Raw genomic sequence first — 57671 nt, 5'->3', positions numbered from 1 at the left:
GCCGTGGCCCCACCGGCAGCGCTCGCGGCACCACGACCGGCCGCCGCGCCGGCGCCCGCGCAGCAGCGCGCCGACCATCACACCGTCGCCTTGGTCACCGGAGACGCGGTGTCGGTCGTCCGAGGGCCGAAGGGCATCACCTCGTACCACGTCACGCCCGGCCCCGGCCGCCAGGACATCACGTTCCTGACCCGGTCGTCCGCCGGCACCGTATCGGTCGTCCCGTCCGATGCGCTGGGCCTGCTCGCCGCGGACCGCCTCGACCCTCAACTGTTCGACCTGGCGGCGCTGATCGACAGCGGGTCGGCCGACGGTGGCGAGTTGCCGCTGCTCACCCAGTACGACGTCGCCACGGCCGAGCGGTCGGCACAGGCGCGGGCCGCACTCGGCGACAGCGCGCGGACCACCCGTACCCTGCCCCGGTTCGGGCTGAACGCGGTGCGGGTCGCGCCGGGGAACGCTGGGCGCGTGTGGCGTACGGTCACCGGCGGCGAGAAGGCCGCGGACCGCCTGCACGGCAACCTCGACAAGCTCTGGCTGGACCGCACGGTGAAGGTCTCGCTGGACCGCAGCGTGCCGCAGATCGGCGCTCCGACGGCGTGGCAGGCGGGCCTCACCGGGGCCGGCGTCACCGTCGCGGTCCTGGACACCGGGTACGACACCGACCATCCCGACCTCGACGGCGTGGTCGTCGCCTCCGCCGACTTCCTCGCTGAGGGCACGGTGGACGACCACATCGGACACGGCACCCACGTCTCCTCGACGATCGCGGGCACCGGCGCGGCCTCGGACGGGCTCCGCAAGGGCGTGGCACCCGGGGCGAAGCTGGCCGAGGGGAAGGTCTGCGGCGCTGACGGCTGCCCCTGGTCGGCGATCATCGCCGGCATGCAGTGGGCGGCCACCGAGGTGCACGCCAAGGTCATCAGCATGAGTCTCGGCGGATCCGACACCCCCGGTGTCGATCCGCTCGAGGCCGCGGTCAACGACCTGTCGGCGCAGACCGGCGCGCTCTTCGTCATCGCGGCCGGCAACAGTGGCTGCGGGTACGGCTCACACCCGGTCGGTTCTCCCAGCACCGCCGACGCGGCGCTGAGCGTGGCCGCGGTCGACGGCAACGACCACCTCGCCAGCTTCTCCAGCTGCGGACCCCGCAATGTCGACTACGCGCTGAAGCCCGAGATCAGCGCCCCGGGTGTGGGCATCGTCGCGGCGTTCCCCGGTGGGGGCTACGCGTCCCTCAACGGCACCTCGATGGCCACCCCGCACGTCGCCGGCGCGGCGGCGATCCTGGCCCAGCAGCACCCCGACTGGACCGGCCAGCAGCTCAAGGCGGCTCTGATGAGCAGCGCGCTCGACGGCCGCTACGAGCAGACGCCGTCGCCCAGGTACGGCTCCGGTCGGGTGGACGTCGCCCGGGCGATCACCGCCCAGGTCACGCCGAGCGTCGGCTCGCTCAACGTCAGCCTGCCCTGGCCCCGGCCCGCGACCCCGGTCACCCGGACGGTCAGCTACCGCAACGACGCGGACCAGCCGGTCGTCCTCGACCTCGCGGTCTCCGCGGTCCCGGCTGAGCTGGTCACGCTGAGCACCCCGCAGCTCGCGGTGCCGGCCAAGGGCAGCGCCTCGGTCACGCTCACCGTGCGCGGCGAGGGCGAGGCCGAGGGGTACCACCTCGGTGCCCTCACCGCGAGCGTTGGTGGAACGCGGGTGGCGCAGACCGCCGTGACCCACCACCAGGAGGCGCGCTACGACGTCGCGCTGGAGGTGACCAACCGGCTCGGCGCTCCCGCCGACGGCACCGTCTCCGTGGTGAACGGTGCCACCGGCGAGTCGACCTACCTGACGATCTCCGGTGGTACGGCCCGGGCGATGCTGCCCGCCGGCCGGCACTACCTGCTGACTACCGTGCACCCGGGCGGGCCGGACGACGTCACCTTCACCTACGGGATCGTGCCGATCACCGTCACCGATGACTCGGCGATCCTGCCGGTACGGGTCGACGCCCGCCGCGGCAAGCAGGTCAAGCTCGACATCGCGGACCGTACGGCCCAACACGTGCTCACCTCCGTCGACCTCACCCTCGACGTGGCGGGCCAGCACCTGTCGTTCGGTGGGGCGTTCGCCGTGGCGGGCGCCGACTACGTGCTGCCGCTCGACGATCCTGCCGTCTCCTACAGCGCGCGGGCGGTCTTCGACAAGAAGGGATCGAGCCCGCAGGCGCCGAGTCCGTACTTCTACCGGCTCGCCGACGTCCGACGCGGCGTACCGTCGAATCCGGTGCGGACCGTGACCAGGGACAAGCTGGCCCGGGTCGTCGTGAATTTCAAGGCGCCCGGCGTCGCCTCCAGCGGCTCCACCGCAGTTGGCATGGTGAGCGAGAGCGGCCTGCCCACGCTCTCGGTCGACGCCCCGGTCAACTACCCGTCGACGGTGATCGACTACCGCGCGCCCGGACGGTACGAGAGTGAGATCCGTATCGGCGACGACTGGATCATCGCGCCGGAGCGCACGGTCAGCCTGCACCGCGAGAACGCGGAGACCTGGAACAGTGCGATCCTCGGGCCGACCCTGGACAGTGGTACCGGCACGCGCCGGAGCGACTTCATGTCGATCCCGAGCATCGGGTGGTTCGTCGACGCCGAGCCGCGGAGCTTCGCCTACAGCCCCGCGTCCGGCACGCTCAGCCTGAGCCGGGACGGGCAGGAGATCGCCCAGTGGCCGGCCGGTCAGTGGGGCTACGCCTACGATCTGCCGACTCAGGCGGCGACGTACACCCTGCGGGCGAGCGTCGGTCGGGACGTGCCGTTCTCGACCCTGTCGACCCGGATCGACACCGAGTGGCGGTTCCGCTCCACGGGCACCGAGTCGTCGGTCGCCAACCCGCTCTTCGTACCCCGGTTGAACGCGGTCGGCCTCGACGCGCTCAACCGGGCCCGCGGTCGGTCGCGGACCGAGGTGCTGGTCGGTGTGGGTGGCGAGCCGTCCGGCGGCGCAGCCGCCACCCGGGTCACCCGGGCGGAGGTGTCCTACGACGATGGCGGCACCTGGCGGCGGCTGACCGTCTCGGCCTGCAAGGGCCAGTCGGGCAGAATGACGATCGACAACCCGGCCAAGGCGGGCTTCGTCGCGCTGCGTGTGACGCTGGCCGACCGGGCCGGCAACCAGGTGACGCAGACCGTCCACCGCGCCTACGAGGTGCTGTCCCGCTGATCGGACGAGCCTGGCCCGAGCAGCGCGGCATGCTGCTCGGGCCGGGCGCGACGGTTCCCGCAGCCAGGACGCGGCGTCAGGACGCGTACGCCTCGAGTTCCACCACCCGCGAGTAGCCGGCGGTTTCGTTGCTGGTCAGCGCGTTGATCCGGAACGCGGTCGCGGTGACCGGTGCGAAGGTCGAGCTGACCAGGCCGGCCACGTTGCCGCGTACCTGGGCGACGGTCTGCCAGCTGTCACCGACCCGCACCTGTACGTCCCAGTCGCGCAGGCCGTACCGCGCGGCCGGGTACTTCGGCGAGTCGAGCGTGTAGAGGTCGACGCGGCCGACCGTCTCCGGACGGTCGAATGTCACCTGGAGCCAGTCGGGGAAGGCGCCCTTGTTCGCGTCGTTCCAACCGGTCGTGGTCGCCCAGTGGTTCGAGTCGCGGTCGCCGTCCACCGCACCACACGCCGGGTAGAGGGGCAGGTTCTCCGAGGAGGCCGTCACCGGCACGTACCGGGCCAGGTTGCCGGTGGTGTCGACCGGCGCCGGAGTGACCTCCACGGGCACCGAGAGTCGACGTTCACCGGACCGGACGGTGATCGTGTACCGGCTGCCGGGCACGGTGTCCCGGGGTGCAGTGACCGTGATCGGCACCTTGAGCGTGTAGCCGGCCGGCAGGTAACTGGAGACCAGGTTCCTGGACAGCTTCAGCGGCGCCGTCACCTCCAGGAACGCGTCGGCGTACACGGCCGCCCGTCCGGTGTTGCCGAACTGGAGCTGGAAACCCTGGTTCGCGCAGGGCGTCGGATTGACCTGCACGAGGCTGACATCGGAGGCGAGGCTCAGCCGGGTCGGGTCGGGACGGCCGGCGACCGCGGGGGCGGTGCCGCCGATCGCGACCAGGGCGAGGACCGCGCCGGCGACAGCGGCCTTGCGGCTCCGGGACAGGCCGGCGAGCCGGCGCCAGAGAGTACGGGTCATGGCTTTCCCTCTCAGACCGGGTGCAGACCGGGGTTACCGGCCTCGACGGCGAAAGAACTGATCGTCTGGACCGGGGCGTCGGTCCGGTCGACGTACGGCACCGCCCGGTAGTCGGCCCGAAGCTCGCGCTCGGTGAGCCGGACCCGGAGATAACCCCGCCGCTCGTTGACGAGCTTCAGGTGCGGGTTGCTGTCGAGGAACTTCTGCCCGGCGGCGGAGACCCCGGTGCCGTTGCCACCGCTGCTGATCGACGTCGCCACCAACTCCACCCCGTACGTCTGTGAGGCCGGGTCGGCGAAGTCGCGCTTCATGTCCAGCGCGTAAGCGGCGTGCACGTCTCCGGTGAGCACGACCGGGTTGCGTCCCCGCAGCATGGCGAGCCCGTCGAGGGTGATCTTCTGCTCGGCGGCGTAACCGTCCCACGCGTCCATGTTGTACAAGTCCCCGGCCGTCGGGTCCTGGTCCATCCGACTCATGATCACCTGGTTGGCGAGCAGGTTCCAGGTCGCGTGCGAGGTGCGTACGCCGTCCAGCAGCCACCGTTGCTGCTGGGCACCGGCGAAGGCGCGGGCGGGGTCCCGCCGTTCCTCGGAGTCGACCTTCCAGCCGTCGCCCGAGGCCTGGTCGGCGCGGTACTGCCGCGTGTCGAGCACGTTCAGCTCGGCCAGCCGGCCGAAGGTGAACCGGCGGTAGAGCATGTAGTTCGGGCCCTGAGGGGCCGGCGAGCGCAGCGGCATGTGCTCCCAGTAGGCGCGGTAGGCGCTGGCGCGCCGGACCAGAAAGTCCTCGACCGGGGCGTTGCTCCTCGACACCAGGCCCGCGTAGTTGTCCTGCACCTCGTGGTCGTCCCAGGTGGGGATCCACGGCGCCGCCTGGTGCGCGGCGCGCAGGTCCGGGTCGGACTTGTAGAGCGCGTACTGGAGGCGGTAGCGGTCGAGCGTGTCGGCCTCGGTGCGGAACTGGCTCGGCACCAGCTCGGTGAGGTTACGCAGCCCGCCCGAGGCGGAGACGCCGTACTCGTAGATGTAGTCGCCCAGGAACACGACCGCGTCGACGTCCTCGGACGCGATGTGCCGGTGCGCGGTGTAGTAGCCGTCCGGAAAGGACTGGCAGGAGGCGACGGCGAAGGTGAGCTGGTCGACGCGCTGGCCGGGAGCCGGGGTGGTCCGGGTGCGGCCGACCGGGCTGAGGTACCGGCCGACCTTGAAGCGGTACCAGTAGCGCCGGCTCGGCTGGAGCCCGCGTACGTCGACGTGCACGCTGTAGCTGTACTCCGGTCGCGCGGTCGCCTGGCCGGAGCGCACGATGCGCCGGAACCGCTCGTCGCTCGCCACCTGCCACTCGACCTCGAACGCGTGGTACGGCATGCCGCCCAACGGCTCGTACGGTCGCGGCGCGAGCCGGGTCCAGATCACCACCGCATCGGGCAGCGGGTCGCCCGACGCGACGCCGAGGGTGAACGGGTCGTCGGGCAGGGTGTCGGTGGCGGCGGAGGCGCTCGACCCACCGGGCAGGTTGGTGGCGAAGGCGAGCGCGGTCGCGGCACCGGTGACGGTCAGGAACCGCCGCCGCGCCAGACGGGCGGCCGGTCTGGGGTCTTCCTCGGTGATCACGCGCAGGGGGTCCTCTCGAAGGGGCACGATCTGTCCTGCAGTCGTTGATCATTAAGTGGTAGCCAGATGACCGTCGGGTGGCGTGCCGACGAGCGCGGTGTGGACTGGGTCCGACATCCGGCCGACACCGCCGAGGAAGGGCCCGCTCGCCGTGTTGCCGATGTGATCTTGATCGCCGGATGGCTGCACGAGGGCTGCTGACGGCTACGACGCCGACGGTCGCCCGACGGTGGGGGACGGGGCGCTGACCGCCCGCAACAGCAGACGGAGAGCTGACAGGTCGCCGGTGACGACGACGCTCCCGCCGGACAGGGCGACGTCGAGCGCACCCGGGTCGTTGAGCAGGGCGTTCAGCGTCTCGGGGTCGGTGCGGAGGCACGCGTCGGGCCTGCTGGTCTCGCCGGGCTCGACCTGCACCTGACCGGCCGCGGTGCGGACGGTCCAGACGCGGTCGTCCAGCTCGACGCGGCAGGTGGTTGCGGGCGCCGTCGGGGCGGGGCGCGCGGCAGCCCGTAGGAAGAGCAGCACGGAGGTGGCGCTGAGCGTCGTCGGCGTGCCGGGCAGCGGGACGCGTACGCCCCAACTGCCCAGAGCCAGCACGATCGGTTCGAGCTCGCGTCCCCAGGCGGTGAGGTCGTAGACCCACGAGCTGGCCGGGGGCGCCAGCTTGCGACGGTGGACCACCTCGCGGCTCTCGAGCTCGCGAAGCCGGTCGGCGACCACGTTCGAGCTCGCTCCGGGCAGGGCGCGGCGCAGGTCGGAGAAGCGCTGCGGACCAAGGAGCAGTTCGCGGACGACGAGCAGGGCCCACCGTTCCCCGACGACGTCGAGGGCCCGGGCTATTCCGCAGGCGTCCCCGTAGCTGCGGCTCGTAGGCATGACCGTCCCTCCGGCTCACGTAGGTGCGAACTTACAACGAGGCAGTTGCTTTTGACAACCGAGCTTCGTACGGTGGTGACGTAGTCCAAAGGAGAGGGTCGATCATGGGGCAGCCAGTGGTGCACTTCGAGATCGTCGGGAACGACCCGGCGAAGCTCCGCGGTTACTACGGCGAGCTGTTCGGCTGGGAGTTCGACACGAGTGGCCCGGTCTCCGAGCGGGTGTCCGAGCCGGGCAACTACGGGTTCATCCACCCCACGTCCAGTGCCGGGGGCGGCATTCCCGGCGGTGTCGGCGGCGGCGCTGCCTACGCGGGTCACGTCACCTTCTACGTCGGCGTTCCCGACGTTGAAGCCGCGCTCCAGAAGGCCGAGAGCCTCGGCGGGACGCGCCGGATGGGCCCCGACCGCGCACCGGGCACGAACCTCGTGGTCGGCCACTTCACCGACCCCGAGGGCCACCTCGTCGGCGTCGCCGCCACGGCGTGACAGTCGGATAGCGCCGCATTGATCCCGCCGGCCGTAGTCTCACCGCCATGACGACAACCGAGACGCGCACCCTCGCCGTGCCCGGTGCCGACCTGGTCTACGACGTCCGCGGGCCGCTGCCTCCGGCCGGCGGGCACCCAATTCTGCTCATGATCGGTCAGCCGATGACGGCGGAGGGCTTCGAGGTGCTCGCCCCACACTTCACAGACCGCACGGTCGTCACCTACGACCCGCGTGGCCTGGGCCGCAGCGTCCGCACGGACGGCCGGTCCGACCACACGCCGCAGCAGCAGGCGGCCGACCTGCACCTGCTGATCGAGGCGATCGGCACCGGTGCGGTCGACGTCTTTGCCAGCAGCGGCGGTGCCGTGACCGCGCTGGAGCTGGTCGCGACCCGCCCCGGTGACGTCGTCACCCTGGTAGCGCACGAGCCGCCGATCAACGCCGTGCTCCCCGACGCCGCCGCTGCGGAGCGCGCTCAGGCCGCCTGCCACGAGGCGTACCAGGCGAAGGGCCTTGGCGCCGGCATGGCCGCGTTCATCGTGATGACATCCTGGCAGGGCCAGTTCACCGACGCCTACTTCGCGCAGCCCGCACCCGACCCCGCGATGTTCGGCCTGTCGACCGAGGACGACGGCACCCGCGACAGTCCGCTGCTGTCGAAGGACGCGGAGGCGATCACCGACTACCGCCCCGACGCGAACGCGCTCACCGCGGCACCGACCCGGATCCTGATCGCGGTCGGCGAGGAGTCGGCCGGGACGTACACCGCGCGTACCGCCCTGGGTACCGCCGCCCTACTCGGCCAGCAGGCCACCGTGTTCCCGAGCCACCACGGGGGCTTCCTCGGCGAGCAGTCCGGGTACGCGGGCAAGCCCCAGGAGTTCGCGGCACGGCTGCGCGAGGTGCTGGACGCCGACTGACCGCCGCGCGGCCACCGCCGGATCAGCTCACTCGGTCGTCAGCTTGCCCCGATGGTGGTCGACAGGTCGTTGACCGTCGACGCGCGGTGGTGACGATCCGTGCGCAGCTCGCTGTGCGGTGTCGGGCGTCTGGAGGCGGTGGCGGTGGCGGTCGACCATCTGCGTCGGCTCGGCGATGCATCATCCGCGCCGCTGGTCGGCAACGGATAAGCCCTTTAGCCGAAATTCGACTAGCTGTCAGGTTCTGTCCGATGCGTGCTTCTCTGACGTCGCAAGGCTCGGGGCATGACTGTCTCCACTCCTGCCCTGTCCGGCCTACGCCGCGCCGGGGCGCTCGCCGCGGTCACGCTGGCCACCCTGGCGCTCGGCGTCGTCCCGGGCACCCGCGCCGACGCCGCCGTCGGCACTCTTCCGATCGGCGATGCCGACCTCACGGAGGTCACCACCAGTCGCGCCCTGGCCGACGGCGTGACCCTGACCCGGATCGTGCGCGGCACCGAGCCGGCACCGGCCGACCAGATCAACACCACCACCCGCGGCCCCTGGGTGGTCAACGTCCTCACCATCGACCCTCGCCACGCACGCGGGCACCTGAAGGCGACGTACGGCCCGAACCTCGGCCAGGTCGAGAAGACCACCGACCTCGTCCGTGACTCCGGCGCTCTGGCCGGTGTCAACGCCTCCTTCTTCACCTTCACCGCGAGCCAGCTCTACCCCGGCGACCCCGTGGGGTTGGGGCTGTACGGCGGGAAGCTGCTCAGTGAGCCCACCACCGAGCCGGGCGAGGCCAACTTCGTCGTCGACGCCACCAGCAACCGGGCCCTGACCGGAAAACTGACCTGGTCGGGCAGCGTCCGGAACCGCCGGACCCACACCGTCCTGCCGCTGGAGTTCATCAACCACCCGCCGGTCGTCCCCGCCGGCTGTGCCGCCCTGACCGACCAGACCGCGTGCACCGAGCCGGGCGACGTGGTCCGGTTCACGCCCGAGTTCGACTCGGCCACCCCCGCCGGCGCGGGCGTGGAGGTCGTCCTCAACCGGCTCGGCTGCGTGGTGCGTACCGCGACGACCCGCGGCACCACGCTCGTCGCGGGCCAGACCTCGTTGCAGGCCACCGGACGGGACACCGTCGCACTGCTCGACGTGGCCGGGCGCGGCTGCCTGGACCTGACCTCGACCCTGACCAACGAGCAGGGCCGGAACCTTCCGCTGCGGCCCGGGCTGTTCGGCGTGAACGGGCGGTACCCGCTGACGGCGGACGGTCAGATCGTGGTGCCCGACGGCGGCTCCGACAGCTTCTTCGCCCGCAACCCCCGTACGATCGCCGGCACCACGCGGGACGGCAGGATCGTGCTCGCAACCATCGACGGTCGCCAGACCACCAGCGTCGGCACCACCCTGGACGAGACCGCAGCCGTCGCCCAGGCGCTCGGCATGTCCGACGCGATCAACCTCGACGGTGGGGGCTCGACCACCATGGCCGCCGAGGGCGCGCTGGCCAACCACCCGAGCGGTGCCGAGCGGGCCGTCGGTGACGCGCTCGTCTACGTCGGTGGCCGGTACCGCGGCGGAAACTGATCGATCCTGCTCGACACCGACACCGACACCGACACCGACACCGGTCGATGGGCTCATCTGATCAACATCGACCCGGGCGAACGTCGGCGGGACAACCGGTGTCCCCGGCCGTCGGACGGCCGGGGACACCAGTCGATCGGATTCGCCGTCACGGGCAGTCGAACCAGCGCGTCTCCGCGCCGTCGCCGTAATAGGCGTTCATCGGGCAGGTGTACCAGGTGCCGGTGGCGTGCGCGTAGATCTGCGCGTGCTCCGGGTACCACTCGGAACCATTACTTCCCTTGTAGACACCGATGAAGTCCGGGCGCCCGATGTCGAACCACGAGAACGGCCCGAAATAGTCGTTGCTGTTGCGCTCGAAGTTGTCGGCTGAATTGTCGAGGTTGACGTAACCGGGCGACTCGGCGAGCGTGCCGTAGACCTTCATCCGTACGGTGGCGTCGGTGCCGGCCCCGTCGATGTTCGCGGTGTGCACGAAGATCGTGTACTTCTGAACAGCGTTGATGCTCATGCCGCCGCCCGTGGCCGCCGAGCTGGCGACGGTCTTGGTGGCCGGGGCCGCGCTGGCGGCGGTACCACCACCGAGCGCCACCATGGCCATGACGAGCGCGCCGCCGACCGCGACTGGGATTCGGATTCTCATGCTGAATTCCCCCTGCTGAAAGGTGTGGGTGTTTGCTGTTGACGCACTCTGGCAGTGGGCTCTGCAGTACGGCTGACGTGGCGCTGAAATACCAGCACCGTCCGGTGTGCGACTGAGCCGTTCGGGGGTGCTCGCTCCGTCGATAGCCTGGATTGGATGACGTGGTTGAGGCGGGGGCGGACCAATGCGAGTCAGGCTTCTCGGGCCGGTCGACGTGACCGTAGGCGCCACGGCCCGTACGGTTTCCGGGCTGCGGCGTAAAGGCGTGCTCGCGGTGCTCGCACTGCACCCGGGCGTGATCGTCAGCACCGACCGCCTGATCGATGTGATCTGGGGGGACCGGGCTCCGGCGACCGCGCCCAACAGCCTGCAGAGCCACGTGTCGTACCTGCGCCGCACCATTGGCACCCGGAGTGCGATCGTGGGCCGGCCTCCGGGCTACGTGCTCGAGCTGCCGGGTGAGGCCACCGACGTCGAGGTGGCCGAGCGGCTCATCCACGAGGGCACCCGCTCGACCGACCACGAGCACGCCCGCGCGCTGCTGTCCGATGCCCTTGAGCTGTGGCGGGGCCGATCACTGGTCGACGTCACCGGGCTCGACTGGCTGTCCGAGCAGGCCGAACGCCTGGAGCACCTGCGGCTGGTCGCGGTCCGGGCGTTGGCCGACACCCGACTGGCGCTCGGCGAGCACGCGCAGCTCGTGCCGGAGCTCGAGCTGTTGACGCAGGAACACCCACTCGACGAGCACATCCACGAACAGCTCATGGTGGCGCTCTATCGGGCCGGCCGGCAGTCCGATGCGCTCGCGACGTACCGGCGGCTGCGCCGCACGCTCCGCGACGACCTGGGCATCGAGCCCAGCCCGGCTCTGCGCGACCGGGAGCGCGCCATCCTGTCGCAGGACCCGGCGCTCGCCTGGTCCGCGCCGGCCGGTGAGGTGGTCGCGGTCGCGGCCCGGGCGTCCGCCCCGGCCCAACTACCCCCGGCGGTACGCGCCTTCGCCGGCCGGCGCGACGAACTGCGCTGGCTCGACGCACGACTCGACCGGCCGGGTGAGCCCGATGCGGCGGCGATGGTCATCGCGGCCGTCTCCGGCACGCCGGGAGTGGGCAAGACCGCGTTGGCGGTGCACTGGGCGCACCAGGTCGCCGACCGCTTCCCGGACGGTCAGCTCTACGTCAACCTGCGGGGCTTCGACGCCGGTGGGGCCGTGCTGGAGCCGGCCGACGCGATCCGTGGATTCCTGGACGCGCTCGGGGTGCCGGTGGAGCGGATTCCGGCCGGCCTGCCCGCCCAGGCCGGGCTCTACCGCAGCCTGCTCACCGGCCGACGGGTCCTCGTCGTGATCGACAACGCCCGCGACGCGGAGCAGGTCCGCCCGCTGCTACCCGGCTCGGCCAGCTGCCTAGCCGTGGTGACCAGCCGTAACCAGCTCACGTCGCTGGTCGCCAGCGAGGGCGCCCAGCCGCTCGCCCTCGACCTGCTGCCCGCGGCCGAGGCGCGCGACCTGCTGGCCCGCCGGCTGGGCAGCGACCGGGTCGCCGGCGAGCCGACGGCCGTCGACCAGATCATCGCCAGCTGCGCCCGGTTGCCCCTGGCGCTGGCCATCGCCACCTCGCGGGCCGCCACCCGCCCCGGCTTCCCGCTGGCAGCGCTGGCCAGCGAACTTCGCGACGCGGCCGACGCGTTGGACGCCTTCGACGGCGGCGACCCGGCCACCGACGTACGCGCCGTCTTCTCCTGGTCCTACCAGGCGCTGAGCCCGACGGCCGGTCGGATGTTCCGGCTGCTGGGGTTGCACCCCGGGCCGGACATCGCGGCCCCAGCGGCGGCCAGCCTGGCCGGTGTTCCGCTGCGTCAGGCCCGGACGCTGCTGGCGGAGCTGGCCCGCACCCACCTGCTCATCGAGCACTCGCCCGGCCGGTACGCGTTCCACGACCTGTTGCGCGTCTACGCGACCGAGCTGACCCACGAGCTCGACGGCGACGGCGAGCGTCAGGCCGCCGTCCGTCGGCTACTCGACTCCTACCTGCACGTCGCGTACGCCGGTGCCCGGCTGCTCCAACCGTTCCGTGACCCGATCGACCTGGAGCCCGCCCGCCCCGGCGTCGCAGCGGTCGCGCCGGTCGACGCCGAGCAGGCGATGGCCTGGTTCATCACGGAGCACCCGGTGCTGCTCAACACCGTCACCCGTGCCGCCGACGACGGGCTGTACGGGCACGCCTGGAGGCTGGCCTGGACCCTGGCCGACTTCTTCGACCGTAAAGGACACTGGCAGGACTGGGTGACGACGCACGAAACCGCCCTGACCTCCGCCGACCTGCTGGCCGACCATCGGGCCGCCGCGACGGTCCGCCGCGGCCTCGGCCGCGCCCGCGCCCAACTGGGCCAGTTCGCCGAGGCGCACGCCCAACTCCGGCAGGCGGCCCACCTGTACGGCCAACTGGGTGACGTGACCGGCCAGGCGCACACCGCCCGCAGCATCGCCTGGGTCTGCTCGCGGCAAGGGCGTCACCGGGAGGGGCTGGCCCACGCCCAGCGCGCACTCGACCTGTTCGAAGCCGTCGGCGACCGTGCCCTGCAGGCCCGCGCCCTGAACTCCGTCGGCTGGCAGTACGCCCAACTGCGCGACCACGGTGAGGCCCTGCACCACTGCCGGCGGGCGCTGCAACTCCTGCGCGAGGTGGGGGACCGGTTCGGCGAAGCCAACACCTGGGACAGCCTCGGCTACGCCCACCATCACCTCGGCGACTACCAGCAGGCCACCGCCTGCTACCAGCGGGCCGTGGAGCTGTTCCGTGATCTCGGTGACCGCTACTACGAGGCCGACACCCTCACGCACGCCGGGGAGAGTCACCAGGCGGCCGGTGACCCGGAGGCTGCTCGGCTCGCCTGGCTGCGGGCGTTGGACATCCTCGGCGCGCTCGGCCATCCCGACGCCGACCGGCTCCGCGCCACCCTCCGCCACCAGACCACCCACCCGCTCCGGCGCCCCGCGACGCCGTCACCCTGCGCCTGACTCGGGCGGGCCGGGCGTGGGCTAGATCTGGCCGTGGTTCGGCGGCAGGACGTCGCCGACCTCGTAGGCGCCGAGGTGGTGGTACTTCCAGTCGACCGGGTCGTGGACGCTGTGGGTGCGCGCGTTACGCCAGTGCCGGTGCAGGTCCCACCGTTCGTCGGTCGCGCTGGTGCCACAGAGCGCGAACAGCTCGCTGCCCGCCTCGACGGCGACCTCGCTGGCGAACGCCTTCGCGGCGGCCACGGCCAACGATCCGGTCGTCGCGGCCTCGGCGTCGGCCGGCACGAGACCGACCCGTTCCAGCGTCCGAGCCGCGTCGGCCAGCAGCGCCTCCGCCGCTCGTACCCTGGTCGCGAGCCGGCCGTACCGGTGCAGTACGTGCGGGTCGCCGGCCACCGAGTCGGCACCCGACCGCACCGCCTCGCTGCTGGGGCGGGCGCGCTCCCGCAGGTAGGCGCGGGTGTCACGGAGCGTGCCACCGGCGATGCCGGTCTCGATCGCCGCGTGCACCAGTTGGGCTCGCGCGCCGAGCTGCTGGGGCACCGCGTACGCGGAGGCGTAGTCCAGCACCAGATCGGCGTCGACCGCCACCGCCTCCAGCGTGGTCGTGCCACTGATCGTGGCCCGTTGCCCCATCACGTTCCAGTCCGTGTCGACGGTGAGCCCGGGGGTGTGGCGGGCCACGAATGCCAGGCGCAGGCGGCCCTCGTCGTCGAGCGCGCTGACCGCGATCCAGGAGGCGGTCAACGCGCCGGTGCAGTAGTACTTGCGGCCGTCGAGCCGGAAGCCCCCGGCTGCATCGGTGGTCAATCGGGTGGTGAGGTCCTGGGCGTGCCGGCCGCCGCGTTCGGCGAGCGCGTTGCCGATGCGCTGGCCAGCGAGGACGTCGGCGAAGAGGCGCTCGCGCACTGCGGGATCGCCCCAGACGGCGAGGATGTCCACGGCGAGGAAGTGGCCCTGCGGCACCTGGGCGATGGCCGGGTCGGCGGCGGCCAGGATGCGGGTCACCTCGGCCAACGTGCGAGGGCCCAGGCCTGGCCCGCCGTGCTCGGCCGGCACGCTGATGCCGAGCAGGCCGGAGTTGTCGAGGGCGGCAAGAGCCTCCCGGGGGACGAGCGACGCGCCGGCCCGGTCGCGCTCGATCACCCCCGGCAGCAGCTTCCCCGCAACGCGGCTCGCAGCCGCCACCGCCTCGTCGTGGCTGTCCAGATATGCGGCCGCGTCGCTCACCTGCGCACCGTAGCAGGGGGCACTGCCCAGGCATCGCGGCAACTCCACGGCCGGCGGTGCCCGGCTGGTCCAGCAGCGGTGTGATCCGATTGCCCGGGGGCAGGTGTTCGAGTTCCGGCCACCGGGGACCGCGCCGTGACCGGAGGTGGGCGGGGGCTGCCCCGACGGGCGGCGCCCGCCCACCCCTGGGTCAGCCGAGGTTGTATCGGTAGCTGCCCAGGCGCGCCATGAACACGGGGTCGTTCAGGGAGGAGGTGCTCGGCCACGTGGTGCTGGTGTTCATGTCGCAGCTTCGATAGTGGTCGCAGGTCCGGTGTGAATAGGCTCCGGTGGTGAGCTCGGTGATGGACCCGTGCCCGACCGACTCGTCGTTCGGCAGGCGTTGGTAGTAGAGGATCTTGTGCCCGGGATTCCCCATGGCCGTCGCGCTGCCCTCGGAGACGACGATGTCGTCGTAGGACCCGATCAGGGTCCAGTCGGTGCCCGTACCGTCGGCCTGTGGATTGTTGGCCGACCAGTTGCGGTAGAAGGCCGAGTTGGCGGACATCTGGCTGCACTGGTAGGTGAAGGCGCCGCAACCGATCGCCATCACGCTCGAGATGCCGGCGAACGGCGTGGCGAGGGTGGATACGTCCTCCACGAAGACGTAGGGTGCCCAGCCGACGAGATTCCGCTGGGTTCCGGAGATCGCTGTCATGGCGATGAGGCCGCCCATCGAGTGGGCCACCACGTCGACGGCTACGCCGAATCGTGAGTAGCGGTTGTAGATCTCCCAGCTGAACAGCCGGCCCAACTCCTCGATGCCGGTGTCGTGGCTGCCCTCGGCGATACGGACGTCGCAGTTCCTGTCCCCCTGGTAGAAGCCGACCGTCCTGGTGGTTTGGGCGAAGGCGGGGTCTCCGTCGAGGCGGAAGTCGGCGACGGCGTTGGCCCAGTACGAGTTGTTGCAGTCCGTTCCGGAGCCGAGGACGTAGCCGTGGACGAAGTAGACGGGTTTGGCGAGATCGTCGGTGCGGCTCGGAACGCCGGGGATGGCGGAGGCGGGCAAGGAGAGGCTGCCGGTCGTACCGAAGCCCACCCGGATGACGTCGGTGCCACCACTGGTGTAGGCGACGGACCAGCTTCCATCCCGCGGGCGGAAGATGGTCAGGTCCGACGAACCGTCGCCGTCGAAGTCGCCCGGCACCGGCATGTCGTCGTAGCCGCCCCACGTGGAGCGCAGCACCACGTTGTCGCCGCCGTTGGAGCCGAGCAGCCACTGCCCGGTCGCGGGCCGGTAGATGAGCATGTCGCTGCGGCGATCACCGTTGTAGTCACCGGGGACGGGGATGTCGCCGCGGTTACCCCAGGACGTCCGGAGTGCCGCGGTGCCGCCGCCGGTGTAGGCGACCCGCCAGCTTCCGTCGGCGGGACGGAAGACCATCAGGTCGGAGCGGCCGTCGGCGTTGTAGTCGCCCGACACCGGTATGTCACCGAGCGTGCCCCATCCGGTCCTGAGGACTGTGGTGCCACCACTGCTGTACGCCACCGACCAGCTTCCGTCGGACGCGCGGAACACCATCATGTCGTCGCTGCCGTCGCCGTCGTAGTCCCCCGGTACGGGGATGTCCCCTTGGATTCCCCAGTTGGTCTTGAGTACCGCGGGACCCCCACCGGTGTAGGTGACCGACCAACTGCCGTCCCACGGACGGAAAACCGCGATGTCGGCCCTACCGTCGCCGTTGTAGTCGCCGGGAATTGGTTCGTCGCGCGCCTCCCCCCATCCGGTACGGAGAGTGGCCTGTGCGCCATCGGTGTAACCGACCCGCCAGATGCCGCCGTCCGGATGGAAGTAGGCGGCGTCGGTCTTGCCGTCGCCGTCGTAGTCGCCGACCCGGGCGGGAGCCGCGGCGTGTGCGGCCGTGGCAGGCAGGACCACCAACCCCGCCAGCGCGGTCAGCAGGGCGGCGAGAGCGGTGCTCAGTCTGCGGACGTGTCTGTGGAAGCGGTTCGATCTCATGGATTTTCCTCTGAGTCGATGGAGCCGGACGGCACCGGGCCCGGTGACCGCCGCTCGTGGCGATCACCGGGCCCGCCCCCGTACCGTCTCTTGTTGGTGGACGTCGGTCAGCAGACGTGCACGCTGTCCGCGATGTCGTTGTTGCCGTTACCGACGTAGGCGGCGCTGGCGCCCGCTGGCTCGAACCAGATCTGCTGGGGGTTGCTGCCCACGTAGTTGTAGACGATGGAGTACGCCCCGCCGGTCTGGTTGTTGTGCCAGGAGCTGGCCATGTTCTCGAAACCCTTGTCCCGCAGCCAGACGGTGCCGCAGTTGTAGTAGTCGACGTAGCGACCCTCGAAGTTGTTGTGCTCCCACAGGCAGGACCAGCCCCGGCGGCAGTTCGGGGTGCCGAGCGGCACCATCTCTTGACCCGGTGCGAGGGCGACCTTCGCGCCGGGCAGGGGGAAGGTCATGGTGACCCCGTCCTCCCAGGCGATCTGGTTCACCGAGATCTGCTTGCCGCCGTACGCCTTGATGTGGGCACTGATCTCTGACTGCAGCTTGTCCTGGGCGTTGGCCGGTGGTGCGGCCGAAGCAGCGGGCGCACCGACGGCGACGGCGAGAAGCCCGGTGAGCAGGGCGGTCAGCAGGCGTCCGGCGACCGGTCCGCGGAATCGGATCGGGATCGTGGTCACGGCATCCTCCAACGTTTCGCTTGCGTGGCTGGGACTGAACCGAGACTCCCGTCCGCTGCTAAGCGCTTTCGCAGTTCGCGACTATGTCATCGACGTACTCCGTTGTCTTCGTGGGTGACTAGGTCCTGCCGCTCAGCCACGGCTATGTCGATCTTGCGACCGGCGGCGTGGGCCCGGCTCGAGCGCCGGTGTCGCCCACCAGTGGGTTCGGGTCCGCACCTGGACCGGGATCCGGCGGACCGGCAGAATCGACGATGGCGAATTATTGCCGGTCGGCGGAAGCTGGGGACTCATCGACGCGGGAGTGATGTCGGTATGGATGCTTCCGCGTTTCGGCCGCGAGTTGGCGAGCTCATCGAGCACCACCGCCGACGGGTTGGGCTCACCCAGGACGCCCTCTCGGAGCGCAGCGGCGTCAGTGTCCGGGCACTCCGCGACATTGAGAAGGATCGGGTGCGGCAACCGCACGCCGACTCATTGGAGCGGCTGGTGGCGGCGCTCAACCTGTCGGCGGCCGACCGGGACGAGTTGCTGTCGGCAGCGCGGGTCGAGAGCCAGCCTGGCGGCGACCACCTCCGGGTCGACGTGCTCGGGCCGCTCGTGGTGAGCCGCGGTGCCAGGGCGGTCACCTTCGCCACATCGGCCCAGCGTGGGCTTCTCGGACTGCTGGCGTTGCGGCTCAACCGGTCAGTGGGTCGGGACGAGATCGTCGAGATGCTCTGGGGCGCTACGCCGCCCAAGACGGCGGCCACTCAGATCCACATGGCGATCGGCCAGCTCCGCGCGATGCTGGAGCCGACCCGCGCGCAGCGCTCGACAAGTGGATTGATCCAGCTTGACCACGCCGGCTACCTGCTGCGTCTGAGCGACGAGCACGTCGATCTTGCACGATTCGCCGCCATGCTCACCCGAGCCAGGTCCCTGCGACATCGTCGACCCGACGAGGCTTTGGACCTGCTCGAGCAGGCACTGCTCTGGTGGCGAGGCCCGGTGCTGGCCGATGCCAACCCTCGCCTGCGCGACCATCCGGTCGCCGTCGAGGCCGGCCAGCATCGCCTGGGAGCGGCTTTGCTGCTGGCTGACATCGCCCTCGAGCTACGCCGATACGACCGGGCTGTCGCACCGCTGCGCCATCTTGCCCAGGATGCCCCCTATCACGAAGGAATCCACGCCCGGCTCATACTCACCCTCGCCGGAGGTGGCGAGCGGGCCACAGCGCTGCGCCTGTTCGCCGAGGTCCGCGACCGGCTCATCGAGGAACTCGGGGTGGAGCCGGCGCAGGAGCTGCAGGCCGTGCACATTCGGGTCCTGCGCGACGAGGTGCCCGAGCAGGACATGGCACCGGACAGTGTTGCGCCGCCCGTTCCGGTTCGTTCCGGGCGCGACCCGTGGGTGGTGCCTTCGCTGCTGCCGCCGGACATCGCCGACTTCACCGGACGCGAGGAACCGGTCGACGAGGTGCGGCGGCTGCTCACGGGTGGTTCGACAGCCCTGGTTGTCGTGGCGATCGCCGGCATGGGCGGGGTCGGCAAGACCGCGCTCGCCGTCCACGTGGCGCACTCGGTCGCCGGCGCCTACGGCGACGGGCAACTCCACGTCAACCTGCGCGGTTCCGAGCCACGCCCGCTGGAGCCCGGCGAGGTTCTGGCTCGGTTCCTGCGGGCGTTGGGTGTCGACAACCGCGCGGTGCCCGACGACGTGGTGGAGCGGGCCGCCCTGTACCGGAGTCGTCTGGCGGACCGGCGGGTGCTGGTGGTGCTGGACAATGCGGCCTCCGAGGAGCAGGTCCGGCCGCTGCTGCCCGGCGCGGCCACCTGCGCGGTGCTGGTTACCGGCCGGGCCCGCCTGACCGGGATCGAGGGCGCGCACCGCATCGACCTGGACGTGTTCGAGCCGGGCAACGCCTTGCGTCTGCTGGGTCGGATCAGCGGCAGCAAGCGGGTCGAGGTGGAGCACTCCGACGCGGCCGAGATCGTGCGGCTGTGTGGCGGCCTGCCGCTGGCCGTGCGGATCGCTGGTGCTCGCCTCACCGCGCGGCCAGGATGGCGCCTGGCGCACTTCGCGGGGCTGCTCGCCGACGAGCGGCGCCGGCTCGACCGGCTGGCCACTGGCGACCTGGAGGTCCGCGCGTCTCTGGAGTTGAGTTACCGGGGCCTCCCCGACACTGCCCGACGGCTGTTCCGGACGCTCGGGCTGTTCACCACGCAGGACTTTCCACACTGGCTGGCGGCCTGCCTCCTGGGCACCTCCCTCGACGACGCCACCGAGTACGTCGACGCGCTGGTCGATGCCCAGTTGTTGGCCATGACCGCGCCCGACGGGATCGGCCAGATCCGCTACCGCTTCCACGACCTCGTGCGGCTGTACGCGCGGGAGCGCGCCGAGGCGGAGGACGGCGCGGACGGCTGCGCGGCGGTGCTGGCGTACGGCCTCGGGGCATGGCTGGCGCTCGCCGAGCGGATGGCGACCGACGTTCCCGGCCCCTGCTACGCCCCGATCCACGGGTCGGCGCCCCGCACCCCGATCGGATTCGTGACCGACGGCTCGATGCCTCGGTTCGAGGCGCTGGACTGGTTCGACGCCGAGCGGTCGGCGCTGCGGGCCTCGATCCGGCAGGCCTGCGATCTCGGCCTGGTTGAGCTCGCATTCGGGTTGGCAGGCTGCCTTGAGAAGTATTTCGACATCCGCGGGATGTACATCGAATGGGCCGCCACCAACGAGTTGGTGCTGGAGAGCTGCCGGCGCAACGGCAACCTGCTCGGCGAGGCTGTCATGCTGCGCGGCCTCGTCGACGTGCGGACCTGGAGCGGCGGCCCACAGGCTGGCGAGGCGATGGCGGCGCTTCGGGTCGACGGCGCCCGGCTGCTGGAGATGTTCACCGACCTGGGGGAGCGGCGTGGCATGGCGGACGCCGCCGTCATTTGCTCGTGGGGTCTCTCCGCGCAGGGCGCGGTCGAGGAGGCGATGGCGATGGCTGAACGCTCGCTGCGCCTCGCCGAGGAGACCCACCACGTCGGCGGGCAGGCCCGAGCCCACGTCGCGCTCGCGCTCGCCCACAGCGAGCAGGCTCGGCTGGACCTGACGCTCACCCACCTCACCGCCGCTCTGGACTTGGCCCGCTTTCTGGGTAACCCACGATACGAGTCCACTGTGCTGCAGTTCCTCGGCATCGCTCACCGGGAGGCCGGCGACCTCGATTCCAGCCGGCGAAGCCTGGCCGAATCGCTGGTGATCTCGGGGCGCTACCGCGACCACTACCCCGAGGTCCTGACGATGCTGGTGCTGGCCCGCGTCCACCTACGCAGCGGTGACTCGGGGGCGGCCCGGGCTGCGGCAGCGACGTCCCTCCTGCTGGCTCGGGAATACGGCATGACCCATCACATCGCGGGTGCCCTCGAGGTGCTCGGCGAGGTCGAGTTGGACGAGGGGCGGCCGGCCGAGGCGGTCGAGCACCTGGAGGAGTCGGTGCGGCTGTGGCGGACCCGTGGCTGGCCCTCGTACCTCGCCGCCGCCCTGACGATCATCGGACGGGCCTACCAGGAGGTCGATCCTCCCGCCGCCCACCGCGCCTGGACGGAGGCGATCGACATATACACCGGCTTGGGCGATGGCACCCGCGCCGACGAGGTGGCCGACCTGCGGGCGGCACCGAGCTGAGGGGGTCCTCGCGCCGGTGACGACCGCTGGCGGACGGGTGTGCCCGGCGCACCGAATCGGGCCGCGTGTCCAGCGGCGCAGTGGGTATGCCGCTGCGGCCCGTTAGCCGGCGGGTGTCCACGCCGACCGCGCCGGGCCGCCGCTTGAGGCTCACCCGAGGAGCACGTTTGATGACCAGCGCCGGATCGAAGCGCCTATCGCCCAGTGTCACCCTGCTCCTGCTGGCCTCGATCCTCGTGTCCTTCTTGGCGGCGTCGGCGGCCCCGACCCCCCTCTACGGGATCTACCAGGAACGCTGGCACTTCTCGCCGATCACCACAACGGTGGTGTTCGCCATCTACGCGCTCGCGGTGCTGGCGTCCCTGCTCACGCTCGGCAAGCTGTCCGATTACGTCGGGCGACGGCCGGTCCTGCTCGTCTCGGTCGCGGTCCAGATGATCGCGCTGGTCATCTTCATCGTGGCCAACGGCGTACCCACGCTGCTCGCCGCCCGCGTCGTGCAGGGGCTCGCGGCCGGCGCCGCTGTCGGCACCCTCGGTGCCGCCATGCTCGACATCAACCGCCCGCGGGGCACGCTCGCGAACTCGATCTCCCCCGGCATCGGTACGGGCAGCGGTGCCCTGCTCTCGGCGCTGCTCGTCCAGTTCCTGCCCGCACCGACGCGACTGGTCTACGTCGTCCTGTTCGTCGTCCTGTTCATCCAGGGCGTCGGGGTCGCGCTGATGCCGGAGACGGTCACGCCGATGAGTGGTGCGGTGCGGAGTCTGCGGCCGGAGATCAAGCTGCCCCGCGCTGTGCGGGGGCCCACGCTGGTCGTCCTGCCGGTGGTCTTCGCCGTCTGGGCGCTGGCCGGCTTCTTCGGGGCGCTCGGCCCGGCCCTCGTGCACACCCTCATGGACACCTCGATCGTCGTCGGAGGTCTGCTCCTCTTCGTCTTCGGCATCGTCGGGTCCCTCGCCGTGCTGCTGCTGCGCAACGCCACCGCACGGACCGTCATCCTCGTCGGAATCACCGGTCTCATCCTGGGGATGATCGTCACGCTGGTGTCGATCATGTCCGACTCCGTCGCTGGCTTCTTCGTCGGCCTCGCGCTCGGGGGCGTCGGCTTTGGCGCCGGATTCCAGGGCAGCCTCAAGACCATCCTGCCGCTGGTCGAGGCGCACGAACGCGCCAGCGTGCTCTCGCTGCTCTACGTCGTCAGCTATGTGGGCTTCGGCGTGCCCACCGTCATCGCTGGCTTCCTCGTGGTCTATGGCGGTGGTCTGCCGCGGACGGCCGACGAGTACTCCGTCGTCGTCATCCTCCTCGCCCTGGTCGCCCTACTCGGCCTGCGCAGGGCGGGCAGGACGGCACCCGAAAGGCGGACGGCGGGTAGTTAGGCGACGGCTGCGGCTTCCGCGAGCGCGGTCCGGAGCGTGCCCAGCAGCTGCTCGCTCGGGTGCTCGATCCAGTGCTGGACAGCGACCCGGAGGATGGCCAGGAAGGTGGCGGCCAGGGCGCGGGAGCGCAGCGCCACGTCGGCGCCGGTGAGCCGGTGGGTCAACTCGCCGGCCAACTCGCGCTCGACCGCGGTGTACGCGGCGACCTGGTGTGCGACCAGGCCGGGGTGCCCACGTAACTGCCGCCGCTGGATCAGCCAGGAGGGGTCGCCGTCGCCGAACGCCTCCTCGGTGAAGCGTTCGGCCGCCCGGCTCAGCACCGTCCAGGGCGGCTCGTCGGTGGGCCGCTCGCGGATCAGCTGCAACAGCCGGCGCAGGCGCATGGTGTCGCCGTGGAAGAGCGCCTCTTCCTTGTTCGAGAAGTAGTTGGAGAACGTCCGCCGGGAGACGTTCGCGGCGTCGGCGATGGCCTCGACGGTCACGCTGTCTGGCCCATGGTCGGCGGCGAGGCGCAGAGCCGCCTCGTGCAGGGCCAGGCGGGTGGCCGCCTTCTTGCGCTCCCGCAGCCCGGTGGTCTCGTCCATCGGCCCCAGGGTACGTCGGCGTAATGCCCTTCTCAATGCGCAAACTTGCCTAATGTGCAAGATCGGTAGATGATTGCGTGAGGCAACTAACTCGAGTCGGGGAGCAGACGTGGACGGGGTCGTTCGTGAGCTCGGCCTTCGGCTGTACGACCTGGTCCGGAGCGTCCGGCTGCTGAGGCAGCGTCGGGCCGACGAGCGGCAGTCCGTTCCGCCGGGCCTGGTCGGCATGCTCCTCCAGATCGACCAGCTCTCCAGCGGTTGTCACGCCCGCGAGCTGGTGCACCGCACCCGGCTCGACCCGTCCACCGTCAGCCGCTCCGTCGCGGCGCTCGTCGCGCACGACCTGGTGGAGCGGCGGCCCGACCCGACCGACCGGCGGGCGAGTTTCCTGGCGGTCACCCCGGCCGGTCAAGCCGCACTGGCGGACATCCGTGGGTGGTACGGCGAGGTGCTCGAGCGGGCGCTCGCCGACTGGACGCGCGACGAGGTGAGGGCGTTCAGCGGCGCGCTCGACCGGTTCGCCCGCGACATCGAAGTCGCACTCGGAAACCACGACAACCTGGAGGCCGCGCGATGAGCGCACCCACCCCCACGACCAGCGCAGAGCCGATGACCCACCGGCAGACGCTCGAGGCGCTCAGCGGCCTGCTACTGGTGCTGTTCGTCGCGATGCTGAGCAGCACGGTCGTCTCGACCGCGCTACCGAAGATCATCGGATCGCTCAACGGCTCACAGAACCAGTACACCTGGGTGGTCACCGCGACCCTGCTCACCGCGACCGCGACCACCCCGATCTGGGGCAAGCTCGCGGATCTGTTCAACAAGAAGCTCCTCATCCAGATCGCCATCGTGATCTTCCTGCTGGGCTCCGTCATTGCCGGCTTCTCCCAGAGCGGCGGTCAGCTCATCGCCGCCCGCGCGTTCCAGGGCATCGGTGTCGGCGGCCTGCAGGCCCTCGTCCAGGTGGCGATCGCGGCCATGATCCCGCCACGTGAGCGTGGCCGTTACAACGGTTACCTCGGTGGCGTCATGGCGGTCGCCACGGTCGGCGGCCCGCTGCTCGGCGGTCTGATCGTCGACACGTCCTGGCTGGGTTGGCGCTGGTGCTTCTTCGTCGGCGTGCCGGTCGCCGTCATCGCGCTGCTGCTGCTCCAGGCGACCCTGCACCTGCCGACCGTCCGGCGGGAGAACGTCAAGATCGACTACCTGGGCGCCAGCCTGATCGCGGCCGGTGTCAGCCTGCTGCTGGTCTGGATCTCGTTCGTCGACGGCTCGTTCGCCTGGGTCTCCTGGCAGACCGCGGCCATGGTGGGTGGTTCGATCGCCCTGCTCGCCCTGGCGGTCTGGGTCGAGTCACGAGCAGTCGAGCCGGTCGTCCCGCTCGGCATCGTGCGCGAGCACACCACCGCGCTGGCCATCCTCGGCAGCCTCGCGGTCGGCATGGCCATGTTCGGCGGTGCCGTCTTCCTCGGCCAGTACTTCCAGATCGGCCGCGGCTACAGCCCGACCGAGGCCGGCCTGCTCACCATCCCGATGATGGCCGGCGTCCTCGGAACGTCGATCGTCGCCGGCCGGCTCATCACCAAGAGCGGGAAGATCAAGCCGTACATCGTCGTCGGGTCGATCACGCTCGTCGTCGGGTTCGCGCTGCTCGGCACCATCGACCACGAGACGTCGCTGGTCCTGGTCGGCGCGGCCATGTTCATCGTCGGCACCGGCGTCGGCCTGACCATGCAGAACCTCGTCCTCGCGGTGCAGAACACGGTCGCGCTCAAGGACATCGGCGCGGCGAGCTCCAGCGTCGCGTTCTTCCGGTCGCTCGGCGGCACCATCGGCGTCTCGGTGCTCGGCGCCGTCCTCGCCCGCCGGGTCAGCGACCAGATCACCCACGATCTCACCGCCGCCGGGATCCCCGCTTCCGGCAGCTCAAGTGGCAGCAGCAACCTGAACATCACCGCCCTGCCCGAGGGCATCCAGCACATCGTCCGGGCCGCGTACGGCGACGCCACCGGGCACATCTTCCTCATCTCCGCTGCCATCGCGGTCGTCGGCGTCGTCGCCGCGCTCCTGCTCCGGCCGGTCACCCTGCGAACCAGCCTCGACCTGCCGGACGCCGCCACGTCCACGGCCGTCGCTGCCGACGCGATCGACGGCGCCCCCGCCTTCGACCAGGTGTCCGTCGACGCCACGCCGACCAGGGCTGCCGACCGGCGCTGACGGTGAGCCGGACGACCCGGGGCTGTCGCCGTCGACCGACGGCGACGCCCCCGGCCGGCCCGGCGAGTTGGGCGAATCAAACCGATCGCAGACCGTCCTACGGGGATGGCAGGCTGGCGTCATGACCCCGTTGACGATCCTGCAGGGTGATGCGACCAACCCTCAGGCCAAGGGCCGAAAGGTGATCGCACACATCTGCAACGACCTTGGCGGCTGGGGCAAGGGCTTCGTGGTGGCGATCTCCCGCCGCTGGCCGGAGCCCGAACGTGACTACCGGCAGTGGCATCGTGGGCGCGCGGGCAACGACTTCGCGCTTGGTGCTACCCGGCTGGTCCGGGTCACCGAGGGCATGTGGGTCGCGAACATGGTCGGCCAGCGGGGAATGAAAACGGGCAGCGCCGGCCCGCCGATCCGCTACGACGCCGTCGAACGTTGTCTGACCTCGCTCGCCGATCATGCGCAGGCGTTGGGGGCGTCCGTGCACATGCCGCGCATCGGTTGTGGCCTCGCCGGTGGCACCTGGGGCCGGATGGAGCCGATCGTCCTGCGGACCCTCTGCGCGCGGGACATCGCCGTGACCGTCTACGACCACCGTTGACCCATCGGGCCTCGCACCCGTCGGGGGAGACCCCGGGGGCGTTTCCCGGATGTGCCCACCGCCCGCGTTCTGTCAGGTTGGCGTTGACGAGCTGCGGACCGGGAGGTCGGGATGAGACGAGTACTTCGATCGCTGGTGACTGCGACGACAGCGTTGGCGGTTGTTGCGGCGCCGGCTGCCGCGGTGGCCGCGCCGAGGGAGGCGGATCGCGCCGGGCTGCAGAGGCGGCTGGACGACGTCGTGGCCGCCGGTTCGGTGGGCGCGCTGGCCGAGGTGCGTGACGAGCACGGTGTCTGGCGGGGCACCAGCGGTGTCGCCGAACTGGACACGACCCGCCCGGTTCCGGTCCACGGCCGGTTCCGGGTCGGCAGCATCACGAAGACCTTCCTCGCCGCCGTCGTCCTGCAGCTCGTCGGCGAAGGCCGGCTGCGGCTCGACGACACGGTGGAGACGTGGCTGCCCGGCGTTCTCCCGGCCGGTCACCACACGACCGTGCGCCAGCTGCTCAACCACACCAGCGGGTCGTACGACTATCTGCGCACACTGCCGATGCCACCGGCGCCGGACTTCCTGGGCATCCGCTGGCGTACCTGGACCGCGACCGAGCTGATTCAGCGTGCGGTGGCCAACCCCCCGACCTTCGAACCGCCGGGCTCGGCCTACGCGTACTCGAACACCAACTACCTCCTGCTCGGCCAGATCGTCGAGGAGGTGACCGGCCGGTCGTACGGCGAGGAGGTCGAGCGTCGGCTCATTCGACCGCTGCGGTTGCGCGGCACGGTGATGCCGGGGACGTCGCCGTGGATCCCCGGGCCGCACCCGCACGGCTATGTGCCGATCCTGCGGGGGAGCGAGACGCAGCTCGTCGACTACACGGAGATCAATCCGTCGGTGATGGGGGCGAGCGGCGAGATGATCTCCACGACGAGGGATCTCAACCGATTCTTCGCCGCACTGCTCGGTGGGCGCCTGCTGCCAGGCCACCTGCTCGACGAGATGAGGACACCGGGCGTCGAGGGCCGGCGGTACGGGCTCGGGCTGGCCTGGCGGGACACCTCGTGCGGGATCCGGGTGTACGGCAACGACGGTGATGCCCTCACGTACCAGGTCTGGTCATTCTCCACGTCGGATCGACACCGGCAGGTCAGCGTCGCGCTCACACCCGCATTCCGCGGCGACGTCGACGACGCGGTGAACGCCTTGCTGAACAAGGCCATCTGCGGTTGACCGCTGGCGTGGCCACCCACCGGGCCCCCGAATCGGGGCCAAACCGTCGACAGGCATCATGTCGGCGTGAATTCAACCCTCGCCGCTCTGCTCGGCTCCGCGATCACCGCCTTCGCATCGCTGTTCGTGGTCCTGGTGCAGGACCGGTTGAGGCGGCGACACCGCGAGCGGGCCGACCTCCAGCGGGCGTACATCCTGATCCTGTCCGGCGCCCTGCGCCTCGCGCACAAGGCCGAGGCGCTGCGGCAGACCAAGTACTGGCGCTCGGGCCTGGGGGAGGTCGGCAACGAGTTGCTGGGAGGGCACCGACCGCTGGGTCCGATGGTGCTGCACGACTGGCTGGCCAAGGACATGGTCACGGTGGAGGCCGCCTGGTCGGAGATCTGGATCAGCGGTGACCAGGACGGCATCGCCCTGGCCAACGGGCTCATGACCGCCTTCAACGGCGTGCTGGAGGCTGCCGTAGGGGCCAGCGGCACCGAACCGTTCGAAGCCCCTGACGAGATGGTGGTCGCCAGCCGCCGCCTCGGCGAAGCACGGGGGCAACTCGCCCTGCACGCTCGCCGCGTCGCGAAGCTCGGGCCCCGGGACGTGGACCTGTTCACCGACCGTGAATACGGGCTGGCGGCGGGCTGACCTCAGTCGGCAACACGTTCAGTCGAGCCAGCAGATCACCGCGTCACCGCTCGTGGCGGCGCTGGCGAAGAACTGCTTGGCGTCGAGCAGGTGATGGACCGCCCACGTCAACTGGTCGGCTCGGTCCCACACGTCGGGATAGACCTCGGCACGCGTGAGCTCCCCCGGGTCAACGCCGCGGAGGAGGTCCTCCTCCGTAAGGTCAGCCAGGCTGGCAGCAGCGGCGGTCACTTGCTCCGGCGTGAGGTAGCGGGGCGGCCCGTATCCCCAGTCGGCCGTATCGAGAGACTCGTCGTCGTCATCGTCATCGTCGTCGTAATGGCTCTCCACGAAGGCCTCGGCTCCCCACACGATCGGCACGGCGAAGCCGTACCGTTCCAGCAGGAAGTCCAGGCCATGCCATGTCTTGCCGGTGCAGTGCCAGCGATCGCCCTCGTCGTCGACGGCGGTCTGGGCCATCTCGTGGGCCCAGTCGAGATCGTCCTTCGCCCGCGCAAGGTCCGCCGCTGTCACCCGCAGCCAATTCCCGTTCATGCTCACGAGTCGGCAGCATAGGCAGCCGCTCTGACACCACGTACGGCCGCCGATCTTGGACAGTTCCCGTTAGGTAGGCGCTGACGGAAACTGCCCAAGATTGGCATGAGGGCGGGGTCAGCCCTGCCGCCACTTCTGGTTGGCGGTGCCGGCGCAGTCCCAGATGATCAGCCGTGCGCCGTCGTTGCCGTTCCAGCCGTCGATGTCGACGCACTTGTTGGCCTGCGGGTTCACCAGGTCGCCAGCGGCCGACAGGACGAACTGCTGGGCGCCCGTGCCGTTGCAGGTCCAGAGCTGGATTGGCGTGCCGCTGGCGGTGGAGCCACCGGCGACGTCCATGCACTTGTTGTTCTGTGAGCGCAACGCACCGCCGCTGAACGTCCACGCCTGCGCGCCGGTCCCGTTGCAGCCCCAGGTCTGCAGGGGTACGCCGTCGCTGAAGTTGGATGACGGCACGTCGATGCACTTGTTGTTCCAGTTACTGATCAGGCGGGTGCTCCCGCCACCGCCGGTGGTGACCAGGCTGAGTCCGTAGGTGCTGAGGATCTCGTTGACCGGCTGGAACCACATCGTGGCACCGGAACTGCAGTTGCCGGACCCGCCCGAGGTCACGCCCTGCGCCTGGTTCCCCGAGATCCACGAGCCACCGGAGTCCCCGGGCTCGGCGCAGGCGTTGCTGCGGCTGAGGCCGGAGACGGCGCCCTGGGCGTAGTTGATCGTCTCGTTGCGGCCGAGAATCGTGCCGCAGCGCCAGCCGGTCGTACGGCCTGACCGGCACACCGAACTGCCGATCGCGGCATCCTGTGAACCCGCGACGGTCACGTTGCCACCGGCGTAGTTGTTGACCCACGGTTGTGGAGTCCAGGAGCCGTTGGTGCGGATCCACGAGTAGTCGTTGCCGGGGAACGACGAGCCGGCGAAGCTGCCCTGTGCCACGTTGTTGTAGCCGAGGGTAGGGCTGCCGACGCCGCCGCAGTGTCCGGCGCTGACGAAGCCGCCGACGACCGCGAAGCCAACGGAGCAGAGCGTGTTGCCGTTGATGACGTACTGGTCGCCACCGCGGATGTCGTACAGGGGCCGGGGTGCGTCAGGGCTTTCGACGACCGCGATGTCGCCGGGGGCGACGCCGCTGTCCCGGGCGAATGACCTGGCGGCCTGCTCGCCGCCGGGCTGGGCCCGCACGACGACACGGTTGGCCGGGACGTCGACGTACCAGCCGTGGACGGTTCTGCCGGCCTTGACGCCGTGCCGGTCGAGCGTCGTCAGCGTGGCGTTGAGTTGTTTCTCGCTGCGGGAGACCACCGTGCCGTCGGCGCCCTGCGCGCGTACCACCGTGAGGGCGGAGGTGTCGGTGACCGCGACGGTCAGGCGGACGCCGCCCTCCGGGATCCAGGCGCCGGCGAAGGACGGGCCGAGCCGCTCGCGTAGCCGCCGCTCGACGGCGGGCGCGGCGGCCTCGACCCGCACCCGCTCGGCGATCTGGGCGTCGGTGAGGTGCAGATCCCGCCGCATGGCGGCGACCATCTCGGGATCCATGTCCAGGTGCGGCGCGGCGGACGGCGCGGCCGGTGCGGCGCCCGCGTCGGCGAAGCCGAGGGTCGGTGTGAGGCTGAGCGTGGCGAGCACCGTGGTGGCGATGCCGAGCATCTTCGGTAGACGATTCATGGGGATTCCTTCCAGCTTCCGGCCGCGCGTCGACCGCGGACCGGCGGTGGCGGAGGAGGTACCGGAATGGACAAGGAGAGCGCTCTCCCGTTCCCGAGTCTGACCGTGACATTGGTGAGTGTCAATCTTTTGAGGCGGGGGAGCGAGTTCGGGGCGGCCGTCCGAAACCGGACGACCGCCCGAACCCGTCAGGTGCCGTAGACCTCGACCTCGAAGATGCGCGCCGCCTGATCGGTGGTCTGCGTCGGGGTGAGGACATTCAGTCGTACGTACCTGCCGCTGACCGCCATCGGGTGGGTGCTGACGTTGGCCGTGTTGGCCCGTGCCTGCACCGCCGTCGTCCAGGTGGTGCCGTCCGGCGAGACCTGCAGGTCGAAGTCCCGGGTGTTCCAGGCGCTGTTCTCGCCGCCGGCCCCGGCGTGCTGCACCGTGACGGACTGGATGGCGCGGCTGGTGCCCAGGTCGATACGGAGGAACTTGGTGCCGCCCGTCGAGCACCACTTGTCGGAGACGCCGCCGGACGTGCTGCCGTTGACGGCCTTCTCGGGCCCTTCGGTGCTCGCGCACTGGGAGTCGGCGGTGGCCGGCCGATTGAGCGCGAGGTTGGTCGGGCCGCTACCCCCGTACACCTCGAACTCGTCGATCCGGGCCGCGCCGTTCCCGTCGTTGGCCGGCGTGGTGACGTTCAGCCGGACGTAGCGGGCCGTGGCCGCCGAGATCGGATGGTACGTACGGCTGGAGCGGTTGCCGGACACCGTCGTCCGCGTCGTCCACGTGGTGCCGTCGGTGCTGGTCTGGATGGTGAACGCGCCGGTGTTCCAGCCGGTGTTCTCGCCACCGAGGCCGGCGTGTTTCACCACGAACGATCCGACGGTCTGGTTGGACCCCAGATCCACCTGGAGGACCTTGGTGCCGGCCGCGAGGGAGCACCACTTGGTGGCAGTGCCGAGCTTGCTGTCGAACGCCTTCTCCGGGCCCTCCGTCGCGCCGCACGGCGTAGAGCCGGTGGCCGGTTTGCCGGCGGCCAGGTTGGCGCCCAACTCCGGTGCGGCGGCCGGCGGCGTGAACCCGTCGGTGAACGACGGCGGCACGTTGGCCGGGCTGGTGCCCCACGACGACGGTGAACCGCCCATGCCGTACGACAGGGTGGCCCCACCAGCGATGTCGGCGTACCGCAGCCAGGGACGCTGCGTCGACGTGCCGTTGACCGACAGGCTCTGTACGTACTGAGCGCCCTGCCCGGCGTTGGTGCCGGTGATCTGGATGTCGCCGCTCGGCCGGTCGACGAGGACCGACGGGAAGAGCGGACCGTGCAGCGCGAGCGTGTCCGCACCCGGGGTGGGCGGGTACATGCCCATCGCCGACCAGACGAACCACGCCGAGGTGGCACCCAGGTCGTCATTGCCGGGCAGGCCGCCGGCGCCGGTGGTGAACGACTCGTTGATCACTCGTCGAACCGCCGCGCTGGTGCCGGCCGGCGCTGCCGCGAAGTGGTACGCCCACGGCACGCCGTGCTCCGGCTCGTTGCCGATGTAGAAGTACGGCTGCGACTGACCGCCGTTGGTCTGGGTGAAGTGGTGGTCCAACCGCTGGATGGCGGTCTGCCGGCCGCCCATCAGGTTGATCAGGCCGGCGAAGTTGTACGGGACCATCCAGGTGTACTGCGCCGCGTTGCCCTCGACGTAGCCGGACTGGCTGGCTGGATCCAGGGGCCACGGCCAGGTGCCGTCGGCGTTGCGCCGGTGGACGTAGCTCGACTCGGTGTTGAAGACGTTGCGCCACCACTGGGCACGCGTCATGTGGGTGTTGTACTTCGCGGTGTCGCCGAGGGCCTTGGCGAACTGGGCGACGGCGAAGTCGCTCGCCGAATACTCCAGCGAGTCCGACGGGTCGCCGTCGATGTACTGCCGCTGCACGAAGCCGCTCTGCCGACCACGGATGGGACTGCCCTGGGTGGTCCCGCCGTTGGAGCTCTTCTCCATCAGGGTGAGGGCCGCCGCGGTGTCGAAGTCGCGGGCGCCGAACTGGTAGAGGCTGTCGACGACGATCGGGCCCGGATCGCCCGTCATCACGAACGCCTCGTTGGTGTTGTGCGACCACTTGGGCAGCAGGCCACCCTGCTGGCCGTCGAGCACCATCGACTTGGCGATGTCGGCGGCCTCCACCGGTGCGATGAACGCGATCAGCGCCGACCACGATCGGTAGATGTCCCACCCGGAGTAGTTCTGGTACACGGGATGGCTTGCCGTGTGGATGGCGTTGTCGAAGCCGCGGTACTGCCCGTTGACGTCGTTCGACACGTTGGGGTTGATGAAGACGCGGTAGAGCGCGGTGTAGAACTTCTGCAGATCGGCGGCGGACCCACCGGTCGCCTGCACCCGGTTCAGAATCGCGTTCCACTGCGCGTCCGCGTTGGCGCGTACGGTGTTGAACGCGAAGCCCGACTGCTCGCCGGCGAGGTTGGCCTGGGCGCCCGCCTGGCTGACGAACGAGATGCCGACCTTGACCTGCACGACAGGGTTGCTGGACGTGTCGAAGGTCAGATAGCCGCCGGAGTTGGTGCCGCTGGTGGAGGACGAGCCGGCGCTGACGGTGCCGCCGAGCCAGGTGCCGACACCGGTGGGCGCGCGGTCGAACTCCATCCGGTAGAAGATCTGGTAGGTCCTGCTGTTGCCGCAGAAGCCGCCGCCGGTGACGCTGCCGGTCACGGTGGAACCGCTGATCGCTATCGCACCGCTCCGGTTGCCGGTCGCGCTGCGGCTGGTGTTGATCAGCACGCGTGCCGTGTTGGTCGACGGGTAGGTCAGGCGCAGCGCCGCCGTACGCGTGGTGGCCGTCGCCTCGACCTTGGTGTTGCCGTAGTTGCTGAGGACGGCCTGGTAGAAGCCGGGACGGGCCTGTTCCTGACTCTTGTCCTGGGTGGCCCGGTAGGACGTCCAGGAGGTGCCCGGCGAGGCGCCGACGGCACCGGTGATCGGCAGGATGCCGAGGTCCTCGTTGTTGGCGCAGCCCGCGCCGTTGAAGTGGGTGAGGCTGAACTCCTCGATCTGGTTGTCGCTGAACCGGTAACCCGAGGGTGACGCGGTGGGCGTGTCCGGGCTGAGCTGGACCATGCCGAAGGGCTGTATCGGGCCGGGGACGGTGCTACCGCCGGCACCGCCGCCGACGGGGTTGGGGGCGTTGCTGTCGTCGGTGCCGATGAACGGGTTCACGTAGCCGGTGAGGCTGAGGGGCGCGGCCTGGGCGGGCGAGGCGACCGCGGTGAGCAGGGACATGCCGGTGACGGTGGTGGCCAGCAGGCTGAGCAGACGGGACGGGCCTGGTCGGAGCATGGTGGGGTTCCTCCTTCGGAGGCGCGGGGCGGCTCCCTGACATCGTTGTCATCGAACGACGTCGACTCGATGTCTAGTCCTCGAAGAGAAGTTTGTCAATGTCCGGCGGATATCCGGGCCCCGCGACCCGGTAGCCGTGTCTGATCAGCCCAGGTGATCGCGTGGCGGGCTCTCGCCCGAGCCGCGGGCCAGCAGCCGGGTCGGGATCACCGCGCGCTGGGCGGGACCGCCGTCACCGTTGATCCGATCCAACAACAGCTGCGCCGCCCGCTGTCCCATCTTCTCCGTATCGTGCGCGATGACGCTCACCCCCAGCACCTCGCCGAGATCCAGGTCGTCGAAGCCGATCAGCGCTGGCGGCGCAGGATGCCCGCGCAGCGCCCGGAGCGCACCGTTGGTGATCCGGTTGTTCGTGGTGAACAAGGCGGTCGGGGGAGGGGTGCGACTGAGCAGATCGAGGACCGCCCGCTCGGCGGTGACCACGTCGTGCGCGTCCTGGACCAGGTAATCCGCCCAGTCCGAGATCCCCGCCGTCGTCATCGCCTCGGCGAACCCGGCCACCCGCTCGCGGTGGGTGGTCAGCCGGGACAGGTCCCCGACCACGCCGATCCGGCGGTGACCGGCCGCGATCAGGTGCGCCCCGGCCTGCCGAGCGCCATTGTGGTTGTCGAGCAGGACCACGTCCGCGGTCAGGTTGACCGGGGGGCGGTCGACGAAGACGAACGGGATGCCGTGACGGTGTTCGGCCGCCAGGTGACCGTGCTCGGCCGCCGCCGAGGCGATCACGAGTGCCCGGACCCGTCGCTCGAACAGGGTGTCGAGGAGCTGGCGTTCCCATTGTGGGTCCTCGTCGGTGCTGGCCGTGATCAGTTGCAGGCCGTGCATGCGCAGTTCCCGTTCCAGGCCGCTGGCCAGCTGCGAATAGAACGGGTTGGCCAGGTCGCCGGTGAGCAGACCGACCAGGGTGGAGGCGTTCGCGCCGCGACGAAGCTCGCGGGCGATGCCGTTCAGTCGGTACCCGAGCTGGTCTGCCGCGTGTTGCACCCGCATCCGGGTGTCCGCGGCCACGCGGGGCTCGCCACCCAACGCTCTGGAAGCCGTCTTCACCGACACACCGGACAGGGCGGCAACCTGCGTGAGACTTGGCCGGCTGGGTGCCGGATCAGCGGTCATGGTCGGAATTATCGCATCCGTGCCGCAACCGGCCTTCCTCCGCTAGTGGACCTCACGTGCGGCGCTCGTCGACTGTGCCCTTCATCCTCGCGAACGGTATGCGTCGGTGAGAGGCAGGCCCTGGAAGGCTTGTTCGGCGGCGGCGTCGAGGGCGTCCTGACCGATGCCACCCTTGGCCAGTACGTCCATGCCGCGGTTGAGCGACAGGATCATGCAGCCGATGGCGCAGCCGTTGGCGCCCGGATCGAGGTCGCCGTGGCGTTGGGCCGCGGCGACGCAGTCGGTCAGGATCCGCTGTTGCTCGGAGAAGACGCCGAGGATGACGTCGTGGGCCTGCGCGTCGTGGTCGCCCACCTCGAGCGCGAACTTGCCGGCCATGCAGCCGAAGCGTTCGTCGTCGCGGAGCACGAACCCGGCACCCGAGAGGATCCAGGCGTGCAGCCGGTCGATGGCGGTGTCGTCTGGGCCGTCGAGTTCCTCGTGCGTCTGGATCAGGGCCTGGCGGACGTACTCGTGCAGGGTCTTGATGAACACGGTGTGCTTGTCGCCGAATGACGCGTAGAGGCTGCCGCGGCCGAGGCCGGTGGCCGCCGAGATGTCGTCGAGGCTCGTGCCGGCGTAGCCGCTGGCCCGGAACTGGCGGACGGCAGCCTCAAGGACGGTCTGCTCGTCGAAGGTGCGAGGGCGGGGCATGTATCCCAGCGTAACAGGTTTTTGACCGTGTAGTACAGAACACAGTCCGAGTTATTGACGGGGCAGTACAGAACCGGGCTATGTTTTTGACGTACCAGTACAGAATCCGTCACGACAAGGGAGCACACCCATGAGCGGCACGCTCACTGGCAAGATCGCACTCGTCACCGGTGGCAGCACCGGTATCGGCCTGGCCTCCGCCAAGCGGCTCGTGGACGAGGGTGCGTACGTCTTTATCACCGGCCGACGTCCCGCCGAGTTGGAGAAGGCGGTGGCCGAGATCGGGCATGATGTCCGCGCCGTACCCGGTGACATCGCCGACCTGGACGACCTCGACCGGCTCTACGCCACGATCCGGGAGGAGAAGGGGCGACTCGACATCCTGGTCGCCAACGCCGGCACGGTGGAGGTTCGCCCGACCGCGCAGGCCGACCCCGAGCATTTCGACAAGATCTTCAACACCAACGCCCGGGGTACCTACTTCACCGTTCAGAAGGCCCTGCCGCTGTTCGATCGGGGCGGCAGCATTGTCCTGGTCTCCTCCGGCATGAACGTCAAGGGCTTCCCGGCGTACGGCGCTTATGCCGGCACCAAGGCCGCGATCCGCTCGTTCGCCCGCACCTGGGCCGCCGAACTGAAGGACCAGGGCGTTCGGGTGAACGTGCTGAGCCCCGGCGTGATCGAGACGCCGATCATGGACAGCCAGTTCGCAAGCCCGGCCGAGCTCCAAGCCGGCCTCGAGATGTTCAAGTCGATCATCCCGCTCGGCCGGCTCGGGCGCCCCGACGAGATGGCCAACGCCGTCTACTACCTGGCCTCGGACCAGAGCAGCTACACCACCGGATTCGACCTGGTAGCCGACGGTGGTGTCGTCGAGATCTGAGGTCACACAAGCGGTCCGGGTCCGATTCCGGACCCGGACCCGGACCGCGCCCGCGACGCAGACGAATCGACGTTGCCCCTCACGGGATGTCGCCCCGGGACCGTCTCGCGGTGCAACACCGGCTTGACAACTGGGTGGGTCCGCAGTGGACGATCTGGTGTGCGAATCCTCGTGGTGGGTGGAAGCGGCCTGATCGGTGCCCATGTCGGGCAGGTGTTGCGCGAACGGGGCCACGACGTGACCTCGGTGGCGCGCACCGCGAATCCGGGTGTCGACCACCTGGTCGATCTCGAGTCCGCGTCGATCGACGAGCTGCGGCCGCTGCTCGCCGGCCATGACGGCGTCGTGTACGCCACCCGCAACGACGAGCAGCGGCCGCTGCCCAAGCCGATCTATCCGGTGTTCCGCCACGACATCGTCGATCCGGTGGTGCGCCTGTTCACCGCCGCCCGCGCGGAGGGCCTCACCCGCGGGGTCATCATGGGCTCGTACTACACCTACTTCGATCGGCTGCACCCGCAGTGGCGGCTCGCGGAGCGCCACACGTACATCCGATGCCGCATCGAGCAGGCCCAGGAGGGCCGTGCGGCGGCCGGTCCGGATCTGCCGGTTGCCGTGATCGAGCTGCCCTTCGTCTTCGGCCGGGCCGGCGACCGGCTGCCGAACTGGGCCGGGCCGCTGGATCGGTGGGCGCGCTCTCGTACCCCTCTGGTCGTCCCCACCGGCGGGACCGCCGCGGTCTCGGCGCGCAGCGTGGCCGAGACCGCGGTCGACGCTCTCGAGCAGGCCCGCGGCGAGGACATCCCGATCGCCGACGAGAACCTGACGTGGACCGAGATGATGGCGCGCATCGCCGAGGCGGTCGGCCGACGCCGCCGGGTCGGTCGGCTCCCGGCCGGTGTGGCGAAGGCCGCCCTACGAGGTGGCGGCGCATTCCAGGCCCTCGGTCGCAAGGAGTCCGGCGTCAACCCGAGCTACCTCGCCGACCTCATGCTCGCGGAGTTGTTCGTCGAGCCGACGACCGGCCGACCACTGGACCCGGCGCTGCGCGAGACCTTCCCCGACCCCAGCGCACCCCCCGCCTAGCGCGGACCAGGCCGTGCCGTTCGTCCACCGGCAGAGCTGACGTCCGATAGGCGACAACTCCCGATCTTTCGGTGAGCGCTCCTGCCACGATCCTGCGTGCCGGGAACGGGAATCCGAGTGGACGGGTGGTGACGTCGGGCCGTGAGCCTCTTCCGACCCTTAGCGGAATGGCCGCTGCTCATCTGCGGGCCGATGCTGCGGCGCGTCACGCCGACCCGGGTCAGCGTCTTCGTCGTCACCTCGGCGCCATGCACGATCGAGATCCTGCTGAGCAGCGGTGGTCAGCAGGTCGCCGCGAGCCCGGCCACCGCGACCCGCACGGTCGGCGCCCTGCTGCACGCCTGCGTGGCGACGGTCGTCCTGCCCGACGCGAGCCCGTTGACCCCCGACGTGGTCTACGCCTACGACGTGCGGATGACACCCACGCTTCCGGCCGGTCCGGCGAAGACCCTCGCAGACCAGCCTGGGTTGCTCACCGGGCCGCGGCCGCTCGGCTACCGGGACGGCGCGCTGCCCAGCTTCTCGCTCCCCACCGGTCTGCAGTATCTGCACCTCGTGCACGCCTCCTGCCGCAAGCCGCACGGTGGTGGCCCGGACGCTATGGCCATCGTCGACAGTCTCATCAACGCCGCGCACGGCAACCAGGCCATCGCCAACACCGTCGAGGACGCTCGCCGCCGTCCGCACCAGTTGCTGCTGACCGGCGACCAGATCTACGCCGACGACGTGGCGGTCACCCTGCTGCCCGTGCTCATCGACGTCGGTGGGCTGCTGCTGGGCGAGACGGTCAAGGAGCGGTTCGCCGGCAACGCCGTGATGACCGACCCGACGGTACGGCCGGGCCCGTCCCGCCGCCGCTACCTCAAGGCGAACACGAAGCTCTCCAGCTCGGCGATGGAGAACCACCTCGTGTACTTCGCCGAGTTCTGCGCCATGTACGTGCTGGTCTGGTCGGACGAGCTGTGGGCGCGGGACGGCGGCGGCGTGCCGCGGCTCGACCAACTCGACCCCGCGACGATCTATCCCACCAGGCAGAGCCCGGACTGGACCAAGGCCGACGACGTGGCGCGGACCCGCGCGCTCGCCGACCGGGGCGAGGTGCTCTCCTTCGCCAGGACCGTGCGGCGGGTGCGCCGTGTACTGGCCAACGTGCCGACCATGATGATGTTCGACGATCACGAGATCAGTGACGACTGGAACATCGACGGCGGGTGGGTGCAGGACTCCCGCACCGACCCCGGCACGCACCAGGTCGTCCGCAACGGCCTACTCGCGCAGGCGCTCTTCCAGGCCTGGGGCAACCTGCCGACCCGCTTCGAGGCCGGAGTCGGCAAGGCGCTGCTCGACCTGATCACCGTGCCCCCCGGGCAGCTCCGCACCCCACTGGCGATCGCACCGGCGGCGGCGGACGTCCTGCTCGACATCGCCCCGACCGGCCCGTCCACCGCCAGCCAGCGGGTGCAGTGGGACTGGACGCTGGACGGCCCCCAGCACCGGGTCATCGGGCTCGACACCCGTACGCACCGGGACTTCACCACCGGCGGGCCCAACAAGGTAGGGCTGCTGACCGAGGCCGAGATGGCCCGCCAGTTGACCGCGAACAAGCCGACCGACCCGTCCACGCTGGTCTTCGTCATCGCGCCCGCGCCGGTCGTCGGCCACCCGCTCGTGGAGGAGGCGCTGCAACCGATGGTCACCTCCGCCGACGGTGTCCGCGAGGCGGACAGCGAGGCGTGGAGCGTCCACCGGCCGCTGTTCGAGTCGTTCCTGCGGCGGCTCGGGGCGTTCGGGCGAGTGGTGCTGCTCTCCGGCGACGTGCACTACGGGTACACGAACCACACCGCGTACTTCGGTGCCGCCCCGCAGACCCCGTCCCGTCTGGTGCAGTTGTGCGCGAGCGCCGCCAAGAACGCGGACGAGCTGACTCGCGCGATCCAGACCGCTGGCTACCTCACGATGGTCAACCGCGGCTGGCTCGGGTTCAGTACGCCGATCACCACCGACGGAGGTGCCAAGCTGAGGGCCGGCCTGCGGGCGATGACCGAGGCGAACCCCCGCGACCGGGTGCTGCGCGACATCTACTTCCGGCTCATCGTCGAGGACCGGCTCACCACCCCGCCGGTGATCCCGGCCGGCCCGTGGTTCACCGATGCCGCCACCAACGAGGTCACGCAGATCGTCGCCCTGGGGCGGCCGGACGACTGGGCCTACCGCACCACGTACCTCAGCGACACCCGGACCACCGCGCAGCGCCTGACTGACCTCGGGGTGACCCAGGGATCGAGCGTGCCGCAGATCAGCCGGCAGTACATGCAGGACCTGGCGGTGACCGTGGTGGGCGAGCCCAATATCGGCCAGATCCGGCTCCGGATGACGCAGGGCAACCTGCAGGTCGTCCACCGGCTGCACTGGTACGTCCCAGCGCAGAACATCAACACCGACACCGCGCCGGCCGCGTACACCGAGCACGTCGCGCCGCTGACCGTACCGACCGCCGCGGAGCGGCCGACCGTGTTCAAGCTGCCGACGGTGACCCCGTGACCGAGAGCAACGCCCTCGACGGCATCGTCGACACCCTGCTGGAGATCGTCGCTCCGCTCGCCGAGGCGACCCGCGACGACGCGGCGTTCGGCTGGTTCCTGGCTGACATCGGCTGGACCGCCCACACCATCGACCTGGACGACGTCGCCGCGGCCGTGCAGGCGCTGCTCGACACCGTGGAGAGCCTCGGCGCGGGCCTGTCCTTCGACGACCTGCCCGCCCTCGTCGAGAGCCTGGCGTCGCTCGGCGAGACGGTCGTCGCGGTGGCCGACTTCGCGACCGCGCTCGGTCAGGCCGCTGGCGACCCGGCCGCGTCGGCCGAGGTGATCGGCGAACTCGCCGCCGACGTCCTGCAGCACCTGGTCCTGACCTGGATCGCCACCCGGTCGGCGCCGACGTACGGAGCCCTGGCCCTGCTCGGGATCATCGACCGGCGGGTCGCGACGGCCGTGGCGACCGCCGGCCCCGACCCGTTGCTGCAGCGGGCGGCGGTGGAGCGGCCGGTGCTGGCCCCGGAGGCGTTCGCGGCGCTGCTCAGCGACCCGGTCGGCCATCTCCGCACCCGCTTGGGCATCATCGAGCTGGCCTCGGTCGAGGCCGCGGAACTCCTGCTGCGGACCCTCTTCACGCCGATCCGGGAGCTGGTCGTCGCCGCCGGGGGCACCGCCAGCCTCGGGTCGGACGCGGTACCCGCGGCGGCCGGGGACCCGGTGCTGCGCCGCGCGGCGATGCTGGTGCCGCTGCCGATCGGCGGCGACGACCAGGACGTCCGGCCGTGGGTCTCGTTGCTCCTGGAACTGGTGCCCTCGGGCGCCGTGAGCCCGGCCGGGGACGCCGGTCCGGGCCTGTCCGTCGAACCGGGTGGCGGAGTGGAGGTCACGGTCCCGCTGCCCGGCTCGCGGCTGGAGCTGCGCGTGACGGCCGGCATCGGCAGCGTCTTCTTCGCCCAGGGCGGCCCGCCGGTCGTCCACGCGGAGAGCACCGACGGTGTGCACGTCCGGCTCGACGTCACCACCGTCGCGGACGCCGCCGGAACCCCCGCCATCGTGCTGGGCGCCGACACGCTGGGGCTCACCATCGGTGGTGTGACCGCGGGCGTCGAGGCGCGCTTCGGCCGCCGCGACGACCCCGGTCTCGACCTCGACCTGCGCGCAGGTGTCCAGAACGCCCGCTTCCGCCTGGCGCCCGGAGAGGGGGACGGGTTCCTCGGCAAGGTGTTGCCGGCCGACGGGCTCGGCTTCGACTTCGATCTGGGCATCGGGTGGTCCACCCGGCGCGGGCTCTACTTCAGCGGCGCGGCCAGCCTGGAGGCCGAATTTCCGCTGCATGTCAGCCTGCTCGGGGTGCTGACCATCGACCTCCTACACCTGCGGCTGGCCGCCGACGACGCCGGTTTCGGCCTCACCGTCGCGGCCACCGCGGGGCTGAAGCTCGGCCCGATCGCGGCCAGCGTCGAGCGGATGGGCCTCGGCGCCCAGGTGGCGCTTCCGCCCGGCGGTGGCAACGTCGGCCCGTTCGACATCAGCCCCCGCTTCGTACCGCCACGCGGCGCCGGCATGGTCATCGACGCGTCGGTGGTGGTCGGCGGGGGGTACGTGCTCAACGACCCGGACAACGGTCGCTACGCGGGCATCCTCCAGCTCAAGATCGGTGACATCGTCACGGTCACCGCGATCGGGCTGGTCACCACCAAGCTCCCCGACGGGTCCCCGGGCTTCAGTCTGCTGGTCATCATCACCGCCACGTTCCCCCCGATCCAGCTCGGCTTCGGCTTCAACCTCTCCGGGCTGGGCGGCCTGCTCGGCCTCAACCGCACGATGAACGTGCAGGCCCTGCGCGACGGCGCGCGTACCGGCGTCCTCGACTCGATCCTCTTCCCGGTCGACCCGGTGGCCCGCGCGACCAAGGTGATCAGCGACGTGGAGGCGGTCTTCCCGGTCGCGCCGGGGCGCTTCGTGATCGGGCTGATGGCGCGGATCGGCTGGGGTAGTCCCCGCCTGGTCACCGTCGACCTCGGCGTGATCATCGAGGTGCCGCTGCCGCTGCGGATCGCCCTGATCGGCCGGGTCGGTGTCGTGCTGCCGACCGCCGACGCCGCCGTCGTCGAGCTCAACCTCGACATCGTCGGCATCATCGACCTCGGTCGTGGCGAGCTGTCGATCGACGCCAGCCTGCACGACTCCCGACTGGCCGTCTTCGACATCAGCGGTGACATGGCGGTGCGCGTCGGCTGGGGCGCGACGCCCGCGTTCGTCGTCTCGGTGGGTGGCCTCAACCCTCGCTTCGAGCGCCCACCCGGCCTGCCGGACCTGCGGCGGCTCACCATCGCGCTCGCGTCGGGGGAGAATCCGAGCGTCCGCCTGGAGACCTACCTCGCGCTGACGTCGAACACGGTCCAGCTCGGTGCCCGGCTCAGCGTGCACGCCGAACTCGACGCCGGGGCGCTGGGTCTGTTCGGCGCGGACGCGTACTTCGGCTTCGACGCGCTGGTCACGATCGTGCCCTTCGAGTTCATCGTGGACATCTCTGGCGGCATCGTCATCACCCGCAACGGTGTCCCGTTCATCGGCGCCGACGTCCTGCTCAGCCTCCACGGGCCGGAGCCGATGCGCGCGGTCGGGTACGCCGAGGTGCACTTCCTCGGCACGCACCGCATCCCGTTCGACGTGACCGTGGGCGGCGAGGTGGTGGCGGCCGCGCTGGCGGCGATCGACCCGCTCGCCGCGCTCCTGGCCGAGGTGGCCCGCATCGAGGCGTGGAGCGCGCAGCCGCCCCGCGACGTGCTCGGTGTCGCACTGCGCGACGTCGGCACCGAGGAGCTGCTCGCCCACCCGCGCGGTGAGCTGACCGTACGGCAGCGGGCGGTCCCGCTCGGCGTCCGGATCGAGCGGTTCGGTGGCGCGCCGATCGACGGCGGGCCACGCGAGTTCATGCTCGGTTTTCGCGTGGGTGGCACTCCGGCCAGCAGCGGCGAGGCGATCCGGGACGCCTGGGCGCCGGGAGACCTCTTCACCCTCACCGACGACGAGAAGCTCTCCCGTCCCTCGTTCGAGCGCCTCCAGAGCGGCAACGCCGGTATCGGCGGCGGCGGGGTCACCTTCGGCGCCGCCCGCGAGGGCGCCGAGGCCGACTACGAGACCCGGGTGATCGACGACGAGCTGTCCCGGCCCGCGGACGGCTACCGGGTGCCCGCCTCGGTCGAGCCACTACTGGTCGCGGCGCAGGTGCGGGGCGCGCCCGGCTACCGCGGTCCCGACCTGGCGGTCCGACTCACGCCGCAGGCGTTCCGGGTGGCCGACACTGCCACGCTCGCGGCCGACGGTGGCGAGCATCCATCGTGGATCGAGGCGGCCGAGGCGCAGGCGGGCCGGTCCGGGCGGCAGGTCGTGGGCGCACACGAGGTGGCCACCGCATGAGCCGTCCGACGTACCTGCCCTGGGTCCGCGCCGGACTGGTCGCCACCGTGACCAACCCGGACCCCCTGTCCGGGGCGCTGCCCGCCCACACGACGTTCCCGGTGACGGCCGCCGCGGCCACCGGCGACAGCCGGTCGGTCGACATTCGGCTGATGGGCCCGGGCGACGTCACCGGCATCGACCCCGGCCTAATCACCGCCGTGCAGCCGACCGACGGCGCGATCGAGGTGGAACCGAACTACTTCTGTGTGGCCGAGCTGCCCAGCGCCGACCTGCCCTGGATGTTCACCCCCGCCGCCCCCAACCAGGACCGGCTGCGCCCGTTTCTCGTCCTGGTGGTCGTGCCGGCCGAGGCGAACCCGCTGACGCCCGGTGCCGCGGACCGGCTGCCGGTGCTGCATGTCACCGACGCCAGCACCGAGCTACCCGACCTCGCCCAGTCGTACGCGTGGGCGCACGCCGAGGTGCCGAGCGTGGCCGGGCTTGCCGAATCGGCGCGGACGACCGGCATCGCGCGGCTGATGTGCCCGCGCCTGCTGGCGTCGCGCACCGCGTACGTCGCCGCCGTGGTGCCCGCCTTCGAGCCGGGGCGGCTCAGTGGGCTCGGGCTGCCGCTGCCCGACGGTGACACCATCCGGCCGGCCTGGGACACCGCCGTCGCCGGGCCGGTCGATCTGCCCGTCTACCACTCCTGGACGTTCACCACCGGCGATGACGGCGATTTCGAGGCCCTCGCGACGCGCCTGCGGCGGGTACGCCTCGGCGCCGACACCGAGGCCGGCCGGCTGGCTGTCGTGGACGCCCAGGCCGGCCTGCCCGCCCTCACCGACTGGCGCTTCCCCGGCGCGCTCGGCAGGTGCCCCGACCCACTGCCCGGCGCCGACTTCACCGGCCCGCTCACCGCCCTCGTCGACGGCACGGCGCTCGCGGCCGGGCTGCCGGTGCCGCCACCCAGCTACGGCGGCCGGCACGCCGCCGACGGCACCCTCGCGGCAACGACCAAGCCCTGGCTGCGGCGGCTCAACCTGGACCCGCGCTACCGCGCGGCGGCCGCCCTGGGCACCCGCATCGTGCAGGAGCACCAGGAGGCGCTGATGGCCGCCGCCTGGGCGCAGATCGGCGAGGTCGAAACGGCCAACGCCCTGCTCCGCCAGGGTCAACTGGCCCGCGCCGCCGCCGTGGCCGTACACGCGCGGCTCGCCACGCTCAGCCCCGCCGCGCTCGTCCAGCTCGCCGGCCCGATGCTGACGCGCCTGCGCGAGCCGGCGACCGGCACCACACTCGCCCACCGGGTCGCGGTCAGCTGGGTGCCGGGGCGGCTCACCTCCGGCGCCTTCCGGAGGGCGCTGCGGCCGCGTGGCCCACTCACCGGGCGTACCGGGCGGACCGCCGCCGACCTGCTGGCGGCCGTCGACGCGGGCACCCCCGTGGTGCCGCCGCGCGGCCGACCGGACGGGATCGTGACGATCGACGCGCAGACCCCGGACGGCTTCCCCGACTGGTGCACGATCACCCCGAAAGACCTCCAGGAGTACGCCGGAAGGCCGCAGCCGCCAGCGAACGCCACGCAGTGGCGGGACCTCGTCGCCGCGCTGGCCGCCGTCCACCGCACCAAACCACCGTGCACCGCACCGTCACCGGCCGGTGGCCCGGTCCCGCTGGCCACCGCGAAGACCGCGATCCTCGCCGCCACCGACCCACACCGCACCGTGCCGGCCCGGATCGGCGCCCGGGTCGCCGGCCCACCCGGCTGGTCACCGGCAGACCCGCTCGCCCCGATCCTGGCGACGCCGCGCATCGACACCCCGCTCAGCCGCGACCTGATCGCGCTCTCGCCCGACCTGCTGCTCCCTGGCATCGCCGACCTGCCGGCCGAGGCGGTCAGCGCCGTCCCGGCCAACCGGCGCTTCATCGAGGCGCTGATGATCGGCGCCAACCAGGAGATGATGCGCGAGCTGCTCTGGCGCGGCTACCCCACCGACCAGCGTGGTACGCCCCTGCACCGGTTCTGGGACCGCAACGGCTCGTTGGGCGGGGCGGGCGACGACATTCCCGCGATCGACGAGCACTGGACCGGCGAGCTCGGTACGCACCAGACCGGCGACCCGGCCCAGGTGGTGCTCGTCGTCCGGGGCGAGCTGCTGCGCCGGTACCCGCGTACCCAGATCTACGCGGTCCGGGCGGAGTGGGTCGACGGCCGCCGTCGCCCGGTCGCCGTGCCCGCCGCCCTGCCCGTCGGCGATCCCGCCCACCCCGAGCGGTACCCGGCCTTCGGCGGCATCCTCCCGCCCGACGTCGCGTACGTCGGCTTCGACCTGCCCGACGACGTCCGCGGCGACGCCGACCCGACCGCCGGCCGGCCCGGTTGGTTCTTCGTCTTCCAGCAGCCCCGGGCGCAGACCCGCTTCGGCCTCGACGCGACCCGCTCGGAGAGCGTGCCCGGCCAGGGACCGGCCGACCTGTCCTGGCCGGCCGTCACGGTCAGCCCGTCCGGCCACGTCGACCTGGCCGGCCCGCTCAGCGATCTCGCCCTGCCCGGCTGGGGGCTCCAGGCCACCTCCGCCGACCTCGCCCAGTGGTGTGAGCAGAAGCCGTACCGGGTGGCCATCCACGCCTCTGACCTGCTTGCGGAGGAAGACACCCCGTGACCACGTACGACGAACTCGCGGCCCTGCGGCAGATGCAGCGCGCGGCCGCGCTCGCCACCACGGTCGGCGACCTGGACCCGGGCGTACCGCTGGTGTTGCTGCCGGTGCGGTTGGAGACCCGCTACGACGCCGACCCGGCCTCCACCCGGCTGCGGATCCGCGTCTACCCGGATGACGTCCACCTGGACGCCCACGAGCCCGAGCTGACCGACGCGGAGGCCGAGGCCGGCCGGGCCTACTGGCGCGGCTGTTGGACCGCCGACGAGCCGGACCGGCGGCGGGCGTGGACCCTGCTGGTCACCACCGTGGGCCCGGAGCGGGCCGCCTGGACCGCCCGGGTGCTCACCCCGGTCAACCCGCGTACCGACCCGGAACCCCTCTTTCCGGGCCACCCGACCCGCGCCGGGCGGTGGACCCGCGCCGTTCGGGCCGAGCTGCTTCCGGACTGTTGGCGCGCCGAGGCGTGGCGCGACGGCGTCCGCATCGCCACCGCCACCGGCGGTCTCATCCGCCGCCCACTCCCGGCCGGCCCGGACCCGGCCGCCACCGGCACCGAGCTGGTCGACGACGGCATGCGCTGGATGACCGACTTCGGCGAGGCGGTCGACGCCGGCATGGCACTGGTGCTCGATCTGCCCGACCGGGACCCGGTCGACCTGCTCACCGTCGTCGGCGTCCGAGCCACCGAACCCGCCGGTGACGGGCTCGCCGACGTCCTGACGGCCCATCGGTACGGCGTCGGCGACGGCCTCGACCTGGTCGCCCACGGTGCGCCGACCAACAACGACGAGCAGGCCCGTTCGGTGTACGACGCCGCGCCGTACGTCGACCCCTTCGCACCGGGGGCCGGCCCGGTCCCCGGCGACGGTGGTGACGCCGACCGGCTCGCGTCCGCGTTCGGCCTGCCGATCGCCGCGCTCAGCGACCTGCCCGGCGCCGACCAGCGCCGGGCCGCGCGCGAAGTCGACCTGGCCACCCTGCTCTGGCCCGGCACCTGGGGCTACTACCTGACCCAACTGCTGCGGCTGGACGAGTTCGACCAGGAGGGCCCGGCCTGGCGGCGCTGGATCATCGACAGCGTCCGGGCCGGCGGCCCGCTGCCCGTCCTGCGGGTGGGGCGTCAGCCGTACGGCGTGCTCCCGGTGACCTCGATGGAGCGTTGGCGTCCCGCGCAGACCGCCGGGCTGGTCAGCGTCGAGCTCGTACCGGTGACGAAGGGCACCACCACCCGGCTCCGGGTCTTCGGAGGGCTGACCGACCGGGCGAGCTGGACGTTCCTCGAACCCCGCGTCTTCGCGCTGCCCAGCCCGCGGTCGGCCCGGCTCGTCGCGGCGGCCACCGACCCCAGCACGTCCGGCGAGCGGACGGGCATCGTGATCGCGTACGCCAGCGACGCCGACCCGGCCACCGGCGGCCTCACCTGCCTGCGGACCGGCCTCGACGACGCCGGACCCACCGCTCCCACCGCGCTCCGCGTCGGCCCGGTGCCCGGCGGCTTCCCCGGCCGCCGGCTGCAGGGGCTCGCCGTCGCGGTGGGCCGAAGCGACCTGGTGTTCGTGCTGCAGTTCGAGTCGCTCCGGCCGAGGCTGGGCCCCCAGACCGCCGTCCTGGTCGGGAGTGGCTTCGCAGGGTCCACGGTGGAGACCTGGTCGGCGCTGGTGGACGTCACGGCACGGATCACCGCCACCGAACGCGTCACCTCGGCCGCGCTGCTGCCCCACAAGGACGGCCACGACCTGGTCGTGGTCACCGAGGAGGCCGCCGCGCCGGACACGCCCCTGGCCCGTTGGCACGTCGGTCGCGGCCTCGGCGCCGACGGGCAGGTCGCCGACTGGTCCGGACCCTTCCCCGTCGGTCCCGCCTCCGCTGCCGGCATCGGCTCGGTCGGGACCACGCTGACCGTCGCCGACGTCGACGGCGACGGTGCGCCCGAGGCATTGCTGGCCGCGTACCGCACCCTCCCGGACGGCACCGTCGTCGCCGGCTACACCGTCGGGTTCAGCCCGGTCGACGGCGTGTTCACCTGGCCCGCCGGCTGGTACGCCAACCTCGGCCAGCCACCCGCCGGCCTGCGCAGCGCGGCGCTCGTCGCGGTGCCGTGGACCCCGTTCCGCGAACCCGCCACCGGCCTCGGCACCCCGGGTCGGCAGGTCAACCTGCTGCGCCGGCTCACCGAACAGTGGCGGGAGGCGGCTGCCGGGGTCGCCCACGTGCACGACGGCGACCGCGACCCGGACCGGACGCTGCTCGACCTGCTCGCCACCGACGCGGTGTCGCAGACGGTCGAGGCGCGGCCATTCGTTGGTGCTGCTGTCCTGGAGGGCACCGCCCGCGTTCTCGGCCGGGGGCAGCCGACCGGCTCGGCGGCTGCCGTCGTGGCGGCCCTCCTGGACGACCTCGGCATCACCCCCGGTCGCCCGGTGCGGCTCGGCCGGGGCGGGTACACCGACCTGGCCAGTCCGATCGACCCGGCCCGGCCGGGGGAGGACCTGACCGGCACCGCCGCCGGCCCGGAGCGGGAACAGCCGCTGACGTGGCTGCGCGAGATGCGCGACGCCACCCCCGCCGAGCTGCACGACAAGTGGATCGGCGCGGACGAGCCGCTGCTGGCCCGGCTGGTCCGGCACAGCCTGCTGCAGGCGTACGCGGACGCCGCGTTCGCGCTGGTGCCCGTGCCGTCGGCGGACCCGCCGCCGCTGCCGGAACCGGAGCTCGTCGACCTCGTCGACCTGACCGCGCCCGACCCGACGGTGACCCGCACGCTCACCTCGTGGCGGCACCTCTCCACGGCCACGTACCAGGGGACACCGGTGGCCGAGGTGCTCCACAAACTGGCCCGGGGTCAGAACCCGCCACCGCAGGTGCAACCGCTGGCCGAGGCGCTCGCCGCCCTGGGCCGGCTCGCCGAGCGCCCCGCCGGCGAACTCGCCCGGCTCACCGGCGGGGCCCTCGACCTGGCCACCCACCGGCTCGACGCCTGGATCACGGCGGTCGCCACCCAGCGGCTCACCCAACTGCGCGCGGCCAAGCCGACGGGAGCGCACACCGGCGGGTACGGCTTCGTCCGTGACCTGCGGCCGGCGACCGGAGCACCCTCCACCGGGTACGTGCACGCCCCCTCGATGACGCATGCCGCCACCGCCGCGGTGCTCCGCTCGGGGCACCTGACCCACCCCGGGGGTGAACTGGCCGTCGACCTGTCGTCCGGCCGGGTACGCGCCGCGCTGGACGTCCTCGGTGCGCTCCGGCAGGGCCAGTCGCTCGGCGCGGCGCTCGGCTACCGCTTCGAACGCGCGCTCTCCGACGCCGGAGCGGCCCGCTACCTGACCGCCGTCCGGCAGCTCGTCCCGCTCGACGTGGGGCTGCTCACCCCGGCACCGGAGGGCGTCGACGTGTCCACCGTGGCCGCGATGGTCACCACTGACGGGCTGGCCCTGCTCGCGTTGCGGGAGGGGACGGGTCTGCCGTGGGGGGCGACCCCGGCCGGCCAGCAGCAGGCGCTCCCCGCCGCCGGCAGCGCCGACCAGCGGGCCATCGACGCAGCCATCGAGCGGGTCGCCGACGTGGCCGACGCGATCGCCGACATCGGAGTCGCCGAGGGTGTGCACCAACTGTTGCAGCGCAACCCGATCCGAGCGGCCGGCACGCTCGACGCCCTCACCCGGGGCGAGGTGCCCGCCTCCGACGACCCCGACGTGCTGCGTACGCCCCGACAGGGCATCGGAGTCACCCACCGCCTCCTGCTGGTCGCGCCGGACCCCGACGGCAAGCCGGCCGCGTCCGCCCTGGCGAAATGGCCGGCCACCCCTGCCCAGCGCGCCCGCCACGCCCGCGCGGTCGCGGAACCTCGGCTCAACGCCTGGGCCGCGCTGGCGTTCGGTGACCCGGCGCGGGTGTTCTTCCGGGTGGCCTCGGCCGGCGGCAAACCCGAGCAGTTCAGCCTCACCGACGTCGGGCTCGCCCCGTGGGACATCCTCGCCGCGTCCTCGCCGGGCGTGGCCAGCCTGGCCCAGACCAACCTCGGCCGCCGGCTGCTGCGGCACGCCCAGGCCACGCTCGGCACCACGGACCTCACGCTGGTCACCGAGCGCGCCGAGAGCTGGGACACCGACCGACTGAGCCTGCCGGAGCTGCTCACGCTCGCGGAGAGCGCCCGCAGCCTGGTCATGGGTGCTCGCGCGGCCCACGCCGGTGACCTGCGCGCCGGTGCCGCCCAAGAGCCCGGCCAGGACGCTCTGGAGCTTGCCTCCCGGGCCAGCGCGGCCCGCAAGAGCCTCACCGGGGCGCTGGACGACCTGCGCCCGTACTTCACGCTCGACGCCGACCAGCGCGCCACCGTGGCCGCGCTCTTCCCCGGGCTGGACACCGGCGATCTGGTCAACCTGCTGGACCTCCCGGCGTACCGCGACGTGGCCGCCGCCGCGACCGCCGTACGACTGCCGGCGATGCCGGCGGACGACCTCGTCGACGTGCTCGATCGGCTCAGTGGCTTCGGCATCTCGGACGCCGCCGCGCCGCCGGCCTCCGCCGACGTCGAGGCGGACCGCGCAGACCTGGCCATACGCTCCCGGGCCGCGTACCTCCAAGCCACCGCGCGCCTCGACGCGTCGGCCAAGGCCACCGCCACCGGGGACGGCCCCGCCGCCGTGGAGAGCCTGTTCGGTGAGGGATTCCGGGTGCTGCCGCTCTTCACACCGGGCCTCTCCACCACCGCCGCACCGTCCGGCGTGACCACGGACGAGGTGGCCGGGTGGCTCGACGGTGTCGCGACAGTACGGGCCGGCGCCGCCCGTTTACAGGACCTCCTGCTCGGCAGCGAGGTCACCGGCGGCGACCTGGGTGGCTGGGACGTGGTGCAGTTGCCGGCCGGCGCCGCGACGCGCTGGGTGGCGCTCGCCCCCGACCCGGGCGGGCCGCGGATCCCGGCCGGCTGCGTCTCCGTCGTAGTCAGCGGCACGGACGCGACCTGGCGCACCAGCGCCGCCGCGGCACTGCTGGTGGACGCCTGGGTCGAGGTCGTGCCCTCGCCTCAGGAGAACACGGCCATCGCGTTCCACCTGGACACCCCGGACGCGACCGCACCCCAGTCGATCCTGCTCGCCGTCGCGCCCGACCCGGGTCGCCGCTGGACCTGGGACGCGATCAGCGACGTGGTGGCCGAGACCGCGGCGCTGGCCCAGATCCGCGCCGTCGACCCCGATCTCGTTCCGGCGTACGGGCATCTGCTGCCCGCGATCGTCCTCGCGCACAACATCGGCGGCGACCCGGGCGGCGACACCGTGTCCACGAGATTCGAGGGCTGACCATGCCATCGGTGACGACCTGGCGGCGGCTCGAGCCGCGTACCCGCGACGCGGAACTGTCCTCGATCGCCGCACGGGTGGCCGATCCGTTGTGGCTGCTCGCGCGACAGTGGCAGAGCGGCGAACTCACCGGGTCGGACACCGGCTCACCCACCCTCGTCCGGCTCACCGCCGAGCACTGCACCCTCACCCGCTGGGCGACCGGCACGCAGGCGCCGGCCGGTGACGGCACCGAGCTGCCGGCCGGTCAGCCCATCGAGAGTCAGGTCGATGCCGTGCCAGTGCCGCCCGGGCTCGGGGACCGTGCCCGCGCCGGCCAGCACTTCCTGCGGCTGCTCGGCACCACGCTCGCCGGCCGGTACACGGCCGCCCTGCGTGACCACTACGCGTTGCCCGCGCTCGACGACGCCGCCGAGGGCAGCAGCGACGAGGCCGGTCGACGCTGGTCGCGACTGCTGGTCGGGCGGGCGCTCGACGGGGCTGCGCTGCGGGCGGCGATCGGGTCCGCGCAGACCCCGTCAGCCCCGCCCGGCCCAAGCTACGACACCGGCGACGAGAAGGCGGTACGCGACGCGGCAGGCCGGTACGCCCGCTGGTGGGACGCGCGCTTCCCGGCCACGGGCGGTGCGTGGACGGCGGGCCGCCTCGCTGCGCCGTTCCGCCTCGCGGCAGCCACGTCCACCGGCCCGACCACGCTGGTCGCACCAGAGCATCGGGGCGGCCCGATCGACTGGCACTCGTTCGACGGCGCGGGCGCCACCTCGATGGCGGCGGGCGACAAGCCCTCGACGGCCGTGACCACCACCGCTCTCCCCAGCCGGATCAGCTTCCCCGGAATGCCGCGCCCGCGCTGGTGGGAGTTCGAGGATTCGGCCGTCGACCTCGGCCGGATCGACGCGGCACCGGATGACCTGGGCCGGCTGCTGCTGGCCGAGTTCGCCCTCGTGTACGGCAACGACTTCTTCGCCGTACCGATGTCGATGGCCGCTGGCTCGTTCTGTCGCGTCGTCACGATCGAGGTCGACACCTGCTTCGACGAGACCGTCACCGTTCCCTCCGCGGTCAGCTTCGACGGCCCGGCCACCGGGCGCGACGCCTGGCGGATGTTCCACAGCGACGGCGCGCCCGGCCTCGTTCTCGCTCCCTCCACCGTGGACACGACCGATGGCGCTCCCCGTGAGGACGTGCTCCTCGCCCGCGACGAGATGGCCAACCTCGCCTGGGCGGTCGAGCTGCGGGTGACCGGCCCGAACGGCGCGGCCGTCGATCGCCGCGAGGTCGAGTCGGCCCGCCAGGCCCGCGCCGGCATCGAGCCCACCGTCGAGAACACGCTGCACTACCGGCTCTCGACCACCGTGCCGGAGTCCTGGCTGCCGCTGCTGCCGGCCGCCGGAGGTGTGCTCGCCCTGCCGTCGGACGCCGCGCCGGCTGGCCAACTCCTGGGCGGCCAGCAGGGATTTGAACTCGACGCGGTCGAACTGCCCCGGGTCGGCCGCCGGATGACGCTGGTGCCGCGCCGTGCCCGCGCGGTCGACGGCACCGTCCGGGTCTGGTCGGGCTGGCACGTCGGACCGGGCCGGGGCGAGAGCTCCAGTGGCCTGCGCCACGACGAGCTGACCCACGAACGGCTCGGCGCGGCTCCAGAGCCCGCTTGATCCCGCACGTCCTGGGCATCGCGGACGCGAGGGCATCGTCGGATCCCCGGTACGCAGCGAAGGGGTCCTTGCCGCCCAGTAGGCAGTTGGACCGGTGAGCCGGATGCGCGACGGCCGTGCGCGACGGTAGGGCCGGCCGGGGCGGCGCGACCGTCCCGGCGGCGGGACTCGCCGAGAAGATCTTTCCAACGTCGATGTTTAGTGGTACCTATCTCACACCGATCCTCCTACCCCCGGAGTACGACGTGCGGAGATCCCGTCTGGCAACCCTCGCCCTGAGCCTGATCACGGCTCTGGGTGCCAGCTTCACCCTGGCAGCACCTGCCCATGCTGCTCCCAGCGACCACTACGTTGCCCTCGGCGACTCCTACTCCTCCGGGGTGGGTGCCGGCAGCTACACCGCCGAGAGCGGGGCCTGCCAGCGCAGCACGAACGCCTACTCGGCGTTGTACGCCACCAACGTGCGACCCGCGTCGTACCGCTCGGTGGCCTGCTCGGGCGCCACCACCACCAGTGTGATCAACACGCAGCTCTCCGCGCTCAGCGCCAGCACGACCCTGGTCAGTGTCTCGGTCGGCGGCAACGACGTCGGCTTCGCCAACATCATGACCACCTGCGTGCTCAAGGGCACCACCGAATGCGTGGCCGCTGTGCAGGGCGCCGAGGACAAAGCCCGGGCGAGCCTCGCCACCCTGCTGCGCGGCGTCTACAACGGAATTCGCACCCGGGCGCCGTCCGCCCGGGTGGTGGTCGTCGGCTACCCGGTGTTCTACCAACTGGGTACGACGTGTGTCGGGCTCAGTGCCACCTCACGCGCGAAGATCAACGAAGCCATCAACCTGGTGGACGACATCATCCGAACTGCCGCCGGTGCTGCCGGGTTCACCTTCGCCGACGTCCGGTCGCAGTTCGTCGGCCACCAGCTGTGCAGCTCCGGCGCGAAGTGGCTGCACGCTCTCAACATCGCCAGCCTCAGCGTCTCCTACCACCCGACCGCGGCCGGCCAGTCCGGGGGCTACTACCCGGTCTTCCGCTCCGCCGCAGGCTGAACTCGAGCAGGTGCGGGGCGCCGCCCGAATGTGGGGACGCCCCGCACCTGCCGTCTGTCGTATCCTGCCGGTTGAGTCGCCGTGGTAGCGCGTACGACCTGGGCGACACACCTCGAGGACGGACCGTTCGGTCGATGACGGATCACGAATCACATCAGGCAGCGCGCAATGCGGGTGAGGACGACACCGCGGCCCGGCCCGACCCGGCGCCGGCCGTCGACGCCCCGTCGCCGCCCCATCGTCGGCACTGGGGTTCCTGGGAAGCGATCGGCGCGATCACCGGGGTGGTGAGTCTTCTCGTGGCCGTGGTGATCGGCGTCGTGCAACTCGCCGACCCGCAAACCACGTCCGGACCTCAGCCATCACCGTCGACGCCGGGGGCAGGACCGCCGAGATCCTCGTCCTTGGTGCCCGACGACGCGCTCGAACTGGTCGAGGTGGAGGTCGACGAGGGTCCGCCCGCCGCCGGCCGGTCGCCCTTGGAGGCCCGGCCTCTGGTGCTGACGTTCAGGAACGGCAGCGACGAACCCGCCGTCCTGACGGGCGTGAAGGTCGTCGTGCACGACACCTACAAGTTGGTCACCTGTGGCCTGCCCGAGGGTGGTGGAGAGGAGTCCACCTACAACTACGACTTCATTTTTCCTGACGACACGTCATCGGCCTGGACGGGCACCGGGAGCCGTAACTTCTCAGTCGCACCGCACTCCGTCGAGGCTCTGTCGGTGACCATCGGGCCGGACAGGTCCGGCAACCTGCTGCTGTGGCGTTTCTCCCTCTACGGCAGCTTCAAGGGTGGCCGCGAGGTCCACTGGGGCGACGGCGTCGGGATCGAGGGCTTCGACGTCTCGGTCGCGCAGTACGAGAGATACGCGGCAGGTTCCGGGCCCATGGGAGCCCCGGAGGACATGCGACGCTGCGGCGCGGAGACCGCAGACCAAATTCGCGCCTTCGCCCAGCCCAACCCAGCGTCCCCACAGCTCGTCTACCCGCTGGTGCAACGACTGATCGCCGGGTACGAGGCCTTGGCGCAGGGGTAGCACTGGAGACCTATTCGCCTTGTGTGGTCCGGCGCGGGGGACCGCGGTCCCCGGTGCCGCGGCGTGACCACTCAGAACGGCCGTTTGCCTACTCAATCGCGGGCGGCGACGGTCGCCACGGACCGTGGTCGGCTTAGCCTGGATGTCGATCACGGGAAGGTGACCACCAGGACATGGGGGAGACGCCAGGGTCCGCGCAGGCAGCGTTCGCGCGGTTCGTGCGCCAGTCGGTCGAGGCTGCCCGCGAGGAGCACGATTGGCCGGTCGCCGAGGTGGCGGCTCGCAGTGGCGTCAGCCGCTCCACCGTCTTCCGATGGCTGTCCGGCGAATGGCAGCACCACCCGGAGCTGTCCAAGGTAAGGGCCTTCTGCGCGGCATTGGACCTGCCACTCGGTGCTGCGCTGCGCGCCCTCACCCTGCAGCCCGCCGATGCTGCCCTGCCATCCCTGCCCGGAGCGGATCCGGTCCTGGAGGCACACTTCGCGGCGATCCGTGACCGTCTTGCCGACCCCCGCACCTCTGCCACCGAACGGCAGCACATCCGTGCGGCACTGCGGCGCCTCGCCCTCCGAGCAGCGTCCCGCGCCAGCTGAGAGTGGTTGGTCCGTCCCGCCTCATTCCGCCGCGAGGGCTGGACTGACCGGCGAGCCGATCCGGTCACGCCGGGCACCGAGTTCCTTGGTGCCCGACCGCCGTAGCGGCTCTGATCTCCGACCAGGATTTAGGCGCGGGCACTGCGTTCCCGGACGGCCAGTAGCAGTGTGGCGCCGAGCAGCAGGGCCAGTACGCCGGCACCCATCCAGGCGAGTGGGTACGACTCGCCGGGAACCGGCAGATTGCCCTGCGCGAGGATGGTTGAGGTTACCCCGCCCCAAAGCCACCATTACGCCCCCTGTGTCCGATATCAGGGGAGCGTAACTTCAGGTACGACCATTTCGTCCGAACGGCCCGGCGCGCCGCGCTGGCGTGACCTCCACTCGGGAGCACACGCCAGCACGGGCACTCATGCGCGGCCGACGACACCCAGGTCTGGCTCGAGGGTGAGCGAGTCGACGTTGACGTTGCCGTTGTCAGTGGGCCCGTAGACGATGTCCACCGCGGCTCCCCGGGCGATCCGAAGCTTGACGGTGTACTCGGACCAGGTGTCCCAGTTCGCCAGCGTCGGCAGTTGGAGCCGTACCGACTCGGTGCCGCTGCTCAGCGTCATCGTCTGGGTGGCGCCCATGGCATTGGCGTACCGGAGTCGAACGGTGTAGTCGCCGTCCGCCGCTGCCGCGGCGTTGAACCGCAGACCGCTGTCCTTGGTCTTGAGGCAGGCCACGAAGCCGCTGCCGGTGTACCCGGGGTGGTCGGTCCGCAGGCAGGCGGCGCCGAGTCGCTGCGCGGCCTCGGCCTCATAGCTGCGCGGTCCAGCGGCCAGCACGCCGGAGGAGGCGAGCAGGTCGGCCGCGACGTCGGGACCGATCTGACCGGCCGGGGCGGCCGTGATGAGGGCGCCGAATCGGTTGAGGGCGGTGTTCATGGCCCCGGTGTCGTTCGCGGACGCCGAGCGGCCCGCCACGGCAACCTCGTCGAGGAGTTGCTTCGACAGGGCGGGGTCGATGGTCCCCTGGTCGGTGGCCAGCCGTACGGTCCTGGCGAGGTTGAGCAGTCCGCGAGGAGGCCCGAGCCGGACGGAGAGCAGGTCGTCGATCGCGGTACGCGCCTCCGTGGTCACCTGGGACACCGGCAGGCCGTAGAGATCCAGGCGGAGATCCTGCAGGGCGAGCAGGCGTCCCGCGACGTCTCCGCGCCGCAGCTCGGCCTCGGCCTGGTCCACCCGCTTCTGCAGGGTCGTCTGCGCCGAGCGCGTCACTGCGCCGGACTGGTGCAGCTCGCGGATCAGCCGTGACATCGACTGGGTCTGGGTGACCCGGTCCGCCGTGCCGCGCTGACCGCCGGGGGAGCCCACGGCGACCGTGAAGTCCTGGTCCGGGACCTGGCTCGCCGGCAGGGTCAGCTCGACCGTCCTGGTCGCCCCCGCCGCCACGCGAACGTTCTGCGCCTTGCCGACGGCACGTCCGTCGACGAAGAGCTGGGCGGGGAGTGCGGCCACGGTGCTTCCGGTGTTGGTGAGCGACGCCGTCACGGTGAGGCGCTGCGTACCCGCGTCCAACGTCGCCTCGGCGGCTCCGAATTGTGCGCGGGGCGCCGAGTACCAGCCGAGCTGCAGGAGATCCTTGATCGTGGCGGGCCGGAAACGGACTGCTTGTCCGCCGCCACCGACCATGGACATGCTCAGCGCGTTCAACGGGTGGACGAGCGTCTTACTGATCTCGATCGGCAACGGGTTCCCGCGCCAGGTCGTCTCGGCGGCGTCGGCGTAGGTCTCGGCCACGTAGATCCCGAGCGGGAGGAACGACAGGGGCACCGTGAGGGTCCGGTCGTTCTCGTCGGTGATGGCGCCGAGATACCAGGTGTCGCCGTGTCGCCGTGCCGTCGTCGTGTAGTCACCGATCGCGCTGTCGAGCACGTGGCTCTCGTCCCACGTGGCGGGCATGTCCTTCAGGAACGCGAATCCCGGGTGCGCGGCGTAGTTCTCCGGAGTGTCCGCGAGCATCTGCAGCGGGCTGAAGAACGTCGGGTACAGCGCCAACTGGGCGGCCGACGTGGTCTGCACGCGGGTGTTGAGCTTGGCCGGGTCCCAGGTCACGTTCAGCACACCGGGGGTGTAGTCGGCTGCGCCGCCCATGAACCGGGTGAACGGGAGGATGGTTGCCTGCGCGGGCGGGTTGCCGTTCGCGCCCTTGTAGTTCTGCTGCTCCATCCCAGCGACGCCCTCACCGGTCATCATGTTGGGGTAGGTGCGGGCCAGCCCGGTCGGCTTGATCGACTCGTGGGCGTCGATGGTGATGCGGTGTCGAGCCGCGGCGTCGATCACACGCTGGTAGTGGCGGACGGCCTCCTGGTCGAAGTGGCTGCGGTTCACCCCTCCCAGCAGGAACTTGGTGGCGTAGCCGGTCTTGATGGAGTGGATCCCGAGCTCCTCGTACCGGGAGAAGATCGCCTCGATGTGCTGGTCGTAGTAGTCGACGTCGCCGCGCGTCTCGTTGTGCGCGATGAACTCGACGCCGTTCTGCCGGGCGTAGTCGA

General features: G+C 71.4%; 36 protein-coding genes (2 of these 36 cut by a window edge). 22 read left to right on the top strand and 14 right to left on the bottom strand.

Annotated elements, in window-relative coordinates:
- Positions 1-3210, top strand: partial view of a S8 family serine peptidase gene (locus tag V6V47_RS01175; RefSeq protein WP_334626021.1) — the 3' portion only. 15 nt of this gene lie to the left of the window's left edge; 3210 of the gene's 3225 nt are visible here — the last part of the coding sequence; the start codon falls outside the window, past its left edge; the stop codon is at positions 3208-3210.
- A gap of 76 nt (positions 3211-3286) precedes the next feature.
- On the opposite strand, the gene V6V47_RS01170 is transcribed toward V6V47_RS01175, so the two are convergent.
- The 3 genes from V6V47_RS01170 to V6V47_RS01160 form a co-directional block, all read right to left on the bottom strand.
- A complete protein-coding gene (locus V6V47_RS01170) occupies positions 3287-4177 on the bottom strand; it encodes a discoidin domain-containing protein (RefSeq protein ID WP_334626020.1) in 891 nt (296 codons plus the stop codon).
- Positions 4178-4188: 11 nt separating this feature from the next.
- Positions 4189-5817: an alkaline phosphatase D family protein gene (locus tag V6V47_RS01165; protein WP_334626019.1), complete on the bottom strand. Its 1629-nt coding sequence runs from the start codon at positions 5815-5817 to the stop codon at positions 4189-4191.
- A 177-nt stretch (positions 5818-5994) separates the two neighbouring features.
- Positions 5995-6669 (bottom strand): winged helix-turn-helix transcriptional regulator, encoded by a 675-nt coding sequence (locus tag V6V47_RS01160; RefSeq protein ID WP_334626018.1) that lies wholly within the window; start codon positions 6667-6669, stop codon positions 5995-5997.
- 104 nt (positions 6670-6773) lie between these two features.
- Here V6V47_RS01160 and V6V47_RS01155 point away from each other — a divergent pair, with 104 nt between their 5' ends.
- The 3 genes from V6V47_RS01155 (at position 6774) to V6V47_RS01145 (ending at position 9658) form a co-directional block, all read left to right on the top strand.
- Positions 6774-7157, top strand: a complete 384-nt coding sequence (locus tag V6V47_RS01155) for a VOC family protein (RefSeq protein WP_334626017.1) — start codon at positions 6774-6776, stop codon at positions 7155-7157.
- Between the two features lie 47 nt (positions 7158-7204).
- The gene (locus V6V47_RS01150) at positions 7205-8080 is read left to right on the top strand and encodes an alpha/beta fold hydrolase (RefSeq protein WP_334626016.1); all 876 of its coding nucleotides are present in this window, start codon (positions 7205-7207) and stop codon (positions 8078-8080) included.
- Between the two features lie 285 nt (positions 8081-8365).
- A complete protein-coding gene (locus tag V6V47_RS01145; protein WP_334626015.1) occupies positions 8366-9658 on the top strand; it encodes a phosphodiester glycosidase family protein in 1293 nt (430 codons plus the stop codon).
- 148 nt (positions 9659-9806) lie between these two features.
- On the opposite strand, the gene V6V47_RS01140 is transcribed toward V6V47_RS01145, so the two are convergent.
- Positions 9807-10301: a PLAT/LH2 domain-containing protein gene (locus V6V47_RS01140; RefSeq protein ID WP_334626014.1), complete on the bottom strand. Its 495-nt coding sequence runs from the start codon at positions 10299-10301 to the stop codon at positions 9807-9809.
- A gap of 184 nt (positions 10302-10485) precedes the next feature.
- On the opposite strand from V6V47_RS01140, the gene V6V47_RS01135 reads away from it, so the two are divergent.
- A complete protein-coding gene (locus V6V47_RS01135; RefSeq protein WP_334626013.1) occupies positions 10486-13320 on the top strand; it encodes an AfsR/SARP family transcriptional regulator in 2835 nt (944 codons plus the stop codon).
- A gap of 21 nt (positions 13321-13341) precedes the next feature.
- On the opposite strand, the gene V6V47_RS01130 is transcribed toward V6V47_RS01135, so the two are convergent.
- The 3 genes from V6V47_RS01130 to V6V47_RS01120 all read right to left on the bottom strand — a co-directional run bounded on the left by V6V47_RS01130 (position 13342) and on the right by V6V47_RS01120 (position 17226).
- A complete protein-coding gene (locus V6V47_RS01130; protein WP_334626012.1) occupies positions 13342-14550 on the bottom strand; it encodes an SfnB family sulfur acquisition oxidoreductase in 1209 nt (402 codons plus the stop codon).
- Positions 14551-14740: 190 nt separating this feature from the next.
- A complete protein-coding gene (locus V6V47_RS01125; protein ID WP_334626011.1) occupies positions 14741-16549 on the bottom strand; it encodes a hypothetical protein in 1809 nt (602 codons plus the stop codon).
- 107 nt (positions 16550-16656) lie between these two features.
- Positions 16657-17226 carry a peptidase inhibitor family I36 protein gene (locus tag V6V47_RS01120; protein WP_334626010.1) on the bottom strand — a complete coding sequence of 190 codons (570 nt, stop codon included), beginning with the start codon at positions 17224-17226 and terminating at the stop codon, positions 16657-16659.
- Between the two features lie 144 nt (positions 17227-17370).
- Here V6V47_RS01120 and V6V47_RS01115 point away from each other — a divergent pair, with 144 nt between their 5' ends.
- A complete protein-coding gene (locus V6V47_RS01115; protein ID WP_334626232.1) occupies positions 17371-20883 on the top strand; it encodes a BTAD domain-containing putative transcriptional regulator in 3513 nt (1170 codons plus the stop codon).
- 170 nt (positions 20884-21053) lie between these two features.
- The gene (locus tag V6V47_RS01110; protein WP_334626009.1) at positions 21054-22262 is read left to right on the top strand and encodes an MFS transporter; all 1209 of its coding nucleotides are present in this window, start codon (positions 21054-21056) and stop codon (positions 22260-22262) included.
- Here the strand turns inward: V6V47_RS01110 and V6V47_RS01105 are convergent.
- On the bottom strand, positions 22259-22846 hold the full coding sequence (locus V6V47_RS01105) for a TetR/AcrR family transcriptional regulator (RefSeq protein WP_334626008.1): 588 nt from the start codon (positions 22844-22846) through the stop codon (positions 22259-22261). The two genes, V6V47_RS01110 and V6V47_RS01105, sit on opposite strands and share 4 nt — an antisense overlap.
- Before the next feature lie 109 nt (positions 22847-22955).
- Here V6V47_RS01105 and V6V47_RS01100 point away from each other — a divergent pair, with 109 nt between their 5' ends.
- The 5 genes from V6V47_RS01100 (at position 22956) to V6V47_RS01080 (ending at position 27524) form a co-directional block, all read left to right on the top strand.
- Positions 22956-23423: a MarR family winged helix-turn-helix transcriptional regulator gene (locus tag V6V47_RS01100; RefSeq protein ID WP_334626007.1), complete on the top strand. Its 468-nt coding sequence runs from the start codon at positions 22956-22958 to the stop codon at positions 23421-23423.
- The gene (locus tag V6V47_RS01095; protein WP_334626006.1) at positions 23420-25063 is read left to right on the top strand and encodes an MDR family MFS transporter; all 1644 of its coding nucleotides are present in this window, start codon (positions 23420-23422) and stop codon (positions 25061-25063) included. Before V6V47_RS01100 ends, V6V47_RS01095 begins: the two co-directional genes overlap by 4 nt.
- A gap of 121 nt (positions 25064-25184) precedes the next feature.
- Positions 25185-25661: a macro domain-containing protein gene (locus V6V47_RS01090; protein WP_334626005.1), complete on the top strand. Its 477-nt coding sequence runs from the start codon at positions 25185-25187 to the stop codon at positions 25659-25661.
- 135 nt (positions 25662-25796) lie between these two features.
- Positions 25797-26888 carry a serine hydrolase domain-containing protein gene (locus V6V47_RS01085; protein WP_334626004.1) on the top strand — a complete coding sequence of 364 codons (1092 nt, stop codon included), beginning with the start codon at positions 25797-25799 and terminating at the stop codon, positions 26886-26888.
- A 66-nt stretch (positions 26889-26954) separates the two neighbouring features.
- On the top strand, positions 26955-27524 hold the full coding sequence (locus V6V47_RS01080) for a hypothetical protein (protein ID WP_334626003.1): 570 nt from the start codon (positions 26955-26957) through the stop codon (positions 27522-27524).
- Between the two features lie 18 nt (positions 27525-27542).
- Here the strand turns inward: V6V47_RS01080 and V6V47_RS01075 are convergent, their stop codons facing one another.
- The 5 genes from V6V47_RS01075 to V6V47_RS01055 form a co-directional block, all read right to left on the bottom strand.
- The gene (locus tag V6V47_RS01075) at positions 27543-28058 is read right to left on the bottom strand and encodes a YfbM family protein (RefSeq protein ID WP_334626231.1); all 516 of its coding nucleotides are present in this window, start codon (positions 28056-28058) and stop codon (positions 27543-27545) included.
- Between the two features lie 117 nt (positions 28059-28175).
- Positions 28176-29723 (bottom strand): ricin-type beta-trefoil lectin domain protein, encoded by a 1548-nt coding sequence (locus V6V47_RS01070; RefSeq protein WP_334626002.1) that lies wholly within the window; start codon positions 29721-29723, stop codon positions 28176-28178.
- A gap of 188 nt (positions 29724-29911) precedes the next feature.
- A complete protein-coding gene (locus tag V6V47_RS01065) occupies positions 29912-33055 on the bottom strand; it encodes a GH92 family glycosyl hydrolase (RefSeq protein WP_334626001.1) in 3144 nt (1047 codons plus the stop codon).
- Positions 33056-33199: 144 nt separating this feature from the next.
- Positions 33200-34228 carry a LacI family DNA-binding transcriptional regulator gene (locus tag V6V47_RS01060; protein ID WP_334626000.1) on the bottom strand — a complete coding sequence of 343 codons (1029 nt, stop codon included), beginning with the start codon at positions 34226-34228 and terminating at the stop codon, positions 33200-33202.
- Between the two features lie 81 nt (positions 34229-34309).
- Positions 34310-34921 (bottom strand): TetR/AcrR family transcriptional regulator, encoded by a 612-nt coding sequence (locus V6V47_RS01055; RefSeq protein ID WP_334625999.1) that lies wholly within the window; start codon positions 34919-34921, stop codon positions 34310-34312.
- Between the two features lie 130 nt (positions 34922-35051).
- On the opposite strand from V6V47_RS01055, the gene V6V47_RS01050 reads away from it, so the two are divergent.
- The 10 genes from V6V47_RS01050 to V6V47_RS01005 all read left to right on the top strand — a co-directional run bounded on the left by V6V47_RS01050 (position 35052) and on the right by V6V47_RS01005 (position 55132).
- Positions 35052-35804, top strand: a complete 753-nt coding sequence (locus tag V6V47_RS01050) for an SDR family NAD(P)-dependent oxidoreductase (RefSeq protein ID WP_334625997.1) — start codon at positions 35052-35054, stop codon at positions 35802-35804.
- Between the two features lie 159 nt (positions 35805-35963).
- Positions 35964-36890, top strand: a complete 927-nt coding sequence (locus V6V47_RS01045; protein WP_334625995.1) for an NAD(P)H-binding protein — start codon at positions 35964-35966, stop codon at positions 36888-36890.
- Between the two features lie 141 nt (positions 36891-37031).
- A complete protein-coding gene (locus V6V47_RS01040) occupies positions 37032-39431 on the top strand; it encodes a DUF7800 domain-containing protein (RefSeq protein WP_334625994.1) in 2400 nt (799 codons plus the stop codon).
- Positions 39428-42847 carry a DUF6603 domain-containing protein gene (locus tag V6V47_RS01035; protein WP_334625993.1) on the top strand — a complete coding sequence of 1140 codons (3420 nt, stop codon included), beginning with the start codon at positions 39428-39430 and terminating at the stop codon, positions 42845-42847. Before V6V47_RS01040 ends, V6V47_RS01035 begins: the two co-directional genes overlap by 4 nt.
- Entirely contained in the window at positions 42844-45495 is a 2652-nt protein-coding gene (locus V6V47_RS01030; protein ID WP_334625992.1) for a hypothetical protein, read from the top strand. The genes V6V47_RS01035 and V6V47_RS01030 overlap by 4 nt, the downstream gene beginning before the upstream one ends.
- Positions 45492-50798, top strand: a complete 5307-nt coding sequence (locus tag V6V47_RS01025; RefSeq protein WP_334625991.1) for a hypothetical protein — start codon at positions 45492-45494, stop codon at positions 50796-50798. The genes V6V47_RS01030 and V6V47_RS01025 overlap by 4 nt, the downstream gene beginning before the upstream one ends.
- An 11-nt stretch (positions 50799-50809) precedes the next feature.
- Complete coding sequence (locus V6V47_RS01020; RefSeq protein ID WP_334625990.1) at positions 50810-52453, top strand: hypothetical protein; 1644 nt, start codon at positions 50810-50812, stop codon at positions 52451-52453.
- Positions 52454-52698: 245 nt separating this feature from the next.
- Positions 52699-53502: an SGNH/GDSL hydrolase family protein gene (locus tag V6V47_RS01015; RefSeq protein WP_334625989.1), complete on the top strand. Its 804-nt coding sequence runs from the start codon at positions 52699-52701 to the stop codon at positions 53500-53502.
- A 407-nt stretch (positions 53503-53909) separates the two neighbouring features.
- Complete coding sequence (locus tag V6V47_RS01010; RefSeq protein WP_334625988.1) at positions 53910-54539, top strand: hypothetical protein; 630 nt, start codon at positions 53910-53912, stop codon at positions 54537-54539.
- A 173-nt stretch (positions 54540-54712) separates the two neighbouring features.
- Positions 54713-55132 (top strand): helix-turn-helix domain-containing protein, encoded by a 420-nt coding sequence (locus tag V6V47_RS01005; protein ID WP_334625987.1) that lies wholly within the window; start codon positions 54713-54715, stop codon positions 55130-55132.
- Positions 55133-55542: 410 nt separating this feature from the next.
- Here the strand turns inward: V6V47_RS01005 and V6V47_RS01000 are convergent, their stop codons facing one another.
- Positions 55543-57671: the 3' portion of a glycoside hydrolase family 97 catalytic domain-containing protein gene (locus tag V6V47_RS01000; RefSeq protein WP_334625986.1), read on the bottom strand. 1138 nt of this gene lie beyond the right edge of the window; 2129 of the gene's 3267 nt are visible here — the last part of the coding sequence; its start codon lies off the right edge, out of view; it ends in the stop codon at positions 55543-55545.

The sequence above is a fragment of the Micromonospora sp. CPCC 205539 genome, from assembly GCF_036906815.1.
Lineage (GTDB): Bacteria > Actinomycetota > Actinomycetes > Mycobacteriales > Micromonosporaceae > Micromonospora.
Note: the sequence above shows the minus strand (reverse complement) of the source record. Positions and strands in the feature narration are given on the sequence as shown.

What these genes read in the sequence shown, in the direction of transcription:
- V6V47_RS01160 (WP_334626018.1), bottom strand. Translation starts at nt 6,669, where the DNA reads ATGCCTACGAGCCGCAGCTACGGGGACGCCTGCGGAATAGCCCGGGCC.
- V6V47_RS01060 (WP_334626000.1), bottom strand. Translation starts at nt 34,228, where the DNA reads ATGACCGCTGATCCGGCACCCAGCCGGCCAAGTCTCACGCAGGTTGCC.
- V6V47_RS01105 (WP_334626008.1), bottom strand. Translation starts at nt 22,846, where the DNA reads ATGGACGAGACCACCGGGCTGCGGGAGCGCAAGAAGGCGGCCACCCGC.
- V6V47_RS01065 (WP_334626001.1), bottom strand. Translation starts at nt 33,055, where the DNA reads ATGCTCCGACCAGGCCCGTCCCGTCTGCTCAGCCTGCTGGCCACCACC.
- V6V47_RS01110 (WP_334626009.1), top strand. Translation starts at nt 21,054, where the DNA reads ATGACCAGCGCCGGATCGAAGCGCCTATCGCCCAGTGTCACCCTGCTC.
- V6V47_RS01150 (WP_334626016.1), top strand. Translation starts at nt 7,205, where the DNA reads ATGACGACAACCGAGACGCGCACCCTCGCCGTGCCCGGTGCCGACCTG.
- V6V47_RS01140 (WP_334626014.1), bottom strand. Translation starts at nt 10,301, where the DNA reads ATGAGAATCCGAATCCCAGTCGCGGTCGGCGGCGCGCTCGTCATGGCC.
- V6V47_RS01050 (WP_334625997.1), top strand. Translation starts at nt 35,052, where the DNA reads ATGAGCGGCACGCTCACTGGCAAGATCGCACTCGTCACCGGTGGCAGC.
- V6V47_RS01145 (WP_334626015.1), top strand. Translation starts at nt 8,366, where the DNA reads ATGACTGTCTCCACTCCTGCCCTGTCCGGCCTACGCCGCGCCGGGGCG.
- V6V47_RS01170 (WP_334626020.1), bottom strand. Translation starts at nt 4,177, where the DNA reads ATGACCCGTACTCTCTGGCGCCGGCTCGCCGGCCTGTCCCGGAGCCGC.
- V6V47_RS01155 (WP_334626017.1), top strand. Translation starts at nt 6,774, where the DNA reads ATGGGGCAGCCAGTGGTGCACTTCGAGATCGTCGGGAACGACCCGGCG.
- V6V47_RS01090 (WP_334626005.1), top strand. Translation starts at nt 25,185, where the DNA reads ATGACCCCGTTGACGATCCTGCAGGGTGATGCGACCAACCCTCAGGCC.
- V6V47_RS01115 (WP_334626232.1), top strand. Translation starts at nt 17,371, where the DNA reads ATGTCGATCTTGCGACCGGCGGCGTGGGCCCGGCTCGAGCGCCGGTGT.
- V6V47_RS01005 (WP_334625987.1), top strand. Translation starts at nt 54,713, where the DNA reads ATGGGGGAGACGCCAGGGTCCGCGCAGGCAGCGTTCGCGCGGTTCGTG.
- V6V47_RS01055 (WP_334625999.1), bottom strand. Translation starts at nt 34,921, where the DNA reads ATGCCCCGCCCTCGCACCTTCGACGAGCAGACCGTCCTTGAGGCTGCC.
- V6V47_RS01070 (WP_334626002.1), bottom strand. Translation starts at nt 29,723, where the DNA reads ATGAATCGTCTACCGAAGATGCTCGGCATCGCCACCACGGTGCTCGCC.
- V6V47_RS01075 (WP_334626231.1), bottom strand. Translation starts at nt 28,058, where the DNA reads ATGAACGGGAATTGGCTGCGGGTGACAGCGGCGGACCTTGCGCGGGCG.
- V6V47_RS01095 (WP_334626006.1), top strand. Translation starts at nt 23,420, where the DNA reads ATGAGCGCACCCACCCCCACGACCAGCGCAGAGCCGATGACCCACCGG.
- V6V47_RS01135 (WP_334626013.1), top strand. Translation starts at nt 10,486, where the DNA reads ATGCGAGTCAGGCTTCTCGGGCCGGTCGACGTGACCGTAGGCGCCACG.
- V6V47_RS01030 (WP_334625992.1), top strand. Translation starts at nt 42,844, where the DNA reads ATGAGCCGTCCGACGTACCTGCCCTGGGTCCGCGCCGGACTGGTCGCC.
- V6V47_RS01125 (WP_334626011.1), bottom strand. Translation starts at nt 16,549, where the DNA reads ATGAGATCGAACCGCTTCCACAGACACGTCCGCAGACTGAGCACCGCT.